Genomic DNA, 54110 nt, shown 5'->3' on the forward strand with positions numbered 1-54110 from the left:
GCTTGCATATACCTGCTTACGTAGGTGAGGCATCAGCAGCTACACCGTCTGTGAATCCGCTATATCAAAGACAATTCTCGACCCGTCAACTATTGGATGCTAGGATGCTACTCTCCACACCAAAGCCCCAGTATCTCGACATAGGCTGTCTGTGACTCAAACGTATCCCCGGAATTAGTTGTCCAGTAATCAATCGTATCTATTCGTAAAAATAAATAGATACCTACAAAAACGCCTCTATTCGATAACACGAGTAGAGGCGTTTCTTGTTGCAATAAATGGGCCTACATGCCGAGACACACACCTGTAAACCCAGCCGGCTCGGCAAACCTAGGAACTTTACGGACATAAGTCCAGTACGGAGTATAGAGTAGTACTTTAACCGCTATGAGACTGCGAGAGTGCCACCGTCAACTGTAGGGCTCAGCCGTGGTGAGAGCCATAGTCGTATGGTCTGTATATGGGTCTATGGCCTTAGAAGAGCAGACCGTATCGGTCGAGCGCTTGGAGGCTTTCTACGAGCAGACTGGTCCAGCTACTACTTATAGCGGCTGCTGTTGGGCGCTGATCAAATGCTGCACAGGAGCTAGGTTATAGTGGTCAGCCTGGCGGACAGCCTGCAGGTACCGGCTACATGCATTTCCTTATTCGCACTGGTAGAGAACTACCTCCCATTAGCTGTAATTGTAAGCTAGCAGGCCGGCTACTTCTTCCTGCGTGGGTTCTTTGCCCAATAGTGTTTGGCGGTGACGCATCTCGTCGATCAACTCATAGAGCAGCAGGGGCACCCGGTGGGCTTAGGGCGGTAGTTGGTGCGATAGGGAGTTCTTCCTGCTCAATCGATACGATGTGCGCAGAGTTAAAGAGGGTTCTATTTCCTCTGGCACAGATCTCAATAAGGTCGGAGGAGAGCATAGTAATTAGGTAATCCTACGCCACGTCCGCATTACCTACGTAACGAGACTGTATAGAAGGGTCTTGGTCTGGGTACAGAAAAGGCACCGCTCTGTTACAAATCGACTGGTCGTTCTTCGGTCAAATCGCTGCAAATGCGTTTTTTAGATTCTCTACGTTCGGGAAGGAGTTGACCGGAGGTTTGACCGGTCGATTCACCGGTAGGCGAACCGGTCAATTCCACCGATCGGCCATAGAATGTAGAATTATAAGCTGCTGATTGCGTTTGAGGATATGGTTCTATCCTTGGCGGTGGTAAAATAGAAGGTGATTAGCCATCCGCTTCTATGCGCCGGTTATGCTCATCGATGACGAGTTGCACGCGGATGCGGTGCATGGCCAGGGAGCGACTAAACGAACAGGTTTTGCGCACGAGCACGGCACACTTCTGCCGCAAGGAGCAGTTGATGGCTTCTATGATACTGGTTTGCCCACTGCCTTTGGCACTGGGCCGATGCGCCCCGGGTGGCAGTACCCGCCGGTAGGCTTCCCATTCATCCGTGTAGTACCAGGTGCCCGTACGGTAGTCCATCGGCAGTTGCTGCCAGAGGCGGCGGGCCGTGGCCGTGCCCCGCGTGCCCAGCACCCAGGCCACGATACGCCGCGTGTGGCGTTCGACGGCCAGCCATAGCCATACTTTGCGTGTTTTGCGTCCCACAAACGTCCACATCTCATCCAACTCCAGCATTCGCGGCCGGCTCGGTGGCCGACGGGGGCGTGGGCTGGTGTGCGCTTTTTTTTGCCAGCTTGACAATGGTGGGGCGCGAGACGCCGGTCAGGCGCACAATGGCCCGTTGCGAGACGCGCTCGACTAGCAGCTGTTCCACCTGCGCGTACTGAACGGCTTTGCGCGCCGCCGCAGGCGTGAACACGGCCTGATAGCGGCAGGCCGTGCATTGGTACTTGGGCTCGCCTTTCAGGCTGCCGTTCTTGCGCAGGGCCGTGCTGCCGCACTTCTTGCAGGTGAGAGTCGTCTGAAGCATCCATCAAGATAACAATCACCTGCTATTTTACCACTGCCTCCGTACTGCTCCAGTTCATGGAGTAGGTGGCTTTTCATTTCTTTAGCTTCCACGACGATTCCCTGCAAATCCTCTTTGGGAAAGGCCGCAATCTGAATCATCTCTTCTTGCAGTTCATCCAGCCACTCCAGGAAGTCCTCCAAACTCATCTCCTCCGTTTGATAAGCGGCACAGTCTCCTGTTAGGTGGAGCTGAGCAAACTCTTTCTCTGGCCAGACCGGTATGCTCTGACCGCCAGAATCATCGCTCAGCATCGTTATACCCTCTTGGTCTCGTAGCAGCCAAACAACTTGTGAATCAGCCATCTTTTGGACCAAGTAGGCATAACGCTTCGGAGCAGGCAACTGGTAGATGTTTTGCAGCTTGTGAACATTCATAAGAGGAGGTACAGGGATTTTTCAGCAAGCTACTGAAGGGGACTTACACCGGAATAAAATGACTTCCCAGCCGGTTATAAGGACTGATAAGCCCTGGCTTATCAGTCCTTATCCACTGCCGTTGCAAATGGAAAGTCTATCACGAAAGCAGCACCGCTCCACCCAGGTACTGGGTGGAGCGGTGCTATCGGTATATTGAGTAGTGATTAAAGTTGTTGCATTAATGCGGAATACACATGTGTAGTTCAGTCGTGCCCCACGACGCGGCGGGCAAGCTCAATTGTCGGGCCCTGCTAGGCAACCGGCCGAAGAGGCGCGCCCTGCAGACCCGCGTTGCGGCGAAGGTGGCCCCGCTCGGGCTGCCGCGCGGGGTGGAGAGGAGCCAGGCCCAGCACCAGGAGGTGAAGCGCTTCTATGGGCTGGTCAAGGAACTCAACCCGCAGTTGGAGCAGGAAGCGCAGCGCCAGGTGGCCCAGCAGCGCATTCACCAGGCTGTGCAGCAGCACAGCCGAGGCGGCGGTATAGGCATGTAATTCTAGCCTAGCTTGAACACCGGTTTTCTGTACAGGAGCGGACTTTAGTGGCTACAAAACAACGTATGTCTTTGAACCCACCGTCGCAGATATGGGAATGTAATAGGTGTTAGTGTCGCCTGAAAAGCGGGTAGGGCTGAGGGCAACACGAACCGCCAGCCAGCGGGGGTAGGCTTTTTTTACGATGACGAAATGCCCGCGCTTTAGCTCCCATGAGGCGGGCCGGCCGCTTGAATCGCTTAGGTGTCTGTACAGGTAAGTCGGGGCAGCCAATTCCATGATGCGGATGTTAACCGAGCCTGTTAGGGCCTGGTCGATGGTAGGCCTTGGCGGCAAAGTGCTTGATTTAGGCGGGATGCGGCGCACGGGGGCGGGGTTGTTACCTTGGGCCCAAGCGGCGAACGGCAGCAGCCACATGAACAGGAAAAAGCGTAGGGCCATATGACAGGAAGAAAAGCGGGTAGCACGGGCAACCCGTTGCTGGACATAATTACCTAAATAAATACGCCTTCTTCTCTCAAACGCCCAAGCCGGCGCCCGGTCCCCGGCAAAGTACCACGCCCGCAGCGGCGGACGACTGGGCCGAAAACCACCACTTTTCCGTGACCCCGCGTATAACTGAAATTATGTTTAGCGACTTTTCCGGGATGCGTAACGAGCTAGTAAAGACTGTATAAAGTTGTTTTATCTTAGTTTTTACTAATTGCTCGCGTAATGCGAAGCTACACGTTTTCCCTGCTGCTTGCTCTAGGTAGTGCCTGTCAGCCATCTTGTCCCCCCACGTTAGTGGAAGAAGCGCAATACGAAGGCGAAGGCTTTCTTATCACCCATGAGCCAGCGAATTCATTTGTCGTGTTTTACCCGGCCTGCGCCATCAACTCGCAGCATTACCTTACCTCCTTGACGGCGCACAATCTTGGTCAGGGTGTTAATCTCCCCCTATACGATCTGCGCTATGCGAGCGCTATCCTTAAGACCGCTGCCCGCCTTAAGCTGACAGAATATTCTACTGATCAGTATGCGTATCAAGGGATTTATATTGTACCCGTCCGCATCAAGTTCCGCAACCTAGCGTATGGCAGTCCCCTCGTAACCTATCCGGTACACTACGTCACGGATAAGGTGAGCATTACGACGCCTTACGCGCGAGCGTACCTTAAGCTAGACACGCTCGTTATGCTACCCTACGCTCCTTAAAGCAGTGCCAAAAGTCCCATAAGTAAATCTTATGCTAAGTTGCCAAGCAAGAATTGCCCCGAAAATCTATTCTATAGTAGCTTGCCCACAAGCCCTTTCTTAGCGGACAAGCTACTGCCGCGTACTACATGAACTGGAAAAAGAAACGAATCCGGGGCTTACGGAGGCACTACCGCGCTCTGCGGCAACGGGCAACGAGACCTAGTCCGATGCGGCTAGCCGATTTAACTTGGCTTGCGCGCTATCAACAGACCTACCATAAGGTTATAGCTGACCCGTGGGCTTGCTGTCAAGAAGTGCCCCACCAGCCGGAGTTTCGCGCCCTTTGGCTGGAGCGTTTCCTGCATACTATTCACCAGTGGCATAGTCAGCTGAAAAGGCGCTATTCGAATTTCTACCTCGCTATTTGGCTCCACGAACCCACGGCCGAAGGTTTCTGCCATTCCCGGCTTATGGTCGCGGTGGCGGAGCGGAGCCGCTACTATGAGTCCCTATTCAGCGACGCCCAAGAGATGCCCTTACCCTTGGAGTACTTGACCGTACCCGGCATCGAAACCCTTACCTGGCGCGCCTACCCGCGAGAAGCTTTGTTTACTCCCGACGAATATGCGCAAGCCGCTTCGTGGGTGTCAAACAAACCGCATACACGAGGCGTGAGTAAGCAAGGCAAGTCGTGCATCCGGGTGCAGTTTGGGTGGGAATGGGTGGGCCAAATTCCTGCCCCGGGATAAGCGCCTTTGCTTGGCGGCTGTGCTGTTAGTGCTCGAGGGCAACCTCACTGCTGTCCGGGCACTTAACATAACCGGGACTTATACGACCCTTTTCGTGAACGATGGCAGCTACGTGCACTAAAAGGCTCTGCTCTCATTTCAAGTTGGGTTTGGTGACGCAGTAGTTTCTTCCTTTGTGCAATGAACGCTTCTCCTTCCCGTCATTACGACATCCGGGCTTCCACGCTCTTGTTTATCAGTCTTGGAGCAGGTCTGCTCGGCAATCTACTTGCCCGTCAAGGGCTGTTTGCACCCGCTGCTACTCCGTACACCGTAGGCATCGGGGTGGTCACGCTGGGGCTGTTCCTGGGGCTGTACGCCTGTATCCGCAAGGGGTACCGCTGGGCAAAAATCCTGTCCGTGGGATTGTTTGTGTTGGGGTTACTCCTGTTTCCCCTCACCTACCCAGTACTTAAAACGGCGGTGGGGACGGTCACTTACGTGGTGCAAACCCTGCTCCAATTCCTGGCCAATTTCTTTATTGTGCAAAGCCTGCGGGCCGACAAACGAGGCAGCCAGACGCAAGAGTAAACGCTTGTTTAGCTGAACAAGGAAAAATATGGTCATTACGACTACACTGTTGCGCCCCCGCAGCTGGACCCACTACCCGCCGTGCAACCATAACAATGCTGGTTGACAACAACAGGCCGCTTACTGAGCATCGCAACATCAAAATCTCGGATGTGCTGTACTGGGCTGGCCACGGTGAGGTCCAGCATCTGGTTGAAATCGCAATCGTAGAGCCCTCCTTCCCAGCTAACGGAAATCGTGTTGCGGCACATGACGCCCGCCGCGGCTACTGGGTTGAAGGCGTTGACTAGCTTTTCCATGTAGCTGGCGTAGTTTCCGGACTCCATCAGGAAGTCGAGGTAGCGGCTGACGGGCAGGTTCGTGATGGCGTAAAGCTCGTTGAAGACAATGCCGAAGTCTTTGAGCAGCGCCCGCTTGAACTGCTCCTGCAGCCCCTTTTGGGAGCCCGGCAGAAAGGCCCCGTTGGGGTTGTACACCAAGTTCAGCACCAGGCCGCTCCCTTCCTGCCCGTAGCCGACGGCGTTCAGCATGCGCAGGGCTTTAACCGAGTCCTCAAATACGCCATCCCCCCGCTGGCGGTCGGTGGTTTTTGCAGTGTAGAAGGGCAGGGAGCTGACCACTTCCACACCATGCACTTTGAAGAACTCGGGCAGGTCGTAGTACTTCTTGTTGGCCACGATGATGGTGAGGTTGCAACGCACCAACACTTTGCGACCTAGTTTGCTGATTTCTTCCACAAACCACCGGAAGTCGGGGTTCATCTCGGGGGCTCCCCCCGTTAAATCCACCGTCGCAATATCGGTCTGCGCCAGCGCATCCAGGCAGAGCTGCATGGTTTCCCGCGTCATGATTTCCTTCCGGTCCGGACCGGCATCGACGTGGCAGTGCCGGCAGACCTGGTTACACATCTTGCCCACGTTGATTTGCAACACGGTGGGAGCAACGGGGAGCAGGGGGAAGAGCCCCGCCTCAGCCAGCTTCTCCCGAAATAGGGGTAGGTGCAGGGTCTGCGCCTCCTCCTGCCGAAGTACGGTTAACTGAAAAGCCGAATCGGCCAGTTGGTGGCCCGTGGCCTTGAGTGATTTCATGAAACGTGTTCGTAGAAAAGCTGGGAGACAAGCTGACTCCCAGTGCAGAACCCTGGCAGCAGAGGCGATGCGGTTGCCCATGCCCGGCAAACGTACGAGAGGATCCGCCCTCCCGGTTTAGGAGCGCCCTTATTCGTAGAAATGCCGGAGCCGACGAATAGTCCGGAGCACGATCCAGTCGCCCAGCCGGGGCAGGTAGGTGTGCACCAGCACAATGAGCTGCCCCAGGGCGGAGAGCACCGTGCGTTGCCGCCGCCGGCGGATATGCTCCACAATACGGGAGGCTACTTGCGCTTGGGTTTTCTGCCAGCGCGGCGGTCGGTGCGCAATAGGGACGGGCTCTCCGCTCGCGCTTAGTACCCGCTTGTCGGGATCATTTTGGGTGAACCCAATGTGTACCACGCCCACATGCAGGCCGGTGTCGGAAAGTTCCAACCGAAGGGTATGTGCCAGGTTGGCCACGGCCGCCTTGCCCGCACAATACGCGGAGCCACTAGGCATTCCATTCAGGGCCGAGATGGAGGAAATGAACGTGACGCTACCCCGGACCTGCAGCAGATACGGCAGCGCGGCCTTGAGTGGGTACACCGTGCCGTACACATTGCTGTCGAGCACCTGCCGGAACACCTCGGGCTGCATATTCGCAAAGTACGCCCGCTGGGAAATGCTGGCATTGGTGATGAGCACATCCAACCGGCCAAACGTCTGAATGGCGGTGGCCACGAGCGCCTCACAGGCGGCGTAGTCCGTTACGTCGGCGACGCAGCTGGCCACGACGTAACCAGCATCCGCCAGCGCCTGACGTGTCTGCTCCAGACGGTCCGCCTGTCGTCCGTTGAGCACAACCGCAGCGCCCTGCTGGCAAAGGGCGCGGGCGGTTTCCCGGCCAATACCGGACTCCGAGCCGGTGACCAGGGCGACCTTTCCGGCAAAGAAGCCCGTGCCCGGGAGCCGGATGGGTGACCGATGGGGAGTTTCCGCAGCGTCCTGCGGAGGGCCAGCTACTGCCGGAGCCAGTTTTGTATCAAACATACTGATGCGCTTTAAACCAGTAGAAGGCCTCCCGGATGGCTTCCTCCAGATCGGTCTGAGGAAGGGACAACTCGGCCCGCGCTTTCTGGACGTTGAAGTAGTGCCCGTCGTTGGCTACGGCGACCATGGCGGAGTTCACCTGAGCGGGGCGACCCGTTGCCAGCGCCTGGACATCGCACGCCACCCCGTAGAGCCGGGCCAGGAGCGCCGGGATGGGTCGGGTAGGAGGACGCACCCCCATCAGACGCGCCATCAGGGTGAACGCCTCCCGGTAGCTCAGGTTCTGATAACCCAGGATGTAGGATTCCCCGATGCGGCCTTGCGTGAGGGCATTGGCCGTGGCCACGGCCACGTCGCGCACATGCACGTAATTCTTTCCCCCGGGCGGATAGCCCGGCAGCTTGCCCCGGTAGAGTTCCAGCAGCAGCGCATTGGAAGTGGGCTTAGCGTCCCCCGGCCCCAGCATAAAGGTGGGATGCACGAGCACGGCCGGCAGGTGCCACTGGGCCACTGCCTGCAGCACCCGATCCGTAGCCGCCCGCTTGCTATCCATGTAGTCGAGTCCATACCCCTGCCCGGCGTAGGGGCGGGTTTCGTCACCAGGCTGCAACCGGCTCCCGTACCCAAACACGTTGGCCGTGCCGACAAACACAAAGCGCTCGACCGCTGCCTGCCGTGCCAGGTGCAGGATGGTTTCCGTGCCGCTTACGTTCGCTTCCCACACGGCCGGATTACGGGCCGGATTTACTTCGGCCCGGGCCGCCGCGTGCATAATGGCCGAGCAGCCCACGGCCAGGCCCTGCACCGAAGCCGGCTGGCACAAGTCACCCTCCCGGACCTCCACCCCCAGCGAACTCAGCGGGGGCAAAGGAGAAGGCATGCGGTTACTGCCCGGCCGCACGAGCGCCCGTACGGAGTAGCCTCGCCCCAGGAGTTCCTGCACGAGATGACGGCCTAGGAAGCCACCGGCCCCGGTCACCAATACTGGCCCCATCAGCGGTAGTTGAGCAGCGCCTTGTAGGTGCGGGCAATACGCGGGGGCGGCACCTTCAGGAAAAACAGGGAGAAGGCCGTCAGGTTCGCCAGCTGCACCCGCAGCCAGCTGTTGGTTTCATACTTGCGAGCCGATACCACCACATCCTGGGGCACAATCAGGAAGCGGGTTCGCCTGCGAATCCGACGAATGATGTCAAAGTCCTCCATGATGCAGTAATATTCATCGAATCCCCCCAGCGCCTCAAACAACGGCCGGGTGATAAACAACGTCTGGTCCCCTCCGCGACTCATGATGCCCTTAAACCGCGTGCCGTAGCTGTTCAGGCGCAGCATTGGGTGGGCCGAATCAAAGCGGAAACGGTAGCACCCGGCCTCATACCCTTCTTGCACAGCCTGGCAGATCGTGGCTACGTAGGCCGGGTGAATCCCCACGTCCGCGTGCACGAAGTACAGCAGCTCCCCCCTGGCATGCCGCGCCCCGTAGTTCATCTGCGCAGCACGGCCGGGCTTGGGAGACTGCAGAACCGTGGCTCCCGCCTGGCAAGCCACCAGCACGGTCTCATCCAAGCTGCCCGCATCCACCACAAGCACTTCGATTGCCTCGGGCTGGGCGTACTGACGTAACTGAGTAACTAAGCGACCGATGTTGGACGCCTCATTGTAGGTGGGAATGATAACACTAAGCGTCATAGCCGGGAAGAGTGGGAGTTCGCAAGTTGCTCGTTTTGCTCATACTTGAGTTTAAAAGGCTTCCCCGATGGTCAGATACAAGCCACGGGATTTACGGCCGAGTCCGTAATCTACCCGCAGGTTCAGATGGTCACGGCGGTTGACAGTGAAGCGCAGGCCGGTTCCGTAGGCCGCTTTCGGGGCACCCAGCCGCAGCAGTTGCCCCTGGCCTCCCAGCACGCCCAAGGAGCCAAAGGCGACGGCACCCAGCCGCTTATAGAGGGGCACTCGCAGCTCCGATTGCAGCAGGGCCGCGTTCTGGTCCCGGTAGCGCCCTTCGTAGTAGCCGCGCATTCGCCGGGTGCCCCCGAGCAGGGAGAGGGCGTTGAAAGGTGCCTCTCCGCTCGTGAAGCTGGTGAAGTAGTTCATCGCCAGCACTGCGTGCCTGGTCAGGCGATGGTAAGAGGAAACATCGGCTACGTACCGGTCAAAGGAAGTGGTCTGCCCCATGTTGCCGGCCCCAGTGGCCCTGTTTCGCAGCCAGAACCCGACATCGGCGACCATTCCCTTGGTCGGGAAAAACACCTGGTCGCGGGAGTCGAAGAACACGCCGCCCCCGCCGCCACAAAGGCGGCTGCCCCGGCTACCGGGCACTATTCCGGTGGCGAGCTGGCCCTCGGCGGCGACCTGGGTAATGTGGTAATCCTCAAATTGGTAGCGGAGCCCGGCGTAGAGCTTGCCGGAAGGCAGCGTGGGCAGAACACGCCGAAACGCATTTAGTCGCACCCGGGGAAAGCGCACGGCGTATAATTCCCGGGGAACAGCTTGCTGCCCCACCCCAAAAAAGTAGTAGGTGTAGCGGTAGTACCCGACCTCGCCATACGCATAGTAGCGGTTGTGGTCGTAGAACACCTGAAAGGGCACGTACAGGAGCAGCTGCCGGTTCTGGGTGTAGGCCGCGCCCACAGTCAGCTGCGAAGGGCGCGCCGTGCTGTCGCCGGCGTCTCGTCGGAATCGCAGGGTGGCCGTGACCGCAGCCCCGTAGGCCAGGCGCGTTTCCGGGGTGTAATACACCAACGGCAACGGCAGCAGGGTAAGGCGCCTGCGTACACTATCCGCGGGAAGCACGGTGGTTAAACCCAACAGGACAGTGGTCAGGAGCATGAGGCCAACAGGTAGTACTCTACCTCTACGAGAAAGCCGCAGCGTAGAGATTTAGGGGCCGGCAATCTTTGTGCGTGTCCGGAGCCGTATATGCCTACTCATCCGTTCGCCATGCGCCACTCCCTGCTGATCCTGCTGCTTACCAGCCCTCTTCTGGCTGCCTCTTCCGTCCCCGTCCTGGCTGTAAGCACTTCCCCAAGCGGACAGGTAGTTGCTGCCCCGGTGGAGCATAGTGCCTTTGATCGGCTGCTTAAAAAGCACGTCAATGCCCAAGGTCTGGTGAACTACAAAAGCTTCAACACCGACGGGAAGGAGTTTAACCAGTACCGGACCGCGCTGGGCAAAAATGCGCCGGCGGCCTGGCGGAGTACGCCCGGGCAGATGGCGTACTGGAGTAACGCCTGCAAGGCGTATATGATCCGGCTAATTCAGGACCACTACCCGGTGAAAAGCATCAAGGACAGTGGCTTTAACATCAAGATTCCCTTTGTGACCCCGCCCGGGGCAGCCGAGTTTAGCTCGATTGGTGGGAAAAAGATGCGCCCCGACGACATTGAGCACGGCACCCCGCGCAAGAAGTGCGGGGACCCGCCTGTCCCCTCTGCCTTGGTATGTGCTTCTAGCTCGCGTCCGCGCCTGCGCAACGAGGCCTACACCGCTACCCAGCTTGACCAGCAGCTGAATAAGCAGGGACGGGATTTTCTCAGCTGTACCAGCCAGCACAAGGTGGGCAAGGACGCGGCCCAGCTCTCCATGTACTTCGACTCGTATAAGGGCGGCTGGAACACCAACGGCCAGTCCGTCGTGCGGTGGGTCAACCGGTATTCCCCTCCCACGATGGCGAACACCGCCAAGATCACGGTTCTGGACTACAACCGGCAGCTGAATGAGCAGTAAGCGCTTGCAACGGCTGTTGGTGCTCAGTACCGTAGTGCTGGCACCCTTGCTAGCGCAGGGGAAGCCAGCGGCCGAAATCCATCGGTATGCCATCGAAGTAGCTGGCCTGCAGGTGGGCACGATGACCGCCACTCGCCAGCCGCAGACCGGAACCGATGTACTCTATACGCTCGTAAGCGACGTCCAGGTGAACTTCCTGGTGTACCACCTCAAGGTGTACTACAAGGTGGTCAATCACGTCCGCAACGGGCAGCTCTTGCTCTCCACGGTAGAAGCCCACACCAACCAAGGCAAATTCGCCTCCCGCACCGAGTGGAAAGGAGAGCATTACGACATCAGCGCCAAGCAGTACAAGCATCAGTACCACGGCACCGAGACCAAGCCGATTACCTGGACCATGACCGATCTGTTTTTCGCAGAGCCAGTGGGTCGTACGGCTGCCTACTCCGAATACTTCGGCGATTACTTCGGCCTAACCCCCGGCGATCGCAACGGGTTTTATGCTCACCGGGCTGGACGAGCAGATGAGTATCGGTATGTCGGGGGTCGACTGACCACCATCATCAAGAAGAATCCCCTCAAGAACTTCATCATCCGTCGGCTGCCCTGATCCGGCACCACAATGCCTGGCGCGGCTATTTAGAAGCTCACCTCCGGCCCGCGGGCAGGGTGGACTCCTGAGAAGAGAGTATGAAAAAAGGATTATGTCGGGTGAAGCTCATAGCCCATAAAAATGCGACTGCCTAGATGCAGCGAAGTTAACTCCAGCAGCTTGCGACCCGAGGTAATACTCTTCACGTGACCCACCAAGAGCAATTTGACGAATATGACGGGAGCAAGTGAGGGCCGGCCGCTGGGCTCTAGAAAGGAGTGAACACGTTCCGCGCGCAGCTGAAATCAACGGTTTGCAGCAATTGCTGGTAAACAGGGGGGGCGGGCACCAGTGTCAGCGGAAAGGTCCGGATCGGGTGAAAGCCGAGCAGGCACTACCAACATTCGAACCCGGCAAGGGGTTAACTTGCGCAGCAGCCACACAGCCACGTTTACTTAGCGGAAAGGTTCGCTGAACGCGTGTTCGATGTCGTTTTTCTATCCGGTCCCTGCCTATTATTCTTTCTCTCCTTGACAGGAGAATTTCACTACTTCCGGTTGCACCCCTCAGGCAGGTTTGCGGGAAGGGAAGTGGCACGCCCTAAAACCATTTCAGCTTTGCCCGAAAAGGGAGCGTGTTCTACTCGTTGGCTTCATACTGCAGCGTAATGGCCCGGCCCTGTAACGCCTTCTCTGCCTCTGGCAAAATTTCACAGTTATCCCAGATGCCCGTTAGCAGGGTGCGCGCGTAGGAATCGGGGAGCCCACTAGCCCGCATTATCTGATGGGCCCGACCGTTGTCGTAGGTAAAGGCGTGAAAGGTGTAGTTAAACCGGCCATTGGTATCATCGAGCAGCAGATACCAGACCCGCGGGGTGCCATCGTTGGCAGGCATGCCAATCACGCCCGCATTGAGCCAGCAGTGCCCGGCCCGCTCATCGACAAAGGGTAGGCCGGCGTGGCCGGCCAGTATCACTTCGGCCCCGGTAGCGGCAAAGCTGGTTTCTTTCACCGGCCAGGGAGTAGAAGAGAACACAAAATCGGCGATGCCGGTGGAGGCGCCGTGCAGCACGGCTACCGCCTTACCCGCATACCGGAAAGACAGCTGGAGCGGCAGGGTACTGAGCCAGGCGACCGAGCCGGCCGAAAGGCTCCGCACCGCATAAGGAAACCAGGCGCGGGACAACAGGTCACACCGGCTGCCCTCGGCGAAGTTACAGCCGCAGTCGTCTTCGCCCCGGATGATATTCTGTTCGACATTGCCCTGGATGGCGTGCACACCCCAGTCTTTCACAAACTGCACCGCTGCGTCGGGTTGGGCGCAGTAGCCCACGATGTCGCCGGTGCAGACGATGTTGCCCGCGGGAATCTGCAGCCGAGTGGCAATGTCTTTGAGCGTCTCCAGGGCCTGCAGGTTCGAGTAGGGTCCCCCGAAAACGAGCAGCCGGCCGCTTCGCGTGCCAAGGTCTTGGGTGAGTAGGCTATCCATGATGGGGCTTTTTGCGCAGAAGAATACAGAGCCCGAATACCGCGAAACAGAAAGCCGACGTAAGCAGGTTCGTGCTGAGCAGCGCCCCGTATTTGCCCTCGCCCAGCCGCAGGGTATCGGGCAGGGGAAACAGCGTCAGCAAACCGCCCAGCCCCAGCCCCCCCACGACCGACAGGTGAAAGGCCAGGCGCGGTACGGGCACATGCCAAAACAAAAACACGGGGGCCAGGCCCAGCACCAGCGTGCCGCTGATGGTGGTAGCCGACAGAATGGCCGGGTTGAAGAATACCGGGATGGTGCCCAGTACCGTCAACACCACCATGGCCCACCGCCCTCTCGATACGCTGGGCACGGCCGCTTTGCTCAGGTCAATGCTGATAAGCTTGGAAAACGAGGCCATGGCCGAATCGAGGGTCGACGAGGCCGAGGTAACCATGATCAGGTTCAGCAGCAGCAGCATCGGCACGCCGAAGTACCGCGCCACGGCCACCGGGGCTTCACCGGTCAGGGCGTTGAGCTTGGCGAAGATGCCCACGAAGCTAAAAAAAATGATGCAGCCCGAGCCGATAGCCCCCGCCCATAGGTAGGACGTCAGCGTCGTGCGCGTATCGGAGATAAAACCCCGGTCGGTGAGCACGGGGTCGTGAAACGGGTAGCTGAAACACTGCACCACCGCCACCAGCAGCAAATCGACGCCCTGCCCCAATGTCCATTCCCCGCTACTGAGAAAGGGCTTCAGGCTGCCCCCGTACTGGGGCAGGATAAAACCCAGAATAACCATAAGCAAGACCACAAAGAGCGAGAGCTGAATCACGTCGGTCATGATCGAGCTGCTCATGCCGCCCTTGAGCGTGTAAGCCAGCGTCAGCAGGGTGAACACCACAATGGCGACGTAGTAATCGGCCGTGCCCTGCACGCCAAAATAAGAGCCGATAACGATGGTATTGGACCAGATTTCGTTGTAGAGCCGAATTATAATCAGGAAGGTAAAGACGACCACCGCCCCCGCCCCGTATTTCGATTCAAGAAAATGGTGGATGCTGCGGTAGCCCCCTTTGCGGCGCATGGAGACGATGACGAAACCGGCCACCAGAAACGAGAGGTAATACCCCGCGTAGGCCACGCCTCCCACCAGCCCGAAGCTGTGGCCCAGGTTGGCGGCATTGGTAATCGACTTGGCAAACAGCCAGGAAATGACCAGACTACTGGTCAGGAAAACAGTATTCGGGGTCCGCTCTTTGCGGGCTCCTCTGAAAAACTCGGGCGCGGTCCGGGACAGCGGTGATACGAGAAACAGCGTGACGCTGGATACCAGCACCAACGTCCACTGCAACAGGGTTGTACTCATACGGGGGTAATCAGCGGGCCCACCATACGGGGACGTTGATGCTATTGTTTTGGGTGTTGTCGGCCGCTATCTTGTACTGCACCGCGTTCAGCGCACTTTCCGTGGCAGGGTAGGGCATTCGTTTGGGAATCAGCCCGTTGTTGAGGCTGGCCGAAATCGGTTTCAGACGGGGAAACCCCGTCCGGCGGTACTCGGTCCAGCCCTCGTAGCCGTTGTTGATGTTGCCCAGCCATTTCTGCGTCAGGATCTGCTCGATGGGGTTCTGGCCATTCTGACCGTAGGCCACCTTGCTGCTGGTCAGGTAGCTGGCGGGCAGCGCCGTTCCCCAGTAGTCAAACGCCTGGGTGATGCCCCGTTCGTACCAGTCCTTCGCCGGGGTCGATATAAGCCCCCGCTCCGCAGCTTCGGCCAGCCAGAAACTGGTTTCGGAGGCCGTCATGTAGTTCGCATACAATTTGTCCGACTCTTCCCTGAAAATCCTTCCCGTAAACGAGTAATCGGCCACTGAAATTGATAGTTTAGAGGCATCGGGGCCATTGAGCAGCCCTTTGTACGTACCCGGTTTAGCCGCAGTAGGCCGGAAATACACTCCCATTCGTGGGTCGTTCAGGCTGGTCAGTATCTCCTGGCTGGTTAAGGACATAATGAACAGGTTGAAATCACCAAGGCGGGCCGTCGACATGCGGAAGTTATTGGGTTGCGACAGGGTGAACCGGTAGACGGCGTTATCCGTGTTGGCCTTGATGAAGCCACCTTCCGTGAATACTTTTTGCAGGGCCCCCTTCACGTTTACCTTTCCCGATATGCGCATCAGCGCCTTGATTTTCAGGGAATTGGCAAACAGCACCCACTTGTTGCGGTTGCCACTGTATAGGATGTCGCCGTCGAGGGCCGCCGCCCCCTTGTAATTGTTGATGGAGGCGATGCCTTTGTCGAGGTTATCCAGGATACCACCGGCCGCCGTGTAGATAGCCTCCTGCGTATCATAGGCAGGCGTAATCATCCCCGCTTTGCCCTGCAGGGCTTGGCTGTAAGGAACGTCGCCGTACAGGTCCGTCAACGCGGCGGCCATGTAGGCTTTCAGTATCAGGGCCGGGCCTTCGTACACCCCGAAAGCTGGATTCGTGCGCGCTTTTTGCAGCAGAATCTCGTTGTCGCGCAGGTTGCTGTACAGAAACGGCCACGGATTGCCGCCGTACTGCGGTTCGCTCAGGCTGTGCCGGTCAAACAGGTTGAAGTCGATGGCCGTAAAGTACTGCCCCAGCAGGTTGCCCGCCACAAAGCCTTCGTAGGACATCTGTTCGCCGTAGTCGAAAATGATTTTGCGCAGCAGCAGCGACGGTTGCACGTCGACCGGGGCGTTGGGGTTGGTGTTGATGTCCTCGAAGTTGTCCGTACAGCCGGGCAGCAAGCCCGCCAGTGCGGTCAGCAGCAGGAGGCTATATAATTTCCGTTTCATAATCGGGAAGTGGGGCTTAGAAGTTCGCGCTTAGCTTCACGCCCACGTTGCGGGTGGTTGGGTAGGTCATGTCCTCGACACCGGTCTGCAGTTGGTTTTGCTGGAACGAGGTCTGCTCGGGGTCGAAGTGCGGAATACGCGAGAGGGCCAGCAGGTTGCGTCCTACCAGGGCAACGGTCAGCTGCTGCGTACGCAGCTTTTTGGCCAGCCATGCCGTTTCGGGCACCGAGTAGCCGATGGTCACTTCCCGCAGCTTTACATAGGAGGCATCGTAGGTGCTATTCTCCTCATTGTTGCGGTCATAATACATCCGGTAGTAGGTTTCGGCCGGAATGGCGAGGGTGTTGGGTTGGTAGTTCGGGTTATTGTCCGTGCCGGTATTCACCACGCCGGTGGCCACAATGCCCGCCTCGGGCCGGTCGGCCGTTTCGATCAACTGGCCCGCCACGCCGGCCAGGGCCAGCGTGCGCGACACCAGAATGCCGCCCTGCCGCCAGTCGAGCAGAAAGCCTGCGTTCCAGTTGCCGACGCTGAACTGGTTTGACAGCCCCACCATAAAGTCGGGGTTGTAGTTGCCCAGCTTCTTCAGCGTGTTGTCGGCAATGTACTGCCCGTTGCTGCCCACAATGAAGGCGCCCTGCGCGGTGCGCAGGTAGCCCGTTCCCCACATGTCGCCCAGCCGGTCGCCCTGCCGCACCTGGTACCAGACCGTCTGGTTCACGTTGTCGTAAATGCGGTTGTAGCCCAGCGTCAGGGTTCCGGCCTCTTCGGGCAGAGACACCACGGTGGTCCGGTTCCGGCTGAAATTCAGGTTCACGTTCCACCGGAAGCGGTTCGTCAGCATGGGCGTTGCGCTTACCACCGCCTCGATACCCCGCGACCCCACTTTGCCCCCATTAATGACTCGTTCGCTGTAGCCCGTCGAGATGGCAATGGGCAGCGACAGAATCTGATTGCTGGTGCGGGCATTGTAATAGGTCAGGTCGAAACCCAGCCGGTCGTTGAGGAAGCGCACATCAGCCCCTACTTCCAGCGAGGTGATTGACTCCGGGTTGAGGTTGGTATTGGCAATGGTGCTCTGGTCGCTGAACGCAGGTTGCGAAAAAACCGGGTTTCGGGTGGTAAACACCCCCGCGGTCTGATAGGGGCTGGTGTCATTGCCGACGTTGGCGATGCTGGCCCGCACTTTGGCAAAGGATACGACAGCGGGCAGCCGGAACTGGTTCGACAGCACCCAGCTGGCCGACACCGACGGGTAGAAGAAGGAGGTATTGGCCGTGGAGGTTGGCGTAGCCAGGGCGCTCGACCAGTCATTGCGCCCGGTGATGTCGACAAACAAGACGTCTTTAAAACCCAGCTTGGCCAGGGCATACAAACTGTTGATGCGCTTGCGGCCGCTCTGCTGGTAGACCTCCACCGGCGAGGCGGCGTTGTTGAGCTTGAACACGCCCGGCTGCGCCAGCGTCAGGGCCTGATATTGATCGAACGAGGCCAGCTGGTCCATGCGGTTGCCCCCGGCCGATACGTCGAGCGACAGCGGACCCAGGCTGCGGGTGTAGTTCAGCAGGAAGTCGGTATTGATTTCCCGGAAAAAAACGGCGTTCTCGGCGTAAGCGCCGTTTTTGAAGCGGTTGCTGCTGAAGGCCCGCCGAAACTGCCGGTTCTCACCGGAGTAATCCATGCTACTGCGCACCAGCAGCGTCAGGTTGTTGGCCAGTTCGCCCGTCACGGCCAGATTGCCAATGAGCCGGTCGCGGTTAAACGAGTTGCGATTTTCGTAGAGCGTAAAATACGGGTTGTCGAAGTAGGTATAGTTGTAGGAATATTGCTGAATACCTTCCAACCCCGGCTGCCAGTACTGCTTCATGGGGTTTACATCGGTCTGTCGGCCCAGCCAGGCACTCAGGGCGTAGTTGGTGTTTTCCGAACCGTACTTGGTCGCGGGGCGGTTGGCACTGCCGCTGTTGATGTAGTTGAGCGAGGAGCTGAATTTCAGCCGCCGGGTCGGCTCAAACTGCAGCCGGGCGGCCAGGGTTCTGCGCTTCAGGTTCACCCCCGGAATAATCGACTGGCTGTTAAGGTCCGTGAAGGAGAGCCGGTAGCTGCCTTTCTCGTAGTCGCCCGAAACAGCCAGGTTGTTGATGGCCGTATGCCCCGTCCGGTAAAAATCGCGCAGGTTGTTGGGGTGGGCCACAAATGGCGTCGGGGTGATGGGCAGTCCGCTGTACACCTGCGTATCAGCGCCGCGCACCTCCCGGCCGTCGGGCAGGGTCACGGGGCTGTCGTACTGCGGAATCAGCAGGCCCGCGTCCAGCCTCGGGCCGTAGCTGTAGGAAATGTTGTCGTTGATGCCCCCGCCCAGGCCGTTGCCGTACTTAAACACCCCGCTGTTGCCCTGCCCGTAGCTGTTCTGGAAGCGGGGTAGCTGAAACGGCTGCTCGGCGTAGAAGGTGCTGTTGAAGCTCACGCCAATGCCTTTGCCCGCCGACGAACCGTCCTTGGTCGTAATCAGGATGACCCCATTGGAGGCCCGGGTTCCGTACAGGGCGGCCGCGCTGGGTCCTTTCAGCACCGACACCGATGCCACGTCGTCGGGGTTGATTTCCCCGGCCCCGTTGCCGAAATCGATTTCCTGAAACCCGTTGGCATCGTCGTTGACCCGGTTGACCACCGTGGCGTTGTTGATCACTATGCCGTCGACCACGAACAGGGGATTATTGTTGGTGAAGGACGATTCGCCCCGGATGGTGATGCGCGACGACGCCCCCACCCCGGTGGAGCCGGCCGTGACCATGACGCCCGCCACTTTCCCCGCCAGGTTGTCAAGGAAGTTGGGCGCCTTTACCTCGCTGACCTGCCGGCCCTCTACCTTCTGCACCGCGTAGCCCAGGCTCTGGGCGTTGCGCTCCAGCCCCAGGGCCGTTACGACAACCTCATTAAGGGCAAGGCCCGCCACCAGTTTAACCGTCAGGGTGGTTTGCCCCGTGTACTGGACCTTCTGCGATTGGAAGCCCAGGCTCGAAAAAACAAGGGTGTCGGCTGGCTGGAGATTGGTAAGCGTGAACGCGCCCGTAGCATTCGTGAGCGTAGCCGCCTGCGTGCGTTTTACCTGCACACTAGCTCCTACAATCGGTTGTGCTAAGGCATTATCTAAAACCAGCCCGGTAAGTTCCTGGGCAGATGCAGATACAGATAACAAGGAAAGAACGGTAATGCGTAGTAATACTGCTTGCATTTAGGGGGAGTATGCTAGGGAATAAATTTTGGCAACTTACGGAACCTGAGGGGACAGTGGATGTCCTAGGTGGGTGCAAAGGGGATAAGTGGTCAAGCTACGCCGGCCACAAGGGGACGAGTTTTTTAAGTTGGGTTTCGAAATAGGTGGGGGCGGGGTAGCCGAGGGCGGAATGCCGGCGTTCGTCGATGTGATGGCTGACTTAAAGCTGGCTTCGGTCAGAACCGGGGAAGCTGCCGCCGTTAAGCAATTCAGCTGTGAAGCGACTTTAAAACAATTCGGCGGGGGCGTTGTCACAGCCGTTGCCGCGCCGGCTCATGCTTTGCAGTGCACCACGTTGCGTAATCAAGGCCTTGAATCGGATGGCCGTGTACTGGCTGCCCCAGGTGACGCCCCGGCGTCACTTAGGTCGGAGTACACGAGTGGTTTGCCAGGGGGCCGGCGCATGGCCAGGGGGCCGGCGCATGGCCTTCGTAGGAAGGGCTCGACTAACCGAACCAAGCTGAAAGGTTAACACATTGGCGTTTTGCTCGTGTTTAGTAGCTGGTTTAAGCGGTTATCGAGGTGGCTAGTGGGTGCTGCATCAGACACCCGCCCCGGTGGTGGAGCCTAACCAGACCACCTCCTTGGCAATGGGGCCGGCCCGTCGGCTGAGGCGAGGGCAGTAAAGGGCTGAAATTAGGGTGACTTGTGCTGGCTTAAGCAAGTGGCTACCCGAGCCTTCATTTTATGGATGGCGAGAAACGACAAAATGGGCGTCTTTGAGCCCGTTAGGTCAAAAAAATGAAGCGGGAGAAAAACGGCGCAAAAAAATCAACAGGGTTGATGAGTTACCGGGCGTAACAATGCCGTATTTTCGCACCATGCTTCAACCAAAAAACTTGTTGATGAAGCGCGGAGGCACCCTGCTCGGCAGGGAACCGCGAGTGGGCCGGAAGGTCTTCGCCACCATCGGTTTTCCCGATTTTGCCTCCGGCATTTCCGTTGTTCTTTCTGCGTGTTGCCCCGTCACCGTTTCGGATTCCGAAACGGTTTTTTTATGTCCGTTTAGGTTGTCCGCGGCTGCCCCGCCGCCACTTCCTGCCACCCCCGGACGCCAACTTTCCCGCCGCCAATGGCGACGGCGGCTACCAGCGCCTCGGCTTAAGGCAGTAGCCGCCGTTGGCTTCTCCGGCAGGGGTAGGGGCAGATAAAGACTTCACATTGTCCGTTTTAGCTAGACAACCTCACTTTTCCTCAGCTCCGGTATGGCACGTAAAGACCTGCTCGACATTGCCTCCCTTCACCGGGAGGAAATTGAGTTTTTGCTCGACCAATCCACGTCCTTTAAAAAATTGTTCACCCACTCGGTGAAGAAAATCCCGGCCCTGGAGGGTAAGTCCGTGCTCATGCTGTTCTACGAGGCCAGCACCCGGACGCACTCCTCCTTCGAGGTTGCGGCCAAACGCCTCTCGGCGGAGGTAACGAATTTCGACGTCGCCCACTCCTCCATCACCAAGGGCGAGTCGGTGCGCGAGACAATTGAGACGCTCCAGGCCATGCGCACGGACTACATCGTCGTGCGCCACGGTCACCCCGGCCTGCCCGGCATGATTGCCCGTCAAACCACGGCCTCGGTTATCAATGCCGGCGACGGGGCGCACGAGCACCCCACCCAGGCCCTGCTGGACGCCTTCACCATCAGGGAGAAGTTCCCCGACCCCCGGGGCAAAAAAGTCCTCATTATCGGCGATATTCTCCACTCCCGCGTCGCGCGCTCCACCAGCACCCTGCTGCAAAAGCTGGGCGTCGACGTCGCTTACCTGGGCCCGGGCTCCCTGGTGCCCAAGTATGTCCCGGCCACCATCCCCCGCTTCACCGACTACGAGGCGGCCATGGCCTGGGCGCCCGATGTCGTGTACCTGCTGCGCGTGCAGATGGAGCGCCAGGACGTGCAGTTTTTCCCCAGCGTCCGCGAATACCACCGGGTCTACGGCATCACCACCGCCCGGCTGGCGGAAATCCGCGACCGGGGCCTCTACATCATGCACCCCGGCCCCGTGAACCGGGGGGTGGAGCTGTGCGACGCCGTCATGGACTACGAGCGCAGCCTGATTACTAACCAGGTTGAAAATGGCATTTCCATCCGCATGGCCGTGCTCGACTGGCTTACGCCGGGCGGGGAGTTCCCGCGGCAGGAATCAACGTATGCCGCCTGGCAGCGAGCCAGCTCACCGGTGATTGTGCCCTAAATGCCGGTCGCGGCGGCGGAGTCCGCCCGTGTGTTTTCATCTCCAACCGCTAGAATATTTCCCCACTTCTTGCCAGTTTACAGCCCTCCTACATTCATGCTTCTCCTTCAAAACGCCCGCATTGCCTCCGAAAATTCACCCCTGCTGCTCGAAGGCGATGTCCTCATGGTCGAAGGAAAAATTCAGGAAATCGGCAGCGCCCTGGCCATTCCCGCGGGCGCCCGCGTTATCGACGCCCGCGGCCGGGTGCTGATGCCGGCCATGTTTGATGCCCACGTCCATTTCCGCGCCCCCGGGTTTGAAAACAAGGAAACCATTACGACGGGGAGCGAAGCGGCCATCAACGGCGGCGTGACCGGCGTGGTGATGATGCCCAACACTCGTCCGGCCCTCGACTCGGCCAGCTCGGTCGCTTCCGTGCTGGAAAACGCCACGCACCGGTCCCGCATTCCGGTGTATACCTCCGGCTGCGTGACCAAGAACCGCGAGGGCAAGCAGCTGGCGGAAATCGAGGGCATGCGCGAACTGGGGGTGAAAATGCTCACCGACGACGGGGATACCACCAGCGACCCGGCGGTGCTGCTGCGGGCCATGCAGTACGCTACCGAGTTCGGGATGTTTTTCGCCAGCCATTGCGAGGTGCCGGAGCTGGCCGGGCCGCGCGCCCTGAACGAAGGGGTGATGAGCTACCGGCTCGGCATCAAGGGCTCGCCGGCCTGCGCGGAGGAAATCATCATCGACCGCGACATCCGCCTGGCCCGGGCGGCGGGCGCGCACGTGCACATCCAGCACGTGTCCAGCAAGGAGGGCATGGAAACCATCCGCTGGTGGAAATCCCGCGGCGACGTGAAGGTGACAGCGGAAGTGGCCCCGCACCACCTGCTGTTCACCGACGAGCACATCGGCGACTACGACACGAACTACAAGATGAACCCGCCGCTGCGGACCCAGGCCGATTGTGACGCCCTGCTCGAGGGGCTCATCGAAGGCGTCTTCGACCTCATTGCCACCGACCACGCGCCGCACACGCCCTTTGAAAAAGCCCAGGATTTCATCAGCGCGCCCAACGGCATTACCGGCCTGGATACGGCCCTGGTCTCGCTCTACCACTTCTTTGTCGAGCCCGGCAAGTTTGGCTGGGACCTGGTGGTGAAGCGCTACTCGGCGGAGCCCCGCCGCCTGATGGGTTTGCCGGTACCCACCATCGAAGTCGGCCAGGAAGTGAACTGCGTCCTGTTCGATCCCGCAGCGGAAACAACCTTCACGCGGGAATTCATGAAATCCAAATCCCAGAACACGCCCTTTATCGACCAGACGTTGAAGGGTCGGGTAGACCTGGTGATTCTGGGCGCGGAAATCCTGCTGGAGCGCTGATAATTAGGGCCTGACTGAAAAAAGAACGTCATGCTGAGCTGGTCGAAGCATCTCTCCCGCTTCGTTGAGTTGTCTCGCTTGACCCGTCAAAACAATGGATGCGAAGCAGTACAAGCAGCTGAAAGAATGCGGAGACGTTCTGGATTTTGCCACTTTGAATGCTACACGCAGAATCTTGGTGCAACGTGACCAAGCGCATCTTGCTGACCATATTACCCGCATTCTGTCAAACGACAAGATTGACAAACCCAGCTTGCACAACGCCCCACAGGAACGCTTTTCAGATTTTTATCGGGTCAGCCTAGCCGCTGAAGATATGGCGGCTATTGTCTCAATCCTGTTCGACTTCGAAGCTGAAGTGATTGATATTGATCCATCAGCAGCTGACTTAACTGACAAATGGAGTAACCTTGATGGGCTAACGAAGTGGTAGCGATGCTTCGACAAGCGGACGCCAGATAGAGCATGACAACAAATATTTTTTGATGAACACCTTTTCCGCCTCCAACACCCCTGATATCCCTAGCGCCGCCCCGGGCACGCCCCTGATTGGCGTGGTTATGGGCTCAAGCAGCGACTGGGACACCATGCAGCATGCTGTGCAGATTCTCGCTGACTTTGGCGTGGCCCACGAAGCGCGCGTGGTGTCGGCCCACCGCATGCCCGACGACTTGTTTGCCTACGCCGAACAAGCCGGCCCGCGCGGCTTGCAGGCCATTATTGCCGGCGCGGGCGGGGCCGCTCACCTGCCGGGCATGCTGGCCGCCAAAACCACGGTGCCTGTGCTGGGAGTGCCGGTGGCTAGTCGCCATTTGCAGGGGGTAGACTCGCTGCACAGCATCGTGCAAATGCCCAAGGGGGTGCCCGTGGCCACGTTTGCCATTGGCACGGCCGGGGCGGCCAATGCGGCCTTGTTCGCCGTCAGCCTGCTGGCCCTGCACGACCCGGGCCTGGCTGCCAAGCTGCAGGCGTTTCGCGCCCAGCAAACCGAAACCGCTCGCGCCATGAGCCTGCCCGTATGAGCGCCGCTGGTCACGTTGCCGCCCTGAGCCCGGTTTACCCGGGCAGTGCGGACGCCGCGGGTCAGCGGGCCACCCTGGGGGTGCTGGGGGGCGGCCAGCTGGGCCGGATGTTTGTGCATGCCGCCCAGCGCCTGGGCTACTTCACCGCCGTGCTGGACCCGGACGCGCAAAGCCCCGCCGGCCTGGTCAGCCACCACCATATCCAGACCGACTACCACGACCCGGCCGGGCTGGCGCAACTCGCCGAGCTGAGCCAGGCCATCACCACCGAGTTTGAAAACGTGCCGGCCCAGGCCCTGCAAGCGCTGGCCTTGACCCGGCCCGTAGCGCCGGGGGCGGCCGTGGTGGGCATAGCCCAGAACCGCATCGAGGAAAAAGCCCACTTCGCCGCCTGCGCTGACCTGGCGGGGGTGAGCTGCGCGCCCTACGCGGTGATTGAAACGCCGGCCCAGCTGCAGGCTGTGCAGGCCGAGCGGGCGGAGTTGCTGCCCGGCATCCTGAAAACCGCGCGCCTGGGCTACGACGGCAAGGGCCAGGTCCGCGTTCAGAATGCCGCGGAGCTGGCCGCGGCCTGGGCGGAGCTGGGCGGCGTGGCCTGCGTGCTGGAAAAGATGCTGCCGCTCATGGCCGAGTGCTCGGTGCTGGTGGCGCGCGGCTGGGACGGGCAAGTCGTCAGCTTTGCCCCGCAGCGCAACGTGCACGTCGATGGCATTCTGGCCGTGACCCACGCCTACGAAGGAAATATGCCGCCCGCCCTGGCCGATAGGGCCCGCGAGGCGGCCGTTTCCATTGCCCAGCATCTGGGTTACGTCGGGGTGCTGTGCGTCGAGTTTTTTGTGGTGGACGACGGCAGCGCGCAGGGCGGGCTGGTGGTGAACGAGATGGCCCCGCGCCCGCACAACAGCGGCCACTACACCCTGGACGCCTGTGACGCCTCGCAGTTTGACTTGCAGGTTTATACCCTGGCGGGCTTGCCCCTGCCGGAGCCGCGCCAGCATTCCCCGGCCATCATGCTCAACCTGCTGGGCGACGTGTGGTTAAACGCGGGCGGGGGGCAGCGGGAGCCGGACTGGCGCTCCGTGCTGAGTTTGCCGGGCACCCACCTGCACCTGTACGGCAAGGCGCAGGCGCGCCCCGGCCGCAAGATGGGCCACCTGACCATCACCGGCCCGGATGTCGCCCGGGTTAAAGCCGTGGCGCGCCGCGCCGCCGGTCTGCTGGGCTTGCCGGGGCTGGACGACCTCTAGAGGCCAGCGGCTGAGCGAGCACAAGTTAACCTTACGGTGAGGGTCTTCTCCTCGCCGCAAGGGGGTAGAGGCACGCTACAAACAGGACAGGACAGGACAGGACAGGTGGCTTGCGGTTAAGCAGCTGCGCGCTACATAGGGTCAAAAGAAGGCCGATACGCCCGGGCTACAAACCAGTGCCCGCCGTAGGCAGCGAATCGGACCGGCGCCAGCCCTTTGCCCTGACGAAGGCAGCCCGGGAGTTTGTTTGGTGCCGCCACGGCAAGCACCCGGGCTGCGCCGGGCAGTTAGGCCCGGTCAGGGGCGCACTAGCGGGGGGAGGGAAACCAACGCCTAGGCCAGTTGGCCGAACTTCGGCGGGGGCAGAGCGTCTCCGACTGCGCGCCTTTTTACCGCTTCTACGGCCCTTTGCGCTCCATCCCTTCCCCGAACCGAAACCAAGCTGGCTCGTGCTGCGCTTTACGCGGGAGCCTGCCCACCCCGGCAGGATGCCTGACGGGCGGCCGCATGGCTGTGCGGCGCGTGCTCCTGCGCACGGAAAACGCTGGTTTAGCGAAACAGTCCCGGCCCTTACAATAAGTTGTTTTGTAGCTGAATGGGCCTGACAAAGCTTTTCGCCGGGAGCTTCTCATTCAGGGAAAGAAGCTTTGCAGCAAGCGGTTTAGCCGTGCGGGGATATAGCAGCGGTTACACCGTGCAGTAGTCCCCTGCATTTCTATGCAGGCAACTGTGCCCGTTGCTCCTGCATCTGCCGGCTGGGCGCCGCTGTCCGGCTAGGGTAGCGTGAACCTGCTGCAGCTTGCCCGCCGCGCGGAACCCGCAGCAGCTTGCGCTACTGCCACATCTAACCCCACTCCCCGTGACTTCTTCCTTCCCGACCACCTCCCCGCAGCGGTATGCCCGCCTTGGAGGGGCCTTGTACCTGGCCATCATCGTATTTGGCGTGTTCTCCGAAGGGTTTGTCATGAGCAAGCTCTTGGTTGCGGGCGATGCGGCGGCAACCGCGCGCAACCTGCAGGCGGCACCGGGGCTATGGCAATGGGCCGTGGGGCTCAACGTGCTGCTCGTGCTGTGCGCCGTGCCCCTGCAGTGGATCGAGTACGTGCTGCTGCGGCCCGTCAGCCACCGCTTGGTGCTGCTGGCCCTGGTCCTGAACCTGGTGTCGCTATCGGTGGAATCGGTAAGCAAAGTGTTCCTGCTTTTGGTGCTGCCGACGCTGGAAAACCCGTCGTACGGGTCCGCCCTAGGCCCGCAGCAGGTGGCCGTGCTGGCCCACCTGCTGCTGCAAGCGCACGGGGTAGCGTTCAACGTGGCCTTGCTGTTTTTCGGCCTCACCTGCCTGGTAAACGGCTACCTGATTTTCAAGTCGGGCTACTTGCCCAAAGCCTTGGGCGTGGGGCTGCAAGCGGCGGGCGCAGGCTACCTGGTAAGCTGCGGGGCGGCGCTGTTTGCCCCGGCCCTGGCGGGGGTGCTCCTGCCGGCGCTCTTGCTGCTGCCCTTCGCCGGCGAATTGTCCTTGAGTCTGTGGCTGCTGCTCAAGGGGGTGAACACGGCCGCCTGGATGTCCTTATGTTCAGCGAAAGAAGGCGTAGCTTTTAAGGCAAGACACGTGGTGACCGAGCACCAGCAGGTGACTGCCGGCATCGCCGCCAACTCGCCCGTGAGCAGGCCGCGAACCCGCCCTTGAACCGCCCGCCCAAACTCTTAACCAAGGCCACTGCTTACGCTCGCAACAACTGGCGAAGCTAACCAACGGCCCCTAACTGATGTCAGGGGCCATTGGGGTGCCACGGGGGCGGGGGGTAGCGCGGGCCGGGACCGGCAGTACGCGCAACTAACCGAAATTCAGGGCCTTGCGCAACGCAGAAGCGTAGCGGCCCGGCCTATTCACCCAGTGGAGCAGCAACGCCCTGCAGCCCGGCCTCGTCGTTGACCGGGTGCCCGGCGGCGCACGCCGGGTGGGCGCGCGTGTAGTGCCGCAGCCCCCAGGAGTAGAGGGCTTCCAGCACGGGCTGTAGGGTTTGGCCGTAGGGGCTGAGGCTGTACTCCACCCGGGGCGGTACCTCGGCGTAGACCTGCCGCCGGACAATGCCATCCTGCTCCAGCTCTTTTAGCTGCTGGGTCAAGACTTTCTGCGACACGGCCACGGCCCGCTGCAACTGGCCAAAGCGCAGGGTGCCATCCTTAAGGTAGAGCAGAATGCTCGTCTTCCATTTACCGCCCACCAGGTCTACGGTGGCGGAAACGGCGCAGGTGTACTGTTTTTTTACTTTATCTTCTTCCATACTAGGTTGACTATCAGCAATAGTTTCCTTGGGGAAACAACCTGATAAAAAGGTGCCTACTTGACAAAAGTAGGCTAACCGGCACACTTTTGCTCCGGCATTACGGCGTAAACCAACCGCCACGTGCTGGTCTGGCCCCACGGGTAGCACTGCCGGCCCTACCGGCGGCCTGCCCGGCCCTTTTTGTCTTACTCTTTAGGTTTTTCCCATGGACTTTGCTGCTGCTTTGAACTGGCGCTACGCTGCCAAACACTTTACTGGCCAGGCGGTACCCGCCGCTAAGGTCGACGCCATCCTCAACGCCATTCGCCTGGCGGCTTCCTCCACCGGCATCCAACCCTACGAAATCATGGTGGTTTCGAACCCCGCGCTTAAAGGGCGCATCCACGAGCAGGCCTGCCAGCAGCCGCAAATCGTGGAAGGTTCCCACCTGCTGGTGTTTGCGGCCCAGCAGACCCTGAGCGCGGCCGACGTGGATACCTACCTGGAGCGCATCGCGCGGGTGCGGCAGGTGCCGCTGGACTCGCTAACGGGCTTTGGCGATGCCATCAGGGGGGGCCTGCTGACCATGAGCCCCGAAGCGTATGCCGCGTGGGCCGCCCGCCAGGCCTACATTGCCCTGGGGTACGGCATCGTGGCCGCCGCGGTGGAGCAAGTCGATACCTGCGCCTTGGAGGGCTTCAACCCAGCGGCGCTGGACCAGGTGCTGGGCTTGCCCGAGCGCAACCTGCGCAGTGCCGTGGTGCTGGCGTTGGGCTACCGCGACGAGGCAAAGGACTTTTTGGCAACGGCGAAGAAGGTGCGCAAGACCCGCCATGAGCTGTTCACCGAGCTGGCCTAGCGCAACCCGCGGCCAGCATCCGTTGAGCCGTCCGCCCGGAGGGATTTTCCTTACCGATCCTTCCTGCTGCTACTCGGGTGCTCCCCCGCCAGCTAGGGCTACCGGGCAAAGCGCTACCTACTCGTTTAGGGCATTATCTCCCGCTGCCGGCAACTGCGCAGCCATTCTTCGGCTTCTTCTAGCCGGTGGAAAAACTGCAACACCAGCGCCCCAACCAGAGGCGACGGAAACGAGCGGGTGAGAATATCCGAGCCCGCGTCCTGCCGCACCACGTGGGCAACGTAGCGCGGGCCCGGCCACAGCCCGGCTTGCTACCTCCCGGTGGCGATCCAACCAGGGGAGGCTTACCTTTGGGCGTATGACTTCTTTGTTTCGCCTTGCTGGGCTGGTGCTGGTGCTGGCCCTGGGCATGAGCTACTGCGCGCGGGCCGGCAAGCTAACCCCGGCCGGGGTCTGGGTGGGTGGCCTGCTGGGCGTACTCATCTTTCTGGGCAGTGGCTTTGCCGGTCTTGCTTTGCTGGGTTTGTTTTTTGTCCTGGGCTCGGCGGCCTCGGCCTGGAAAGTAGCCGACAAGCGGCGGCTGGGCCTGGCCGAAGCCAACAAAGGGCGCCGCACGGCGGGCCAGGTGCTGGCCAACGCCGGCGTGGCCGGCCTGCTGGGGCTGCTTGCCTGGCAGTGGCCCCCGCAGGCGCCCCTGCTGGGGCTGATGATAGCCGGCAGCTTTGCCGCCGCAACGGCCGATACCCTGTCCTCGGAGCTGGGCAACGTCTACGGCCGGCGCTACTACCACCTGCTGACCCTGAAGCCCGCCCGGCGGGGCCCGAACGGAGTGGTCAGCCTGGAGGGAACCCTGCTGGGCGGGGTTGGCAGCGCCCTGATTGCCGGGGCCTACGGCGTGGCGGCGGGATGGGGCCCGGCCGGCTGGTGGCTGCTGCTCGCCGGCACGGCCGGCAACCTGGTCGACTCGGTGCTCGGGGCCACGTTCGAGCGCCGGGGCCAACTCACCAACAACGGGGTCAATTTCCTGAACACCCTGACCGGGGCCCTGACGGCGGGGGCATTGGCCCTGCTGGTCCGGTAACGTAGCGGCCGGCCAAGCTCCGGCCAGCGGGGTAGGGGAGGGAAAACCCGCCGGGCAGCAAGTACCGGGGCGGGAGCTACGCTATCAAATAAACCGGGGAAAAAGGGGCGGGGCACGGCGGGCGCGGGCAACAAAAGCACCGATTCGGCGGCGAGGCCGGCCAGGCTAGCCTACTGGGGCCAGCCCCGGAGTGCCATTTTTCACGCAGATGCTGGAAGAGTCCGGCCGGGTAAGGCCGCCGGGTAGCAGGCGGGGGAGTGCCATTTTTCACGCAGACGCCCCGAGAGATGCTATGTGCCTGGGTTGGTGAATTTTCCCGCCCCGGGGGCCGTCCCCAACCGGGGGCCGGCTAGCTTAAAGCCGGCTTTTCGGGGGAAGAGGACGCTAAAAGCCGGCCGGCCATTTTTTCTCATTTCTTTCAAAAAAAATCAGAATCTCTTCTGTCTTCTTAAGCTCTTCTATTCTATTCTATTCTATATTCAGGGAGCTGTAACTAGTTGAAAACCAGAAAGTAAACCCCATTATCTGCGTGAAAAATGGCACTCTGCTGCGTGAAAAATGGCACTCTGCTGCGTGAGAACTGGCACCACTGCGTGAAAAACGGCACCATCTGCGTGAGAAACGGCACTGATCCGGCTGCGTGCCCGGTTACTGCGTGAAAAATGGCACCGCCGGGTTCCGGTTCCCATCTGCGTGAAAAATGGCACTCCCCCGGCGGATTTGCGTGAACGACGATACGTTTTCACGCCGGTGCGTATATTTAGCTCAAACCCGCCTTTGCCGTCCCTATGCCCCCGGTTCCTCCCGCCGCTGCCGCCGCCACGCTCTACCCCCGGGCCTACCAGGCCAACGCCCTGGTTCGGGCCCCGCTCAAGCTTACCCACGTGGAGGCCCGCATCTTTGCCCTGGCCCTGGGCTGCATTCACCAGGACCAGACCGAGCTGCCCGGCATCTCCATTCCCCTGAGCCGGGTGATGACCCAGAAGAAGGGGGGCAGCGTGTACGAGACCATCCGGGATGCCTGCAAAAGCCTCATGTCCAAGGTTGTCAGCATCGAGTCGCAGACCGGCAACAAAAAGCGCTTTACGGCCTACTCCATTATCAGCTACATCGACCTGAACGAGGGCACGGGCTTTCTGACGGGCAACTTTGCCCCGGAATCCTGCTCCAGCTGGCCGAGCAGTACACCCACGTCGAGATTGAAACCCTGCTGACGCTGAAGTCCGCCCACGCCCACCGCCTGTACTGGCTGCTCAAGTCCTGGGACGACGTGGGGCTCTGGGAAGTAGATTTCGGCATCCTGCGCAAGCAGATCCTGGGCGACGACAACGACGTGACGTACACGCTCTTCTATGACTTTAAGCGCTACGTGCTCGAGCCGGCCCTGCGCGAGCTGCACTCCCTGGGCTGGATGGTGGCTTACGAGCCCCTGAAGGAAGGCAAGAAGGTGCACGCCGTGCGCTTCTCCATTCCCAAGCCCCAGGCCCTGCTCGACGAGCAGGGGCAGCCCATCGTGCCGCCCAAAACCACGAGCCGGCCCCGCCCCGGGGAAAAGCAGATGAGCCTGGCCCTGGCCGCCGAGCTGCCCACCCTGCAGCAGCGCATTGTCACGCGCCTGCACAAGCTCAAGATGACGGACGGGCAGATTCAGCACGTGCTCGACTTTATGGGCGACGACGAGGCCAAGATTGCCAAGCTCATGAAGATCAGCCACCCCCTGCTGCGCGACTTCGAGGCCGGCAACAAGGTGTTTGACAACCTGGGCGGGGCGGCGGTTAATTTGCTGAAAGCCGAGTTTCCCGGCTTGTATCCCGTCCTGAAATAAGCTTGCTCCCGCGCTGGGTAGCCCGGGTGCGGGCGGGTAGGTTCCGCGGGAATTCCCCTTTTCTTTTTTATCCTGGTATCATCCTTGTTGTAAGCCGATGAGCGCGACTTCTCCTCCCGAATGCTTTGTGCACCACGTGTTGTTTTACACCCGGCCGGGGGCCAGCGCCGCCGACAAGGCCGCCTTGCTGGCCGGGCTGCAACGGCTCCGGGCCATCCCCTCGATCCGCCTGGCCCACCTTGGTACGCCGGCCCTGACCAACCGCCCGGTGATTGAGCGCACCTACACCTACTCCTGGCTGTGCTTCTTTGACAGTGCCGAGCAGGAAGAGCTCTACCAGCGCCATCCCCTTCACGACGAGTTTCGCCAAACCTGCGCCCCCTACTGGGAGAAAGTGGTGATTTACGACTCGATTGGCCCGCGGGAGGAGCGGTAGCACGCTTCCCCGGCCTGGGGCCCAAGAGCGCCCCAGGGCCAGGGGCCGGAAACTCAAGCGGGCAGGCTTTTCGGCATTAGGCGCTTTTCCGCGCGCGGCGGAGTCGGCGGCCTCGGGCTGCTCGGGGGGCTGGTTTCTGGTAGCAACGTTCCTGGCCAGGACCGAGGTCGGGACTTGGCGAGCCGGGGACCGCCGTGCCAAGGTTGCCCGGGCCAGCTAGGCAAATAGGGTGCGGCGGCCGCTGGTCGGCACCTCGCGCAGCAGCAGCTATAAGCCGGTTTTGGAAAGCGCCTGCACAACTGGCCTGGTAAAGCCAACCCAGTACCCAGCTACCCGACCCGCACCAGTTCGTCTGCTTCCGAGCGGGTGCCGCCCCGGCCGGTCCGGCGCAGCCCCACGCTGCCCGAAAAGCACTCGGTTTCAACGCGGAGGACCGGCCGGGGCGGCAGCCTCTTCAGCAGGTTGCACTAGCCCATGTTCAGTAAAACACGTATAATGTTGCGGTTTGTTGTTCCGCATCCCTTCCTGACTTTTTCCGGTCAAACATCCGGGGGCCGCTGCTCGGGTCGCCCTGCTCCCGCCGGATAGGGTACCTTACGCCATGGATCTAGTACGTTACATGCCAGCCGGGACCGTGGGAGTAGATTCCGCGGGGTTCGTCCACCTGAGCTGGGGGCCGGGCTCCCAGGACTGCGCGGCGGCGCGGGCCGTGTTTGACGAGGTCCTGCGCCTGCTGCAGGTCTCGGGCTGCCACAAGCTGCTGACGGATCAGCGCCGGCGTGCTCCCGCCACGGAGGAGTACATGGGCTGGCTGCTGGTGGACTGGCTGCCCCGGGCGGGCACAAACCAGCTGCTCACCCAGGTCGCGGTGGTTGCGGCCAGGCCCCTGCACCTGCGCCTGCAGTCCCTGGACATCAGCTCGGAAGGGCAGCGCCGCTACGGTATTGTCACCCGGTACTTTGACGGCCTGGAAGAAGCCCGCCAGTGGCTGCAGGGCACTAACCGGCCGCCGGTGGTTTCCTGACGCTGGTTTATTCGGCCGGCGACCCGCGGACGGGGCCGGCAGGGCGCGAACCAGGGGCAACCGCTTCCTCGCCGGCCGGGGAGCACCTGCCCACCCCCCAAAGTAAGGCGGGCCGCGGTCCGGTCGGGAATGCAATGGGGATAAACTATGGCGTACCTAGCTAGGGCCGCCACCCCGCTTCTGATGTCCGCTCCCGTTGCCTTTCCCAGGTACAGTCAGGACCTGCCCTGCGAGGCGGATTGCCAATTAATCCAGGCCCCACCAGATCCGGAGGCCGTGGCCTGTTGGTCAGGCCCGGTTAGAGCAGCTTAAAGGCGATGGGCAGGGTGTAAGCCACGCGCACGGCCTGGCCCTTAAGCCGGCCGGGCACCCACCAGGGCATGAGGCGCACCAGGCGCAGCGCTTCCTGATCCAGGCCCGCGCCGAGGCCGCGCAGCACCTGCGCATCCCGGATCCGGCCTTGCTCGTCCACAACAAAGCTGACGTAGACCTTGCCGCTCACGTTGCGCAGCTCCGCTTCCTGGGGGTAGCGCAGCTCTTTTTGCAGGAAGGCGAAAAAGGCCGGGGCCCCGCCCCGGAAGGTGGGCATCTCATCGACCACGTGGTAGACCGGCGGCTCACCGGAAGCCGAGCCGGTCCCGGAGAAAGCGGTGTTGTCCGTAAGGGTCTGGCCGAGGGCCGCCGAAGCCGGCAGCACAAACAGCAACAGCAGCGTACTGATTCGAAGCATAGACGCAGAATATTCGACGGCGTAAAGCTACCCGGCCGCCCGGACCATCCGCGGGCCGGCACATCACCATACTGTTGTGTTTGTGTAACCACACCGTTGCCTTCCTTGCCGAAGGTGGGAGCGGCCGCCAGCTGTTTTCTTTTGCTGGCTGGCGGCCGGCGTACTTCCCCTGGCCAAGACCTGCCGCCAAATTCCTGCCCAAGCAGGCCCGGCCGCTTTTTGCACCGCGGAAGGCTGGCCGTTGCAGACCCCCGGAATGGGCCCGGCTACCGTGCGTAGCCGGGCGGCCTGTCCAACCGGGCACAGGGCCTCGTTCTGGTTGCCCGCCCGACCCCTAAGGACGTTGCCGGTTTTTTTACGTACCCGCCGGCTGACCCGGGCGCGCAGGCCGCTGCATTCCCTTAGTAGGGGCCGGGTGCCTTGCCCGGCTCACTTCATGCCCAGAAAGAAGCTAGTAGCACCTGATCAGGCGGTGCGGGCACTGTACGCCCTGGCGGCGGGGCCAGGGCTTTGGGTACGGGTCGGATGGCCTGGCCCCGCCGCCCGCCGTCTAGGCCCAAGTCCTGACCACGCCTACCCGAGGGGCAACACCTTCGCCCTCCGCTGCCTCGGCTTTGCGTTACGCGAGCTACTGGCACCTTAAACCCGGCAAGCCCCAACCAGCCGGCCAAGTATTATTTGTCCGCTGCAGCCCGCCCTTACCCCGCCATCCGGGCGGAAAAATTCAGCCGGTAACCGTTTTTACCCGCCAGTGCGTACATTTCCCTATGCTTCCCCCCGCTCCGCCCGTCTTCTGTGCCAATCACGAGGCGCTGTCCCTGCTCGCGTGCACCCACCTGGCCCTGGATGCGCCCATTCTCGATTTAGGCGCCGGGGCCTCCACCTTCCTGGATGTGCTGCTGGCCCAGGGCTACACCAACCTGATTGCCGCTGACCTCAGCGCGGCGGCCCTGCAGGCCCATCGCCAGCAGCTCGCGGCCGAGCAGGTAGCGCGCGTGCTGTGGCTGGTCGATGACGTTACCCACCCCCAGGAATTGCGCCTGCTCGACCCCATTCTGCTCTGGCATGACCGGGCCATGCTCCCGCTGCTGGGCCTGCCGGCGCAGCGGCAGGCCTACCGCGCCATGCTGGACCACATGGTGGAGCCGGGCCACGGCTGGGTGCTGCTGAGCGTGGAGTTACCCGGGCCGGGCCCCCACCCGGGTGACTTGCCCCGGCAGCCCTATTCCCTGGACGAGCTCGTGGCTTTCCTGGGAGCGGACTACGCCCTGGAGCAGTACCGCCAGTACGAGCAGGAGCTCCCCTCCGGCGCGCGGGTCCGCAGCCTGTATGCCCTCTTTAGGCGGCGGCAGCAAACAACCACGCCCTTTCGCCCGGCAGCCCCGGCCTAGGTCGGGGCCGGGTGGGCGGGGGCTTCAGCAGGTTTGCTCAGAAAACTGAAATAGTGCCCGTTTAACCAGCTCCGGGCCGGAGGTTTTACCCTGCTTGGTTGACAAGATTCATTCGGCCGGTGCTTGCGCCTGGCAATTATCCTTCCTGGGCCGCTTTGTTACCAGGGGTTAGGCCTGTCAGTTTCAGCGTGGATCCAGCGGGTAATTCTCGGTAAGCGCCATCAACTATTTAGCAGTACTGGTATTATTTACTGTACTTTGTTGCGTCTTTTTGCTTAGGATCAGTGCCACCGCCCGACTATGACACCTTCTGCCGAGCAGCTCTCCCTCGAAACAGAGATACGCTCGCTGCGAGCGGAATTGGAATGGCTGCGCGCCGAACGCATTGAGAAGGCGGCGCACCAGGCCCTGGCCGACCGGTACCACGAAAGCCAAGTCCGGTTCCGGACGGTGTTTGACAACTCGCCGTTTGGCCAGAAAATCATCTCGCAGGACCTGGTTATCCGGCAAGTCAACCCGGCCGTGCTAACGATGCTGGGGTGCGCAAGCCCAGAGGACGTGGTCGGTCACCAAATTCTGGAGTTTGCCCACCCCGACTACCACGATGACTGGCGCTATTTGCAGCAGCGGCTCTGGCACCACAACCTGCCGAGCTTCACGCTGGAAACCTGCCTGGTGCGCGCCGACGGGTCTACTTTTTGGTGCCAAGTCACGTCCCTGCGCTTTATGGACGATGGCCAGGAGCTGGGCTTCACGCAACTGGAAGACATTAGTGAGCGCAAAGCCTTGGAGCTGTCCCTGAAGCGGCTCTACGACGCGCAGGAAACGATCCTGCACCTGGTCGCGCACGACTTAAAGGAGCCCATCGGCCACATTCAGCTGCTGGCCGACCTGTTGAAAGGCTAACTGGAGGCGGCCCAGTTGACGCCCGGTCAGGCTCCCGACCAAGCAAAGTACCTAACCCTTATCCGCCAGGCCTGCGCCACGGCGTTCAGGCTCCTGCAGGACGTCCTGCTGCTGGGCGCGCTCGACGCCACCCAGCTCAAGCGGCACCCCACCGACCTGGGGTCGCTGCTGACCCAACGCCTGGCGGCCCACCGCCTGATGGCCCAGGACAGGGGCCTGGACCTGGACCTCATTCTGCCGCCGCAGGGGGTAGAGGCCAACCTGAATGCCGACTTCTTCGGCCGGGTAATAGACAACCTGATCAGCAACGCCCTGAAGTTTACTCCGGCCGGGGGCCGCGTCACCGTCAGGCTGCAGGAGCAGGCGGGCCGGGTGCTGCTCACGGTGCGGGACACGGGCATCGGCATTCCCGCGGCGCTGCACGCAAACCTGTTTGGAAAGTTTAGCTCCTCTGCCCGAACCGGCCTGGGCGGGGAGGCCAGCACGGGTCTGGGCCTGTTCATTACCCAGCAGATTGTGCAGCTGCACCACGGCAAAGTGTGGGTGGAAAGTCAGGAGGGCGCGGGTACCTGCTTTTTTGTAAAACTGTAGGGCCCGGGGCCGCGGTGATCCTCACCCGGGGCGGCGTAGGCAAGCCGGAGGTCGGGGTAGTGGCGGGGCATTCCTTTCTTGCTGGCTCGACCAGCGGCGGCGCCGAAAACACCACCGGGCTAAAAACGCGGGGGCTGCCCCCTGTTCCTGCTCTGTGCTCGGATGGCTAACTGCCACGCCGTATTATCACGCCGCCAACTAGCTGGCCGTGAGCCTGCTGGCCTGCCCAGGCTCCAACCAAGCTTGAAGCACGCCAAAGGGCGCTGGGCCGGCCATTCCCCCAGCTAAAGGCTGCCTGCGGGCGGGCGCGCTGTCTGCTGCCGCTGCAGCCAGGCCAGGGCCGGCAGCTCTTCGGTAAACCAGCCGGCATGCAAGGCAAACGAGGCCCAATCCTGCGGGGCCTCATACCCCCGCTCCCGCAGCCCGTGCCAGACGGCCGGCTTGACCAGGAAGGCTACCTGCAGCTGCTGGCCTAATACTGCTCGCACCCGGGGGAAGTATTCCTCGCGCATCCATTCGTGGAGCTCGACCGGTTGGTGCTCGGCATTGGCGCGCCCGTCCAGCAGCCAGTACGGGCACCGGTGCTGAGCGGCCGCGGCCAGCAGCAGCTCACAGGTTTCGGTTACCTCCTCCGCACTCAGGGCCCGCGGGTTGCGGCCCCGCAGCACGAAGGGGGCTTTATACAGCGTAACCTGGTAAAACGGCAGCTCCAAAGACGCGGATAACCGCTGCGGCGCGGGAGATGAGCTCATGGTCGCACGTGAATTGGCCTGCAAATAAACAGTTATTTTTTCCGGAGCTGGGTCCATTTTCTTCCGGGGGCCGGCCCGCCGGCCCCCGGACCCGGGCCCCGGCCCGCCCATGGGCTTGGCTGCGAGGTGCTTGCCGGGCTGCGTAGCCACCGGGCCGGGGCCCGGCCGGCAAGAAGTAGGGTGGCGGTAGGCTTGGCTCAAAGCACGGAAACAACGGCTGCCCGCAGGGGCCCACAACTGAGCCGCTGAATTGATGAGGGCATACCGCCGGGGAGAGTTCTCACCTCCTCGTAGGCTGCCGCTTAGCATCGATTCATTTTTTTCTCAACCGAATTTTCTCAACCGATTTATAGCCGGCAGGAGCAGCCCGTGACCAGGTATGCGCCCGGCTCGACAAACGGCCCTGTCCTCGTTTGCCCCCGGCCCCGCGTCAGGCTCAGCGGGCAGCCGAAAAAGACCTTTGTTAAAGCAGACAGCAACTAAAATTGGCCCGGGCAAGCGTACCCCAGTCAGGCAGTATGGCCTTTAGCGCCGGAAGTACACTGAAAACGCAGTGCCTTCGCCCGGCGTGCTTGTGACCTGGAGGCGGCCCCCGGCGTTTTCAACGATGCGCTTAACCATGTACAGGCCGATGCCCGTGCCGTCGACGTGGGCGTGAAAGCGCCGAAACATCTGGAACAGCTTGGGCAGGTGGTCCGCCTCGATGCCCAGGCCATTGTCTTGCACCGTAAGCACCGTGTACGGCTCCTCCCGCCGGCAGCCGATGACTACCTGCGGGGCGCGGTCGGGGTGCTGGTATTTCACCGCGTTGCTAAGCAGGTTGTAGACCACGGAGCGCAGGTTTTTTTTCGAAAACAACACGTGCGTGTCCGGCGGCACGTCGAGCTTTACCTGCGCGCCGGCCGCGGCCAGCTGGGGCCGCAGGTCCCGCCGCACGTCTTCGATGACGGGCCGCAGGGCCACCTCGGCCACGGGACTGGCGTGGGCCTGCTGCAGCTTTACCACGTCGCTCAGCTGCTCGATGGCGCGCAGAAAGCGTTGCACCGAGGCCCCCATCATGTCCAGCAGCGGCCCCACGTCGTGCGCCTGCTGCACCGGCCCCGGCAGCTGGTCCTGTAAGGCCAGAATCAACCCTTTGATGTTGGTAATGGGGGCTTTTAAATCGTGGGAGGCCGTGTAAATGAAGTTGTCCAGGTCCACGTTCGTGCGCGTGAGCTGCTCGTTGAAGGCCTGCAGCTGCTGCTGGGAGTGATGCAGCTGCTGCTGGGCCTCTTTACTCGCCGTGATGTCGAGCACAAACTCCACGCACTCGCCGCTGCTCAGGCGCTTGCCGGCAAACAGGCCCCACCAGCGCGAGCCGTCCGGGCGGCGGTACTGCTTTTCGTAGGGCGTGTTCTGGCCCCGCGTGAGCAGCTCGTGCTGGGAGTGGCGGGTAACTTCCACGAACTCCGGCGGGGTCAGCTCGTCCCAGCGCACCCGCCCGCTAATGAAATCCTCGCGGGCGTAGCCGCTCAGGCGCTCAAAGGCCGCGTTGGCGTCGTGAATGCGGCCGGCCAGGTCAAAGAAGATAACCCCCACCGTGCCGATGGACAGGGCCTGCTGCAGGCGCTCCTCGGACTGGCGCAGGGCCGTTTCGGCTTGTTTGCGGTCGGTGATGTCGTAGCTCACGGCCAGCGCGGCTTCTACTTGCCCCGCCGCGTCGCGCAGCGGCACGCCGCGCGTCAGAAAGCTGCGGCCGTAGGTTTCCAGCTCCAGGCTAAAGGCCTCGCCGGTGAGGGCGGCCCGGTAGTAGGGTTCGTGCTGCTGCCACAACGCCGGCGGCACGACCTCGCGCACGGTGCGGCCCAGCAGCTCGGCCGGCGTGAGGCCCGCCTGGTGCAGGGCTTCGCCCTCGGCCAGCTGGTAGCGCAGCTGCTGGTCGACGACGAACACGGCCCCGCCGGGCAGGTTTTCAATGAGCGCCCGCAGGCGCTGCTCGCTCGCCTGCAATGCTTCTTCGGCCCGCCGGCGCTCGGTTACGGGGTGGGTACGGCCGCCCACGGCTTCCACCGTGCCGTCGGCGGCCAGCAGGGGCACCAGCGTGTACTCGTAGTGGCCCGCTTCCCCAGTGGGGTTGGTGTACGGGGTTTCGTCCGAGACGCTCTGCCGGGTGTCAATCACCCGCTGAATCTGCGCCTGCAGCCGGGCGGCCAGCTCAGCGGGGTAGCCCAGATCGTGAAAGTTCTGGCCCACGGCCTGCGCCAGCGTCAGTCCCCACAGGTCGAGCAGGGGTTGGTTGACGTAGCGGAAGCGACCCTCCCGGTCAAACAGGTAAACATATTCCTGCAGGCCCGCCAGCACGGCGTCCACGCTCTGCAGCTGGCGGCTGCGCTCCCGCAGCCACTCCCTTTCCGGCTCGGCGGGGCCGTCCGGGGCTGTTTCCACCGGGGCAGTTCCCGCCGGGGCAGTTTCCGCGGCGGCAGGTTGCACGCTGAGCAGCAGCCCGGCCTCGAGTCGTTGCGCCGTCAGCTGCAGCGCCGCCGGGGCGGCGGGGGGTTGCACCCGGGCGCGGGTGGGCTCTCCCGTGCGCCAAGTGGGCTCGTACCAGGCGCCGCCACCCGCCGGGAGCGGGCCCAGTAGCTGCCGGTACGTCCAGTCCGGGGTAGGGGGCTGGGCCGGCAGCGCCAGCAGGCGCTGGGCGGCCGGGTTCAGGTAGGTGAGCGTTAAATTCGTGACCTGGCCCCCGGCATCGGTTACGGGCGTGCAGAAAATCAATCCCGTGTCGGGTAACGCCAGCAGGGCCGGCAGCAGGGCGGGCGACGAAACCGGCAGAGCAGGGAGGTAACCTAGATCAACTGGCATGGAAAGCACACGCTGGGGTGGTGATTAGGGGACGCTCACCGAGGCCGGCAGCGCAATGGTAAAAGCGCTGCCCGCGTCTTCAGTGCTCGTAAAGCGAATCGTGCCCTCGTGTAGTTCCACGATGGTCTGAATAATGGACATGCCCAGGCCGGTGGTTTTCTCGCCCCGCAGCCCCGGGCGCCGGGCCTTGGTGAACTTGTCAAACAGCAGGGGCTGCAGGGGCGCGGGGATGCCCACGCCGGTGTCGGCCACGCGCACCACGGCCCGGCCCGCGCGCTGCTCCAGGCTCAGGGTAATGCGGCCGCCGTCGGGGGTAAACTTGATGGCGTTGGAAATCAGGTTGTTGATGACCTGCTGAAACTTGTTGATGTCCACGCTCACGTACACGGGCTGGGCCGGAGCGTGGAACACGAAGTGCAGGTGGGTGTGGCGCTCGGAGCGCTGGTACTCCTCCATGATGGTGGCCAGCCAGCCGGTCAGGTCGGTGCGCTCCTTCTTGAGTACCACGTTTGCGGACTCTAAAAACTCGTTGTCGACAAAGTCCCGAATCAGGTTCACGCCCTCGGTGCAGGTGCGCTGCATGAGCTGCAGCAGCTGCTGCATGGTGTCGGTGGCGCGGCCCTGGGCCTCGTAGCGCAGCTCCTCGGTGAGCTGCTGCAAGAGCGCCAGCGGGGAGGCCAAATCGTGGGAGAGGATTTCGAGCGTGGCGTCCTTCTTGGTGTTGAATTTCTGGGCGTTGAGGCTGGTTTCCTTGGAGCGGGTGATGTCCAGGGCCGTGCCGCTCAGGTACAGCTGCCCGTCGCTGAGCTCTTCCCGGGCCGCCGACAGGCACAGCCACTGGGTGCGGCCGTCGGGCTGGCGTACGCGCACCTCCACGTCCTGCACCAGCTCCCCGCCCAGGGCGTGGTGCAGGCGCTGACGCAGGTGCAGCAAGTCATCGGGGTGGAGGCGGGCCAGCCAGCCGGGCAAGTCCTCATTGACGTTTTCCGGCGCCCCGCCCAGCACCTGTTCGTAGGCCTGGCTGACGTAGACCACGCGCTGCTCCGAGATGTGGTAGGCGAAATGCACGGCTTTGCCGCGGTCGAGCAAGGAGCGGAATAGCAGCGGGTAGTTAGTCATGCCGGGCGTAAGAATAGACGTAAAGTTACGCAGCTGCCCGCAGCTGTGCGTACTTATTTGCCCGCGGGTTGAGCCTGCCCTTGGGTTAGAACCCCCGCCACGAGTGTCTCGGCTGGCTTGCCGCGCCGGTTAGCCACGCCTAACAACTCGGCGCTGCTTTACGGGGAGGGGGCGCCCTGCTGCTGCTGGCTGGTGCGGTACCTCCGCAACGAATCCGGTAGAGCCTTCGATTGGGAGCCGAAGCAAATAAGGTAAGGGATACTGGCTAGTTCAGGCACAGGGTCATAATGGTCTGCTAGGCCGCCCCAGGAAAGCAGCAGGAAGCCTAGGGCTCGATTCTGGGCAAGCGTGCGGGGGTAATCCTGCCAGCGGGCCGGCATATGCTCATTCCCGATTGAGCGGCCGACGAATTTGGTGACAAATGTCCTCGCTTTGCCCCCGGCGCCCTCCCCAATTTTGCCTGGCCAAACGGCGTAGCCCAGGGCTTATTCGCCGGGGTGGCTACCAGCCTCACGCCTGCCTTTATCAAAACCAACGGACTTTCTGGCTGCCTCCCGGCCCAACGAACGGGCGGGAAAGCGCAGCCCCGCACCCCATTAAAAACATGAACAAGCTAACCAACAAGGTCGCCGTAGTGACGGGGGCCTCCAAGGGCATAGGCGCGGCCATTGCCACGTATTTCGCGGCCGAAGGCGCCAAGGTGGTCGTGAACTACGCCTCCAGCAAGGACGGAGCAGATCAGGTGGTCGGCGCCATCACCAGGGCCGGCGGCACGGCTATTTCGGTGCAAGGCGACGTGTCGAACGAGACGGATGTTGCCCGGCTGTTTGCCGAAGCCGGGGCGGCCTTCGGTACCGTGGACATTCTGGTTAATAACGCGGGCATTTATCACTACGCTCCACTTGAGGAAGTTACGCCAGATGCTTTCCACCAGCACTTCAACATCAATGTCTTGGGCTCCCTGCTCGCCATCCAGGCGGCGGTAAAGCAGTTTGGGCCGGCCGGCGGCAACGTCATCAACATCAGCTCCGAAGCGGGCCGCACCCCGCTGCCCACCGGGGCCGTGTACTCGGCTTCCAAAGCCGCGTTGGATGCCATGACCACTGCCTTGTCCAAGGAATTCAGCGGCCGCAACATCCGCATCAACTCTATTTTGCCGGGCGGCGTGGACACGGAAGGCTCGCGCACGCTCGGCTTTATCGGCAGCGAGGCGGAAACCCGCCTGGTGTCTACCACCCCCCTGGGGCGAACGGGGCAGCCCGCAGATATTGCCAAAGTAGCCGTCTTTCTGGCCTCGAATGATGCCGCCTGGATTACGGGGGAAAAGATAGCCGCTTCCGGTGGGCTATACGGTCTATAACCCAGCCCCACGCTACCCGCTACAACTCATGGAACAGACAAACGATAACGGGGCCTTACAAAAGCCCCTGGGTTCAGGCTTTTCGGCCACCTCCACGGCCCGCGAGGTCATGCAGGGAATCAGTTTAGCCGGCAAGGTGGCTATCGTCACGGGGGGCTACACGGGCCTGGGCCTGGAAACCACCAACGCCCTGGCCGCGGCGGGGGCCACCGTCGTGGTGCCCGCGCGAACCCTGGCCAAGGCCCGGGAAAATCTGGCTGGCGTTGCCAATGTGGAGCTGGCCGAAATGGACTTACTGAATCCCGATTCGGTGGACGCCTTTGCCGCCGCGTTCCTGGCTTCGGGCCGGCCCCTGCACCTGCTCATCCATAACGCTGGCATCATGTTCGTGCCGCTGCGCCGCAACAGCCGCGGCGTGGAGTCGCAATTAGCCACCAACTATCTAGCGCCTTTCCAGCTAACGGCCAGGGTATGGGAGGCGTTGAAAAAGGCGAAGGGGGCGAGGGTGATTAATGTGTCCTCGCTGGGGCACCAGTTTGCCCCCTTCGATTTTGACGACCCAAACTTCAACCACCGCGCCTACGAAACCCTGCTGGCCTACGGGCAATCCAAAACGGCGCTCAACCTGTTTTCGCTGGAACTAGACACGCGGGCCGAGCCGTGTGGCGTCAGCGCGTACGCGGTGCATCCCGGCAATATCTGGGGAACCGAACTGCTGCGCGAAGCTCCCCTGGCATTACTGCAGCAATTCGGCTTCTACGACGCTGAAGGACGGGAAGTGCCGGCCGTCATTGCCTCGCTAAAAACCATTCCGCAAGGCGCGGCTACTACCCTGTGGTGTGCAACGAGCCCCTTGCTCAACGGCATCGGCGGGGTGTACTGCGAAGATGCCGACATCGCCCCCTTAGCACGCGGAGCAGGATTTTCCGAGGGCGTCCAGTCCGCCGGCGTCCTGGCGGATTCCCTGAACCCGGACGCGGCCAAACGGTTGTGGCAGGTAAGCGAAGCGTGGACGGGCGTTTCCTTTACCCCGGCCTGTTGACCGTCCCGCTGCTATTGGGGTTGCCGCGCCAGGGGAAGGCCCCCCCGCTGCTGCCGCGTCCCGGTAGCCCAAGTCAGCGGGGGCGGGCAACTAACTCCGGCTACCCGCCCCCGGCGGTTTAAGCCTTCACTACGCACCCGGGTGCTTGCGGATGCGGCTGAGGGTTTCGCGGGACACGCCCAAATAAGAGGCTATCATGCGCAGGGGAATGCGTTGATAAAAGTCGGGGAAGGCCTGCACAAAGGCGTGGTAGCGCTCTTCGGCCGAGCGGCTGATGGCCGCGTACAGCCGGTTCACCTGGGCGTCGAGGTTGCGGCCGGCCAACTGGCTTTCCAGGGCGCTAAAGGCGGGGATTTCCTTTTTCAGCCGGTCGAAGCTTTCTTTCGACCACAGCAGCACCTGCGTGTCTTCCAGCGCGTCAATAGCCCCGACGGCGGGCAGCCCGGTGCGAAAGCTTTCGGCATCGGTAATCCACCAGTTCTCGATGGCAAAACGCAGGATGTGCTCCGTGGCTTCCTCGTCGGTGCGGTAAAGGCGCAGGCAGCCTTGAACAACAAAGGCCATGTGGGGGCATACGTCTCCGCTGCGCAGCAGATACTGGCGGCGCTTCAGCTGCTTGACCGTGGCCGTCGCTTCGAACTGCTCCAGCTCGGCTTCGGTAAATGGGGCTTTCGACGTCAGGTAGCTGCGAAGGGCTGGAACCATGGTAACACAGGTAAGGTAACGGAACTGACCATGCCCAGCCAGTAACCGGGGGCTGGTCGGGGGCCTGAAGCCAAGCAGGTTTACGCTGTTGAGCCAGGTAAACCGCCCCGCGGGAGGAGTGTTTGGGCACGGTTGTTTTTGGCGGCGCCAGTGCCGGGTCGCCCCAGTTACCGTTCGGGCCCAGCAGTGCTGCTGGCGGCTATGTACAACGAGTACGCCGGCCTGCTGCGAAAGGCAAGGCACCGGCTTAAGGAAGCGCGCCGGAGGTAGCCCGGAAGAGCCCCACGTTGCCTTGAATAACCAACGTGATTTTGCCCGCCCCCTTAGGGTGAGCCACCGGGCGCTTGCCCCGGGGCGGGCACTTATTTGGGCAGTAATGGGGCGGCCTCGGCTGGTCCTGTTCCTTTTTTCCAACTCATTTCCTTTTCTTATGAAACTACACGGTAAAGTAGCCGTCGTTACCGGGGGCAACAGCGGCATTGGCTTCGGCATTGCCGAAGCGTTTAAAAACGAAGGGGCAACCGGTACCATCACCGGCAGAAATCAGGAAACCCTCGACCGGGCCGTTCAGGAACTCAGACCCGGCTTTATCGGCATCCGGGGCGACGTAACCAGCGGGGCAGACCTGGAACACCTGTTCCAGGCCACGTTTGAGCGCTTCGGCAGCATTGACACGCTCGTGGTGAATGCCGGCGGGATTGTCGAAGGTAGTCCGATGGCCGCCATCGTGGATGTCACGGAAGAGCACTACGACCGGTACATGGACCTGAAGTTGAAGAGTTCCTACTTCACGGTGCAAAAAGCGCTGCCCTTTCTTAGCGAAGGGGCCTCCATCATTCTGATTGGGTCGAGCGCCGCCCACCGGGCCGCCCCGGGGATGACGATTTATGCGGCGGCAAAAGCGGCAGTTATATCCCTGGCCAAAGGACTATCACTCGATTTATTAGACCGAAAAATCAGAGTAAACACGCTCTCGCCCGGTTCTATCGATACCCCGGTGTTTGGTAAAATAGTGCCCCAGCAGCAGGTAGAGCAGGTAAAGCAGGGGTGGAAAGACTTGATTCCCCTGGGCCGGATGGGGCTGCCCGCCGAAATGGGAAAAACCGCTGGCTTCGCTAGGGCTAGGCGACGGGGTAGCGCCGCTTATCCTCTGGTCTTGCCCCGCCGCTATCCGCAGCGCTGCCTGGCTTACCCCCCCTCCGCCCCTCCCAACCCCAAAGTCCAGCCGGTTTCCCAGGGGACCTTACCGCCGGGCTACGCCGGCTGCCCGGGCTCGTGCAGAAAGGGCAGGACTTCCGCCAGCACGCCCTGCGGGTTTTCCTCGAACAGGTAGTGGCCGTTGTTGAGTAAGCCGACGACGCGGGCGTTGGTGGACATGGCCGGGACGCCCAGTTGCAGGGTTCCGTGGGCCACGTAGCTGGCGATGCCCAGCACGGGCAGCCTGAGCTGGGCGTATTCTTTGGCATCCTGGATGTCCTGCCCCAGGGCCTGGTACCAGGCGTTGGCCGCCCGGATGTTTTCGGGCTGGTTGTAGATGGCCGCGTACACGGCCCGGTCAAAGGCCGTCATTGTGCTTTCGTCCTTCATCACGTAGGCAAAGAGGTAGTCCAGCAACAACTCAAACCGGCCGGCCAGCAGCTTTTCGGGCAGGCCTTTGACTTGGTTGAAGGCCATCCACCAGATGTAGGGCTGGTTGCCGTCCATGCGGGGGCCGAAGGTGCCGGGCGCGGGCAGCATACTCATGTACATCATGCCCTCGCTGGGGTGGGTGCCGTCGAGCACAACGAGCTTTTCGGTTGCCTCGGGGTAGTTGTAGGCGAAGCTGCTGGCCACCATGCCCCCGATGTCGTGGCCCAGCAGCAGCACCTTGCCCAGGCCCAGCTGCTGCACCAGCTCATACACGTCGTGGGCCATGGTTTTTTTGTCGTAGCCCGTCGCGGGCTTGTCGGAGCTTCCCATGCCCCGGTAGTCCACCAGCAGCACCCGGTAGTGCCGGGCCAACGCCTGCGCGATGGGGTGGAAGGAGTACCAGGTCTGGGGCCAGCCGGGCAGACAAAGCAGGGCCTGACCGCTGCCGCCCGCCACGTAGTGCAGGCGAATGCCGTTTACGGTCGCGTAGTGGTTGCTGAAGCCGGGAAGCTGCTTGACCAGTTCTTCGTCGGTATAGGGGCCCAGCTGGGTAGGGGCAGCCGGCTGGCAGGAATGGGTGGGCTGCTGCGGGCTGGGGGAGGCGGAACTAAAGGTTTGCATGCGGGAAGGTGAGGGAAAGGAAGGCCGCGGAACTGCGGCTGCTTGCACTGTCCCAAAGGTCCCCCAGGCCGGATCGGTACCGCGTCCGATTCTTGCCCGATTTTGTCAGATTCTTGCGGAGTTGCCCCCGAAGCTACCCGCGCTGAAACGCCAGCGGACTTTGCCCCACGGCCCGCTTGAAGGCGGCCGAAAAGTGCGACGGCGAGGCAAAGCCCAGCGCGTCGCTGATGGCGGCCAGCGGCAGCTCCCCGGCGCGCAGCAGCTGCTGGGCCCGCCGGATTTTCCAGCTCAGCACGTACTGGTAGGGCGTCTGGCCCGTGGTCTGCTTGAAGCAGCGGGCAAAGTGGAACACGCTCAGATTCGCCAGTCCGGCCAGGGCTTCCAGCGTCACGGGCTGGTGCGTAGCGTCGTGCAGGTAGGCATCGATGCGGCTCAGGACCCCGGCCGGTAGGGGGCGGCCGGGGGCAATGCGGCGCTCGAAGGTGGCGTGAAACCCGATCAGGTGGTAGAAAAGCGTAGTCGCCAGCGACTCGGCGTAGAGCCGGCCCAGCGCGTGGTCGGCCCCGGCGGCGGCCAGCAGCTGCCGCCCCAGCTGCGTGAGCAACCCATCCTCGAACCGAAACCGGTCCCGCAGGGCAACGTGGCGCAGGTCCAGGCCCTGACGGGCGCGGTCTTCCAGCGCCTGAACATCCACCTGCAGCTGCACCACGTCCACCGGGCCATCCCAGCCCGAGGGGCCGTACTCGCCGGCGGGGTACAGGCCAACGTCGCCCGCCGCAAACAGCGCTTCTTCCGCCACGCTCCCACTCCGCCGGTGCGAGCGGACGGGCCGGGCGCCCTGGTGCAGAATGAGCAGGTGCTGGGCGTGAAAGTGCGCCGGCAGCTCCGTGGCTTCCAGCTGATACCGCTCTACCTGCAGGCCCGGCCAGGCCAGGCCCGCACTGGTTTGCAGCGCCGGCCGGTCGTAGCTCAGGTTGGGGTGGGAGTCGCGCATGACGGAAGAAAAGTACGCCATGAGAACCCAACCGTTCCCGGAAGGTTGAGTTCCTATGGCAGAAAAGCCCCGCCAACCAGCGCTCACGCCCCGGGCCGGGGAGCGGCCTGGGCTGGCGTTTAAGCCAGGACCCGGCTTTCTGCCCGCGCGCCGGGCAGGCTCAGCGCCGAAATGCCAAGGGGCGGGCCGGGCACCGGCAGTTAAGCGGGGTAAGCCTGCCGGCCCACTGTACCCTGCGCCGCACCGCGGCTTTGGGCGCCGTACGACAACAAAATCATAATGCCGGCTTCATCACAAAGTCATACGTGGGGAGGAAGTTTGCAGCGAAGCAACCGGTCTGCCGCTATGCATGCTCCTGTCCTGATTCCCCTGTTGCGCTACGCCGCCAGCTGGCTAGGCTACGCCCTGTTCCAGGTACTGCTCGTGGTGCTTTACGGCCTGCACCTGGCCAAGGCCTTCCGCTCGCCCTTCCGGGCCAATGACCTGCCCGCGGCGCCCCCTCAGCCCCGCTATTGGCCCCGGCCGACGCGATGAGCAAGGGGCCGAAGCGTCGCCGCGTGGAGGTAGTGGTCATTTCGGATGTGCACCTGGGCACCTACGGCTGCCACGCCGCCGAGCTGCTGCGCTACCTGCGCAGCGTCCGGCCCCGGGTGCTCGTGCTCAACGGCGACATTGTCGATATCTGGCAGTTCAGCAAAACCTACTGGCCGCCGGCCCACATGCGCCTGGTGCGCCACCTGGTGGGGCTGATGGCCAAGGGTACCCGCGTGCACTACCTTACCGGCAACCACGATGAGCTGCTGCGCCGCTTTGCCGGCACCCGGCTCGGGGCCCTGTCCGTGGCCAACAAGCTGGTGCTGGAGCTGCCCCACGGCGCCACCTGGCTGTTCCACGGCGACGTCTTCGACCTGACCATGCGCCACGCCCGCTGGCTGGCCCGGCTGGGCGCCCAGGGCTACGACGCCCTGATTCTGCTCAACCGCCTGGTTAACTTTCTGCTGGCCAAAGTGGGCCGCCCGCGGGTTGCCCTTTCCAAAGCCGTGAAAAACCGGGTCAAGGGGGCCGTCAGCCTGATCAGTGATTTCGAGCAGACGGCCGCCACCATTGCCGCCGACCAAGGCTACCGCTACGTGGCCTGCGGGCACATTCACCAACCGGCCCTGAAATCCATTCTCACCCCGCGCGGGGAAGTGGGCTACCTGAACTCCGGCGACTGGGTAGAAAACCTGACGGCCCTGGAGTACACGACGAGCCACGGCTGGCAGCTCTACCACTACGCTCTCGACCCCATCATGCAGCTGCCGCCAGCCCCCGAGCCCGAGGCACCCGAGGACTCGGCTGATGCGCTGCTGGCGGGGTTGCTGGCGGAGTTCAACCTCCCGCGCTAAGCCTTCCTGCCTTTCTTATCTTTCTGCATGCCCCGCATTCTCTACGCCATTCAAGGTACCGGCAACGGCCACCTCAGCCGCGCCCTGGATATCGTGCCGTTGCTGCAAGCGCGCGCCAGCCACCTCGACGTGCTGGTCAGCGGCCCGGCCGCCCAGGACCTACCTTTCCCCGTCCGCTACCGCTGCCACGGCATGGGCTTTATCTTCGGCAAGAAGGGCGGCATCGATTTTCTCAAAACCTTCTGGCAGCTGAACTCGGCGAGCTTTCTGCGCGAGATGCGCCAGCTGCCGGTGCAGGACTACGACCTGGTCCTCAGCGACTTTGAGCCCGTCTCGGCCTGGGCCTGCCGCCTGCGCCAGAAGCCCTGCGTGGCCCTGAGCCACCAGAGCGCCGTGCTGCACGCCGCCGCCCCCCAGCCCACCCGCGCCGACGTGGTCGGCAAATCCGTGTTGCGCCACTACGCGCCGGCCACGGTCAGCTACGGCTTCCACTTCGGGGCGTACGCCCCGGGCATCCACACGCCCGTCATCCGCCAGCAGGTGCGCCGGCTCACGCCCCACCCCGGGGACCATTACACGGTCTACCTGCCGGCCTTCGATGAGCCCACGCTGGTGCGCCGCCTGCGCTACCTGAGCCGCACCGTGCGCTGGGAGGTGTTTTCCCGCCACAGTTCCCGCGAAGCGGAATACGGCAACGTGCGGGTGCGCCCGGTAAGCGGCGCCGCCTTCACCGACAGCCTCGCCCGCAGCGCCGGCGTGCTCTGCGGGGCGGGGTTCGAAACCCCGGCCGAGGCGCTGTACCTGGGAAAAAAGCTGCTGGTCGTACCCATGAAAAACCAGTACGAGCAGGCCTGCAACGCCGCCGCCCTGGCCGCCCTGGGCGTGCCCGTGATCAAGAGCCTGGGCGACAAGCACCTGGCTACCTTGGACCAGTGGCTGCGCGAGGGCCGCCCGCTGCCGGTGCACTACCCCGATGAAACCGCCCTGATTCTGGACCGCGTCCTGCAGGAACAAGCTAGTCCGGCGCCGGCATTACTGGCGTAGCGAGGACGCCAAGCTTTCTGGTTTCGAAATGTCTATGCTCCTCGCCGGGCCAACAGGAAGCCTGGGCTAGGCTTTCGCGTTCAGCCTAGGCTTCTGGCGTGGCTGCTCAAGAGGAAGGCTTCACTCCGTTTACTTGAAGAATAAGGAGTGGCGTGCTGCTGCACCCGCTCCGTATAGCTGCTCATGTCCGCATTACCCGCTGCCTTTTTTCCGCCCACCACCCCTACCCCCTACTCCCGTACCGACTTTGGCCCTGATTTTCGCTGGGGCGTATCCACGGCGGCCTACCAGACGGAGGGCAGCTGGGCGGCCGATGGCAAGGGGCCCAGCATCTGGGACACCTTCGTGCGGGGGCGGCGCGCCATCAAGGGGCGCGAAACGGCGGACGTGGCCACCGACTTTTACCGGCGCTGGCCCGCCGACCTGGACCTGCTGCAGCAGCTGGGTATTCCCGATTTCCGGTTTTCGGCGGCCTGGGCGCGGGTGCTGCCGGCGGGTACGGGCGCTATCAATACCCCGGGGCTGGACTTCTACGACCGGCTGGTGGACGGCTGCCTGGCGCGGGGCATTACCCCCTGGCTGACAGTCTACCACTGGGACCTGCCCCAGGCCCTGCAGCAGCGCGGGGGCTGGACTAACCGCGACGTGGTAGGCTGGCTTTCGGACTACGCCCAGGTGCTGGCCCGCCGGCTCGGCGACCGGGTGCAGCACTGGCTGGTGCTCAACGAGCCCATGGTGTTTACCGGGGCGGGCCACCTGCTGGGCCTGCACGCGCCGGGACGCCGGGGCCTGGGCGCCTTTCTGGCCGCGACCCACCACGCGGCCCTGGCCCAGGCCGAGGGCGGGCGGGCCCTGCGCGCCACCCTGCCCGCTGCGGCCCGGATTGGCACCACCTTTTCCTGCTCCTACCTCACGCCCTGGCGGCCGGGCCTGCCCCGGGACGAGCGGGCCGTGCGCCGGGCCGACGCGGCCCTCAACCGCCTGTTTGTCGAGCCGGCCCTGGGGCTGGGCTACCCCCTGGCCGACCTGCCGCTGCTGAGCCGGCTAGGCCGCTACGTGCAGCCCGGCGACGAGCAGCGTCTGCCTTTTGCCTTTGACTTCTGGGGCGTGCAGAACTACACCCGCGAGGTGGTGCGCCACTCCCCCTACGTGCCCCTGCTCTGGGCCAGCCTGGTCGGTGCTGCCCGGCGCGGGGTGCCCTACACGCAGATGGGCTGGGAAGTATACCCGGAAAGCCTCTACCACCTGCTGCGGCAGTTCAGCCACTACCCCGGCGCCCCCCGCCTGCTGGTCACGGAAAACGGGGCGGCTTTTCCCGATGAGGTCCGGGGTGGACGAGTTGCCGACGCGGCCCGGCAGGCGTACCTGCAGGCCTGCATCGGGCAGGTGCTGCGCGCCCGGCGCGAAGGCGTGCCGGTGGAGGGCTACTTTGCCTGGTCCTTTACCGACAACTTCGAGTGGGCGGAGGGCTACGCGCCCCGCTTCGGGCTGGTGCACGTGGACTACGCCACCCAGCGGCGCACCGTCAAGGATTCGGGCTGGTGGTACCGGCAGTTTCTGGCGGGCGCCGACGTCACCGAGGGAATGGAAAGCCCCGGCTCCGCTGCGTGGTCCCCCCAGGAAAGGTAGGGGGCCAGCCGTCCGGGCGGTTTACAATTCTCTAACAGCTTGGTCACGCTGCGGTAATGTGCTGGGGGTAGCTTTAGCCCTCCTTCTAACCCCGCTTCTATGCACCTCAATCGGTACGCCGTACTGCCTGCCACTGCCCTGCTGCTGGGCCTGACTTCCCTGCGCGCCCAGGCCCAGACTACGCCTTCCATCAGCCGGCCCAGCGCCACCGTTACGGTGAGCGAAGGGGCCGGCAGCGTGAGCCTTTCCTTTACCCTCCAAAACCCCGGCGCCGCGGCCAGTACCGTGGAGGTTGCGCTGCAGGCCCTGGGCACGGCCACGGCCGGACAGGACTTTACCTACGCCGCTACCCAGACGCTGACGTTTCCGGCCGGTGCTGCGGGGCCGCAGACCCTGACCATTCCCCTTAGCGACGACGCCCTGGCCGAGCAGGCCGAGTACCTGGTGCTGCGCCTGCAGAACCCCACCAACGCCACCCTCCCGGCCGGGGCCACCGACGTGCTGGTCTACCTGCGCGACAACGATACCCCCGCCCCGCTGGCCGCGGGCAACCTGACGCTTACCTTGCTGCAGAGCTACCAGACGGCCCCTCCCTTCAGCGGCAATACCCAGGTAAACTCCGCTGAAATTGCGGCCTACGATGCAACGAGCAAGCGCCTGTACGTGGCCAACTCCCTGGGGGGCAGGCTCGACATCGTCAGCCTGGCTACGCCCACGGCCCTGACCCCGGTGGCCTCCATCGACCTCAAGCCCTACGGCAACATCAACTCCGTGGCCGCGCGCAACGGCGTGGTGGCCTGCGCCCTGGAAAACCCGAATCCACAGGCGGAGGGCAGCGTGGTATTTTTCGATCAGAACGGGGTGTTCCTCCAGCAGGTGACCGTGGGAGCCATGCCCGACATGATTACCTTCTCCCCGGACGGGCGCACCGTGCTGACGGCCAACGAGGGCGAGCCCCGGGCCGACTACAGCGTGGACCCGGAAGGCAGCATTTCGGTGGTGGACGTGAGCGGGGGCGTGGCGGGCCTTACCCAGGCCAGCGTCACGACGGTTGGCTTTACCGCCTACAACAGCCAGGCCGCCCAGCTGCGCGCCCAGGGCATCCGGGTGTACGGTGGCCGGGCCGGGGCCCCGGCCACCGTGGCCCAGGACCTGGAGCCCGAGTACATTGCCCTGAGTGCCGACTCCAAAACGGCCTACGTAACCCTGCAGGAAAACAATGCCCTGGCCGTGTTGGACCTGGCAACCAAGCAGATTACGGCCCTGCGCCCAGTGGGCTACAGCGACCTGCGCCAGCCCGGCCACGGCATCGACGCCTCCGACCAGACCACGGACGTGCTCATTGCGGGCTGGCCCGTGAAGGGCATGCGCCTGCCCGACGCCGTGGCCAGCTTTGAGGTGGGCGGGGTGCCCTACCTGATTACGGCCAACGAAGGCGACGCCCGCGACTACTCCGGCTTCAGCGAGCAGGTGCGCCTGGGCACTACCAGCACCAGTTCCCCCTACGTGCTCGACCCCACCGTTTTTCCGAATGCCGCCCTGCTCAAGAACGCCGCCGTGCTGGGCCGCCTCAACGTTACCAACCGCCTGGGCGACACCGACGGGGACGGGGACTTCGACGAGATTTATGCCTTTGGGGGCCGCTCGTTCAGCATTTACAACGCCACCACCGGGGCTGAAGTGCACGACAGCGGCAACCTGCTCGAGCGCCTGACGTCCACTTCCCCAACCTACGGGGACATCTTCAACGCCAGCAACAGCTTCGGGGAAACGCCCACGCGCAAAAACCGCTCGGACGACAAGGGGCCCGAGCCGGAGGGCGTCACAACGGGCCGCGTTGGCAGCAACCTCTACGCCTTCGTGTCCCTGGAGCGAGTCGGCGGGGTGGCCGTGTTTAACATGAACAACCCGGCCAGCCCGGTCCTGGAGCTGTACGCCAACAATCGCAGCCTTACGGCGGGCACCGGCGACCTGGGGCCCGAGGGCCTGATCTTCATTGCTGCCGCCGACAGTCCGACGGGCCAGCCCCTGCTGGTGCTGGCCAACGAAGTCAGCAGCACCCTGGCCGTATACGCCCTGCAGCCGGCCGTGCCCACCGCTACCCGCGGCCGCCGGCCCGCCGCCGAGCCCCTGTTTGCTTACCCCAACCCCAGCCGGGGCCAGAGCGTGCGCCTGAGTCGCCCCGTATCGGGCACCCTCACGGATCTGGCCGGGCGGCCCGTGCGCCAGCTTACGGCCACGGACCGTCTGCTTACCGGCGGGCTGAGCGCAGGCGTGTACCTGCTGCGCGCCTCGGATGGGGCAACCAGCAAAGTGGTACTGGAATAAGCCCCTGCGTGGTATGCCGGGCGTAGTGCCCAGGCCCGGCGGGGGTTCTGCCGCCGGGCAACAAAGTCGCCGGGCTGTTCAACTGCCGTGGGGTCGGCTCTAGGCCCTATTTGGAGGGGCAGCAGCTGTGCTGAAAGAAATGGTAAGCAAGCTCTCGGGCAGTAAACGGGGTGCTTTCGTACGGGGCTCGTGTTTTTCTTGCTAAGAGACAAGACGAGCCCCTACCCATTTGCTTCTTGTCCCAGCACGACACCCTGTGAGGTGGTCTAAGCAAGGTGGACAGAAGAAGGACGTATCTTACTTCTGTTATGGCAGCAAAACC

Annotated in this window: 50 protein-coding genes; 27 read left to right on the forward strand and 23 right to left on the reverse strand. The window is 62.5% G+C overall.

Annotated features, from left to right (window positions below; genetic code table 11):
* Positions 1-1225: 1225 nt before the first annotated feature.
* The 3 genes from IEW18_RS20785 to IEW18_RS20795 are packed head-to-tail and all read right to left on the reverse strand — an operon-like array spanning position 1226 to position 2353.
* Entirely contained in the window at positions 1226-1642 is a 417-nt protein-coding gene (locus IEW18_RS20785) for an IS1 family transposase (protein ID WP_229728892.1), read from the reverse strand.
* Positions 1626-1937 (reverse strand): transposase-like zinc-binding domain-containing protein, encoded by a 312-nt coding sequence (locus tag IEW18_RS20790; protein ID WP_188559815.1) that lies wholly within the window; start codon positions 1935-1937, stop codon positions 1626-1628. Before IEW18_RS20790 ends, IEW18_RS20785 begins: the two co-directional genes overlap by 17 nt.
* Positions 1871-2353, reverse strand: coding sequence for a DUF2750 domain-containing protein (locus IEW18_RS20795; protein WP_188559816.1), 483 nt, complete (start codon positions 2351-2353; stop codon positions 1871-1873). Before IEW18_RS20795 ends, IEW18_RS20790 begins: the two co-directional genes overlap by 67 nt.
* A 236-nt stretch (positions 2354-2589) precedes the next feature.
* On the opposite strand from IEW18_RS20795, the gene IEW18_RS20800 reads away from it, so the two are divergent.
* Complete coding sequence (locus IEW18_RS20800) at positions 2590-2886, forward strand: plasmid recombination protein (RefSeq protein WP_188559817.1); 297 nt, start codon at positions 2590-2592, stop codon at positions 2884-2886.
* A gap of 51 nt (positions 2887-2937) precedes the next feature.
* Here the strand turns inward: IEW18_RS20800 and IEW18_RS20805 are convergent, their stop codons facing one another.
* Complete coding sequence (locus tag IEW18_RS20805) at positions 2938-3327, reverse strand: hypothetical protein (protein ID WP_188559818.1); 390 nt, start codon at positions 3325-3327, stop codon at positions 2938-2940.
* A 1667-nt stretch (positions 3328-4994) separates the two neighbouring features.
* Between IEW18_RS20805 and IEW18_RS20810 the strand changes: the two genes are divergently transcribed.
* Positions 4995-5384: a hypothetical protein gene (locus IEW18_RS20810; RefSeq protein WP_188559819.1), complete on the forward strand. Its 390-nt coding sequence runs from the start codon at positions 4995-4997 to the stop codon at positions 5382-5384.
* 41 nt (positions 5385-5425) lie between these two features.
* Here IEW18_RS20810 and arsS read toward each other — a convergent pair whose 3' ends face one another.
* The 5 genes from arsS to IEW18_RS20835 form a co-directional block, all read right to left on the reverse strand.
* Positions 5426-6472, reverse strand: coding sequence for an arsenosugar biosynthesis radical SAM (seleno)protein ArsS (gene arsS / locus IEW18_RS20815; RefSeq protein ID WP_188559820.1), 1047 nt, complete (start codon positions 6470-6472; stop codon positions 5426-5428).
* Between the two features lie 129 nt (positions 6473-6601).
* A complete protein-coding gene (locus IEW18_RS20820; protein WP_188559821.1) occupies positions 6602-7504 on the reverse strand; it encodes an SDR family oxidoreductase in 903 nt (300 codons plus the stop codon).
* The gene (locus tag IEW18_RS20825) at positions 7497-8498 is read right to left on the reverse strand and encodes an NAD-dependent epimerase/dehydratase family protein (RefSeq protein ID WP_188559822.1); all 1002 of its coding nucleotides are present in this window, start codon (positions 8496-8498) and stop codon (positions 7497-7499) included. The genes IEW18_RS20820 and IEW18_RS20825 overlap by 8 nt, the downstream gene beginning before the upstream one ends.
* A complete protein-coding gene (locus IEW18_RS20830) occupies positions 8498-9190 on the reverse strand; it encodes a TIGR04283 family arsenosugar biosynthesis glycosyltransferase (protein ID WP_188559823.1) in 693 nt (230 codons plus the stop codon). Before IEW18_RS20830 ends, IEW18_RS20825 begins: the two co-directional genes overlap by 1 nt.
* Positions 9191-9241: 51 nt before the next feature.
* A complete protein-coding gene (locus tag IEW18_RS20835; protein WP_188559824.1) occupies positions 9242-10333 on the reverse strand; it encodes a BamA/TamA family outer membrane protein in 1092 nt (363 codons plus the stop codon).
* Positions 10334-10444: 111 nt separating this feature from the next.
* Between IEW18_RS20835 and IEW18_RS20840 the strand changes: the two genes are divergently transcribed.
* Positions 10445-11230 carry a DUF547 domain-containing protein gene (locus tag IEW18_RS20840; protein WP_188559825.1) on the forward strand — a complete coding sequence of 262 codons (786 nt, stop codon included), beginning with the start codon at positions 10445-10447 and terminating at the stop codon, positions 11228-11230.
* Entirely contained in the window at positions 11220-11840 is a 621-nt protein-coding gene (locus tag IEW18_RS20845; RefSeq protein ID WP_188559826.1) for a DUF6134 family protein, read from the forward strand. Before IEW18_RS20840 ends, IEW18_RS20845 begins: the two co-directional genes overlap by 11 nt.
* 92 nt (positions 11841-11932) lie before the next feature.
* On the opposite strand, the gene IEW18_RS22070 is transcribed toward IEW18_RS20845, so the two are convergent.
* The 5 genes from IEW18_RS22070 to IEW18_RS20870 form a co-directional block, all read right to left on the reverse strand.
* On the reverse strand, positions 11933-12121 hold the full coding sequence (locus IEW18_RS22070) for a transposase (RefSeq protein ID WP_373285754.1): 189 nt from the start codon (positions 12119-12121) through the stop codon (positions 11933-11935).
* 340 nt (positions 12122-12461) lie between these two features.
* Positions 12462-13310, reverse strand: a complete 849-nt coding sequence (locus IEW18_RS20855; RefSeq protein ID WP_188559828.1) for a metallophosphoesterase family protein — start codon at positions 13308-13310, stop codon at positions 12462-12464.
* Positions 13303-14658, reverse strand: coding sequence for a sodium:solute symporter family transporter (locus tag IEW18_RS20860; protein WP_188559829.1), 1356 nt, complete (start codon positions 14656-14658; stop codon positions 13303-13305). Before IEW18_RS20860 ends, IEW18_RS20855 begins: the two co-directional genes overlap by 8 nt.
* Before the next feature lie 10 nt (positions 14659-14668).
* Positions 14669-16117 carry a SusD/RagB family nutrient-binding outer membrane lipoprotein gene (locus IEW18_RS20865; protein ID WP_188559830.1) on the reverse strand — a complete coding sequence of 483 codons (1449 nt, stop codon included), beginning with the start codon at positions 16115-16117 and terminating at the stop codon, positions 14669-14671.
* A gap of 16 nt (positions 16118-16133) precedes the next feature.
* On the reverse strand, positions 16134-19352 hold the full coding sequence (locus IEW18_RS20870) for a SusC/RagA family TonB-linked outer membrane protein (protein WP_188559831.1): 3219 nt from the start codon (positions 19350-19352) through the stop codon (positions 16134-16136).
* 1247 nt (positions 19353-20599) lie between these two features.
* On the opposite strand from IEW18_RS20870, the gene IEW18_RS20875 reads away from it, so the two are divergent.
* The 6 genes from IEW18_RS20875 to IEW18_RS20900 all read left to right on the forward strand — a co-directional run bounded on the left by IEW18_RS20875 (position 20600) and on the right by IEW18_RS20900 (position 26913).
* A complete protein-coding gene (locus tag IEW18_RS20875; RefSeq protein WP_188559832.1) occupies positions 20600-21583 on the forward strand; it encodes an aspartate carbamoyltransferase catalytic subunit in 984 nt (327 codons plus the stop codon).
* A 96-nt stretch (positions 21584-21679) separates the two neighbouring features.
* Positions 21680-22957: a dihydroorotase gene (locus IEW18_RS20880; RefSeq protein ID WP_188559833.1), complete on the forward strand. Its 1278-nt coding sequence runs from the start codon at positions 21680-21682 to the stop codon at positions 22955-22957.
* A gap of 94 nt (positions 22958-23051) precedes the next feature.
* Positions 23052-23390 (forward strand): hypothetical protein, encoded by a 339-nt coding sequence (locus IEW18_RS20885; protein ID WP_188559834.1) that lies wholly within the window; start codon positions 23052-23054, stop codon positions 23388-23390.
* A gap of 52 nt (positions 23391-23442) precedes the next feature.
* Positions 23443-23979 carry a 5-(carboxyamino)imidazole ribonucleotide mutase gene (purE, locus tag IEW18_RS20890; RefSeq protein WP_373285753.1) on the forward strand — a complete coding sequence of 179 codons (537 nt, stop codon included), beginning with the start codon at positions 23443-23445 and terminating at the stop codon, positions 23977-23979.
* The gene (locus IEW18_RS20895) at positions 23976-25226 is read left to right on the forward strand and encodes a 5-(carboxyamino)imidazole ribonucleotide synthase (RefSeq protein ID WP_188559835.1); all 1251 of its coding nucleotides are present in this window, start codon (positions 23976-23978) and stop codon (positions 25224-25226) included. Before purE ends, IEW18_RS20895 begins: the two co-directional genes overlap by 4 nt.
* 859 nt (positions 25227-26085) lie before the next feature.
* On the forward strand, positions 26086-26913 hold the full coding sequence (locus IEW18_RS20900; protein ID WP_188559836.1) for a DUF4386 domain-containing protein: 828 nt from the start codon (positions 26086-26088) through the stop codon (positions 26911-26913).
* A gap of 196 nt (positions 26914-27109) precedes the next feature.
* On the opposite strand, the gene IEW18_RS20905 is transcribed toward IEW18_RS20900, so the two are convergent.
* Positions 27110-27511 carry a winged helix-turn-helix transcriptional regulator gene (locus IEW18_RS20905; protein WP_188559837.1) on the reverse strand — a complete coding sequence of 134 codons (402 nt, stop codon included), beginning with the start codon at positions 27509-27511 and terminating at the stop codon, positions 27110-27112.
* Positions 27512-27719: 208 nt separating this feature from the next.
* Here IEW18_RS20905 and IEW18_RS20910 point away from each other — a divergent pair, with 208 nt between their 5' ends.
* Positions 27720-28352, forward strand: a complete 633-nt coding sequence (locus IEW18_RS20910; RefSeq protein WP_188559838.1) for a nitroreductase family protein — start codon at positions 27720-27722, stop codon at positions 28350-28352.
* 125 nt (positions 28353-28477) lie between these two features.
* Here the strand turns inward: IEW18_RS20910 and IEW18_RS20915 are convergent, their stop codons facing one another.
* Positions 28478-28624 (reverse strand): hypothetical protein, encoded by a 147-nt coding sequence (locus tag IEW18_RS20915; protein ID WP_188559839.1) that lies wholly within the window; start codon positions 28622-28624, stop codon positions 28478-28480.
* Between the two features lie 86 nt (positions 28625-28710).
* Between IEW18_RS20915 and IEW18_RS20920 the strand changes: the two genes are divergently transcribed.
* From IEW18_RS20920 to IEW18_RS20940, 5 genes are all read left to right on the forward strand, one after another.
* Positions 28711-29433 (forward strand): DUF92 domain-containing protein, encoded by a 723-nt coding sequence (locus tag IEW18_RS20920; RefSeq protein WP_188559840.1) that lies wholly within the window; start codon positions 28711-28713, stop codon positions 29431-29433.
* A gap of 788 nt (positions 29434-30221) precedes the next feature.
* Complete coding sequence (locus IEW18_RS21930) at positions 30222-30647, forward strand: replication initiation protein (RefSeq protein ID WP_188559861.1); 426 nt, start codon at positions 30222-30224, stop codon at positions 30645-30647.
* Between the two features lie 56 nt (positions 30648-30703).
* The gene (locus IEW18_RS21935; protein ID WP_188559863.1) at positions 30704-31258 is read left to right on the forward strand and encodes a replication initiation protein; all 555 of its coding nucleotides are present in this window, start codon (positions 30704-30706) and stop codon (positions 31256-31258) included.
* A gap of 97 nt (positions 31259-31355) precedes the next feature.
* A complete protein-coding gene (locus tag IEW18_RS20935; RefSeq protein WP_188559841.1) occupies positions 31356-31694 on the forward strand; it encodes a Dabb family protein in 339 nt (112 codons plus the stop codon).
* A 601-nt stretch (positions 31695-32295) separates the two neighbouring features.
* Positions 32296-32718: a hypothetical protein gene (locus IEW18_RS20940; RefSeq protein ID WP_188559842.1), complete on the forward strand. Its 423-nt coding sequence runs from the start codon at positions 32296-32298 to the stop codon at positions 32716-32718.
* 298 nt (positions 32719-33016) lie between these two features.
* Here IEW18_RS20940 and IEW18_RS20945 read toward each other — a convergent pair whose 3' ends face one another.
* Positions 33017-33448, reverse strand: a complete 432-nt coding sequence (locus IEW18_RS20945; RefSeq protein ID WP_188559843.1) for an energy transducer TonB — start codon at positions 33446-33448, stop codon at positions 33017-33019.
* Between the two features lie 767 nt (positions 33449-34215).
* Here IEW18_RS20945 and IEW18_RS20950 point away from each other — a divergent pair.
* The 3 genes from IEW18_RS20950 to IEW18_RS20960 all read left to right on the forward strand — a co-directional run bounded on the left by IEW18_RS20950 (position 34216) and on the right by IEW18_RS20960 (position 36336).
* Positions 34216-34839: a class I SAM-dependent methyltransferase gene (locus IEW18_RS20950; RefSeq protein ID WP_188559844.1), complete on the forward strand. Its 624-nt coding sequence runs from the start codon at positions 34216-34218 to the stop codon at positions 34837-34839.
* Between the two features lie 300 nt (positions 34840-35139).
* Positions 35140-35745 carry a PAS domain S-box protein gene (locus IEW18_RS20955; protein ID WP_188559845.1) on the forward strand — a complete coding sequence of 202 codons (606 nt, stop codon included), beginning with the start codon at positions 35140-35142 and terminating at the stop codon, positions 35743-35745.
* A gap of 15 nt (positions 35746-35760) precedes the next feature.
* The gene (locus IEW18_RS20960; protein ID WP_188559846.1) at positions 35761-36336 is read left to right on the forward strand and encodes a sensor histidine kinase; all 576 of its coding nucleotides are present in this window, start codon (positions 35761-35763) and stop codon (positions 36334-36336) included.
* A 284-nt stretch (positions 36337-36620) separates the two neighbouring features.
* On the opposite strand, the gene IEW18_RS20965 is transcribed toward IEW18_RS20960, so the two are convergent.
* The 3 genes from IEW18_RS20965 to IEW18_RS20975 form a co-directional block, all read right to left on the reverse strand.
* Positions 36621-37088 carry a hypothetical protein gene (locus IEW18_RS20965; RefSeq protein WP_188559847.1) on the reverse strand — a complete coding sequence of 156 codons (468 nt, stop codon included), beginning with the start codon at positions 37086-37088 and terminating at the stop codon, positions 36621-36623.
* A 525-nt stretch (positions 37089-37613) separates the two neighbouring features.
* Positions 37614-39929 (reverse strand): PAS domain-containing protein, encoded by a 2316-nt coding sequence (locus IEW18_RS20970; RefSeq protein ID WP_188559848.1) that lies wholly within the window; start codon positions 39927-39929, stop codon positions 37614-37616.
* A gap of 24 nt (positions 39930-39953) precedes the next feature.
* A complete protein-coding gene (locus IEW18_RS20975) occupies positions 39954-41048 on the reverse strand; it encodes a PAS domain-containing sensor histidine kinase (RefSeq protein WP_188559849.1) in 1095 nt (364 codons plus the stop codon).
* Positions 41049-41652: 604 nt separating this feature from the next.
* Here IEW18_RS20975 and IEW18_RS20980 point away from each other — a divergent pair.
* Together IEW18_RS20980 and IEW18_RS20985 are read left to right on the forward strand one after the other, a co-directional pair.
* Positions 41653-42408, forward strand: a complete 756-nt coding sequence (locus tag IEW18_RS20980) for an SDR family NAD(P)-dependent oxidoreductase (protein WP_188559850.1) — start codon at positions 41653-41655, stop codon at positions 42406-42408.
* A gap of 28 nt (positions 42409-42436) precedes the next feature.
* A complete protein-coding gene (locus IEW18_RS20985) occupies positions 42437-43450 on the forward strand; it encodes an SDR family NAD(P)-dependent oxidoreductase (protein WP_188559851.1) in 1014 nt (337 codons plus the stop codon).
* A 129-nt stretch (positions 43451-43579) separates the two neighbouring features.
* Here the strand turns inward: IEW18_RS20985 and IEW18_RS20990 are convergent, their stop codons facing one another.
* On the reverse strand, positions 43580-44155 hold the full coding sequence (locus tag IEW18_RS20990; protein WP_188559852.1) for a Crp/Fnr family transcriptional regulator: 576 nt from the start codon (positions 44153-44155) through the stop codon (positions 43580-43582).
* Positions 44156-44585: 430 nt separating this feature from the next.
* Between IEW18_RS20990 and IEW18_RS20995 the strand changes: the two genes are divergently transcribed.
* On the forward strand, positions 44586-45488 hold the full coding sequence (locus IEW18_RS20995; protein WP_188559853.1) for an SDR family NAD(P)-dependent oxidoreductase: 903 nt from the start codon (positions 44586-44588) through the stop codon (positions 45486-45488).
* Here IEW18_RS20995 and IEW18_RS21000 read toward each other — a convergent pair.
* Positions 45410-46405, reverse strand: a complete 996-nt coding sequence (locus IEW18_RS21000; protein ID WP_188559854.1) for an alpha/beta fold hydrolase — start codon at positions 46403-46405, stop codon at positions 45410-45412. The two genes, IEW18_RS20995 and IEW18_RS21000, sit on opposite strands and share 79 nt — an antisense overlap.
* A 133-nt stretch (positions 46406-46538) precedes the next feature.
* Positions 46539-47420, reverse strand: a complete 882-nt coding sequence (locus tag IEW18_RS21005; RefSeq protein ID WP_229728894.1) for a helix-turn-helix transcriptional regulator — start codon at positions 47418-47420, stop codon at positions 46539-46541.
* Positions 47421-47744: 324 nt separating this feature from the next.
* Here IEW18_RS21005 and IEW18_RS21010 point away from each other — a divergent pair, with 324 nt between their 5' ends.
* From IEW18_RS21010 to IEW18_RS21030, 5 genes are all read left to right on the forward strand, one after another.
* A complete protein-coding gene (locus tag IEW18_RS21010; RefSeq protein WP_188559856.1) occupies positions 47745-47933 on the forward strand; it encodes a hypothetical protein in 189 nt (62 codons plus the stop codon).
* Positions 47912-48787, forward strand: a complete 876-nt coding sequence (locus tag IEW18_RS21015; RefSeq protein ID WP_229728895.1) for a UDP-2,3-diacylglucosamine diphosphatase — start codon at positions 47912-47914, stop codon at positions 48785-48787. The genes IEW18_RS21010 and IEW18_RS21015 overlap by 22 nt, the downstream gene beginning before the upstream one ends.
* 27 nt (positions 48788-48814) lie before the next feature.
* A complete protein-coding gene (locus tag IEW18_RS21020; RefSeq protein WP_188559857.1) occupies positions 48815-49831 on the forward strand; it encodes a glycosyltransferase family protein in 1017 nt (338 codons plus the stop codon).
* 183 nt (positions 49832-50014) lie between these two features.
* Positions 50015-51460, forward strand: coding sequence for a GH1 family beta-glucosidase (locus IEW18_RS21025; RefSeq protein ID WP_188559858.1), 1446 nt, complete (start codon positions 50015-50017; stop codon positions 51458-51460).
* 99 nt (positions 51461-51559) lie between these two features.
* Positions 51560-53788 (forward strand): choice-of-anchor I family protein, encoded by a 2229-nt coding sequence (locus IEW18_RS21030; RefSeq protein WP_188559859.1) that lies wholly within the window; start codon positions 51560-51562, stop codon positions 53786-53788.
* The last annotated feature ends 322 nt before the right edge of the window (positions 53789-54110 follow it).

The sequence above is a fragment of the Hymenobacter glacieicola genome, assembly GCF_014640315.1.
Taxonomy (GTDB): domain Bacteria; phylum Bacteroidota; class Bacteroidia; order Cytophagales; family Hymenobacteraceae; genus Hymenobacter; species Hymenobacter glacieicola.

Excerpts from the sequence above, each read along its gene's own strand:
- IEW18_RS20990 (WP_188559852.1), bottom strand. The coding sequence starts at position 44,155 with ATGGTTCCAGCCCTTCGCAGCTACCTGACGTCGAAAGCCCCATTTACC.
- IEW18_RS20830 (WP_188559823.1), bottom strand. The coding sequence starts at position 9,190 with ATGACGCTTAGTGTTATCATTCCCACCTACAATGAGGCGTCCAACATC.
- purE (WP_373285753.1), top strand. The coding sequence starts at position 23,443 with ATGAACACCTTTTCCGCCTCCAACACCCCTGATATCCCTAGCGCCGCC.
- IEW18_RS20885 (WP_188559834.1), top strand. The coding sequence starts at position 23,052 with ATGGATGCGAAGCAGTACAAGCAGCTGAAAGAATGCGGAGACGTTCTG.
- IEW18_RS20840 (WP_188559825.1), top strand. The coding sequence starts at position 10,445 with ATGCGCCACTCCCTGCTGATCCTGCTGCTTACCAGCCCTCTTCTGGCT.
- IEW18_RS21025 (WP_188559858.1), top strand. The coding sequence starts at position 50,015 with ATGTCCGCATTACCCGCTGCCTTTTTTCCGCCCACCACCCCTACCCCC.
- IEW18_RS20920 (WP_188559840.1), top strand. The coding sequence starts at position 28,711 with ATGACTTCTTTGTTTCGCCTTGCTGGGCTGGTGCTGGTGCTGGCCCTG.
- IEW18_RS21010 (WP_188559856.1), top strand. The coding sequence starts at position 47,745 with ATGCATGCTCCTGTCCTGATTCCCCTGTTGCGCTACGCCGCCAGCTGG.
- IEW18_RS20970 (WP_188559848.1), bottom strand. The coding sequence starts at position 39,929 with ATGCCAGTTGATCTAGGTTACCTCCCTGCTCTGCCGGTTTCGTCGCCC.
- IEW18_RS21030 (WP_188559859.1), top strand. The coding sequence starts at position 51,560 with ATGCACCTCAATCGGTACGCCGTACTGCCTGCCACTGCCCTGCTGCTG.
- IEW18_RS20825 (WP_188559822.1), bottom strand. The coding sequence starts at position 8,498 with ATGGGGCCAGTATTGGTGACCGGGGCCGGTGGCTTCCTAGGCCGTCAT.
- IEW18_RS20895 (WP_188559835.1), top strand. The coding sequence starts at position 23,976 with ATGAGCGCCGCTGGTCACGTTGCCGCCCTGAGCCCGGTTTACCCGGGC.
- IEW18_RS20785 (WP_229728892.1), bottom strand. The coding sequence starts at position 1,642 with ATGCTGGAGTTGGATGAGATGTGGACGTTTGTGGGACGCAAAACACGC.
- IEW18_RS21930 (WP_188559861.1), top strand. The coding sequence starts at position 30,222 with ATGCCCCCGGTTCCTCCCGCCGCTGCCGCCGCCACGCTCTACCCCCGG.
- IEW18_RS20855 (WP_188559828.1), bottom strand. The coding sequence starts at position 13,310 with ATGGATAGCCTACTCACCCAAGACCTTGGCACGCGAAGCGGCCGGCTG.
- IEW18_RS20800 (WP_188559817.1), top strand. The coding sequence starts at position 2,590 with ATGTGTAGTTCAGTCGTGCCCCACGACGCGGCGGGCAAGCTCAATTGT.
- IEW18_RS20870 (WP_188559831.1), bottom strand. The coding sequence starts at position 19,352 with ATGCAAGCAGTATTACTACGCATTACCGTTCTTTCCTTGTTATCTGTA.
- IEW18_RS20950 (WP_188559844.1), top strand. The coding sequence starts at position 34,216 with ATGCTTCCCCCCGCTCCGCCCGTCTTCTGTGCCAATCACGAGGCGCTG.
- IEW18_RS20820 (WP_188559821.1), bottom strand. The coding sequence starts at position 7,504 with ATGTTTGATACAAAACTGGCTCCGGCAGTAGCTGGCCCTCCGCAGGAC.
- IEW18_RS20845 (WP_188559826.1), top strand. The coding sequence starts at position 11,220 with ATGAGCAGTAAGCGCTTGCAACGGCTGTTGGTGCTCAGTACCGTAGTG.
- IEW18_RS20835 (WP_188559824.1), bottom strand. The coding sequence starts at position 10,333 with ATGCTCCTGACCACTGTCCTGTTGGGTTTAACCACCGTGCTTCCCGCG.
- IEW18_RS20805 (WP_188559818.1), bottom strand. The coding sequence starts at position 3,327 with ATGGCCCTACGCTTTTTCCTGTTCATGTGGCTGCTGCCGTTCGCCGCT.
- IEW18_RS20955 (WP_188559845.1), top strand. The coding sequence starts at position 35,140 with ATGACACCTTCTGCCGAGCAGCTCTCCCTCGAAACAGAGATACGCTCG.
- IEW18_RS20995 (WP_188559853.1), top strand. The coding sequence starts at position 44,586 with ATGAAACTACACGGTAAAGTAGCCGTCGTTACCGGGGGCAACAGCGGC.
- IEW18_RS20880 (WP_188559833.1), top strand. The coding sequence starts at position 21,680 with ATGCTTCTCCTTCAAAACGCCCGCATTGCCTCCGAAAATTCACCCCTG.
- IEW18_RS20860 (WP_188559829.1), bottom strand. The coding sequence starts at position 14,658 with ATGAGTACAACCCTGTTGCAGTGGACGTTGGTGCTGGTATCCAGCGTC.
- IEW18_RS20935 (WP_188559841.1), top strand. The coding sequence starts at position 31,356 with ATGAGCGCGACTTCTCCTCCCGAATGCTTTGTGCACCACGTGTTGTTT.
- IEW18_RS20945 (WP_188559843.1), bottom strand. The coding sequence starts at position 33,448 with ATGCTTCGAATCAGTACGCTGCTGTTGCTGTTTGTGCTGCCGGCTTCG.
- IEW18_RS20795 (WP_188559816.1), bottom strand. The coding sequence starts at position 2,353 with ATGAATGTTCACAAGCTGCAAAACATCTACCAGTTGCCTGCTCCGAAG.
- IEW18_RS20905 (WP_188559837.1), bottom strand. The coding sequence starts at position 27,511 with ATGGAAGAAGATAAAGTAAAAAAACAGTACACCTGCGCCGTTTCCGCC.
- arsS (WP_188559820.1), bottom strand. The coding sequence starts at position 6,472 with ATGAAATCACTCAAGGCCACGGGCCACCAACTGGCCGATTCGGCTTTT.
- IEW18_RS21000 (WP_188559854.1), bottom strand. The coding sequence starts at position 46,405 with ATGCAAACCTTTAGTTCCGCCTCCCCCAGCCCGCAGCAGCCCACCCAT.
- IEW18_RS20865 (WP_188559830.1), bottom strand. The coding sequence starts at position 16,117 with ATGAAACGGAAATTATATAGCCTCCTGCTGCTGACCGCACTGGCGGGC.
- IEW18_RS20985 (WP_188559851.1), top strand. The coding sequence starts at position 42,437 with ATGGAACAGACAAACGATAACGGGGCCTTACAAAAGCCCCTGGGTTCA.
- IEW18_RS20875 (WP_188559832.1), top strand. The coding sequence starts at position 20,600 with ATGGCACGTAAAGACCTGCTCGACATTGCCTCCCTTCACCGGGAGGAA.
- IEW18_RS20940 (WP_188559842.1), top strand. The coding sequence starts at position 32,296 with ATGGATCTAGTACGTTACATGCCAGCCGGGACCGTGGGAGTAGATTCC.
- IEW18_RS21020 (WP_188559857.1), top strand. The coding sequence starts at position 48,815 with ATGCCCCGCATTCTCTACGCCATTCAAGGTACCGGCAACGGCCACCTC.
- IEW18_RS20910 (WP_188559838.1), top strand. The coding sequence starts at position 27,720 with ATGGACTTTGCTGCTGCTTTGAACTGGCGCTACGCTGCCAAACACTTT.
- IEW18_RS20790 (WP_188559815.1), bottom strand. The coding sequence starts at position 1,937 with ATGCTTCAGACGACTCTCACCTGCAAGAAGTGCGGCAGCACGGCCCTG.
- IEW18_RS20810 (WP_188559819.1), top strand. The coding sequence starts at position 4,995 with ATGAACGCTTCTCCTTCCCGTCATTACGACATCCGGGCTTCCACGCTC.
- IEW18_RS21005 (WP_229728894.1), bottom strand. The coding sequence starts at position 47,420 with ATGGCGTACTTTTCTTCCGTCATGCGCGACTCCCACCCCAACCTGAGC.
- IEW18_RS20965 (WP_188559847.1), bottom strand. The coding sequence starts at position 37,088 with ATGAGCTCATCTCCCGCGCCGCAGCGGTTATCCGCGTCTTTGGAGCTG.
- IEW18_RS20975 (WP_188559849.1), bottom strand. The coding sequence starts at position 41,048 with ATGACTAACTACCCGCTGCTATTCCGCTCCTTGCTCGACCGCGGCAAA.
- IEW18_RS20980 (WP_188559850.1), top strand. The coding sequence starts at position 41,653 with ATGAACAAGCTAACCAACAAGGTCGCCGTAGTGACGGGGGCCTCCAAG.